General features: G+C 74.9%; 46 protein-coding genes, 1 tRNA gene and 1 pseudogene (2 of these 48 cut by a window edge). 22 read left to right on the top strand and 26 right to left on the bottom strand.

Annotated elements, in window-relative coordinates:
* On the bottom strand, nt 1-756 hold the 5' portion of the coding sequence (locus tag NRK68_RS32805; RefSeq protein WP_183064793.1) for a serine hydrolase domain-containing protein. The gene continues 474 nt to the left of window position 1, outside the view; the window shows 756 of its 1,230 coding nt (coding positions 1-756); the start codon lies at nt 754-756; the stop codon falls past the left edge of the window.
* A 43-nt stretch (nt 757-799) separates the two neighbouring features.
* On the bottom strand, nt 800-2,938 hold the full coding sequence (locus NRK68_RS32800; RefSeq protein WP_183064792.1) for a SpoIIE family protein phosphatase: 2,139 nt from the start codon (nt 2,936-2,938) through the stop codon (nt 800-802).
* A 218-nt stretch (nt 2,939-3,156) separates the two neighbouring features.
* On the opposite strand from NRK68_RS32800, the gene NRK68_RS32795 reads away from it, so the two are divergent.
* The gene (locus NRK68_RS32795; protein ID WP_046780064.1) at nt 3,157-3,777 is read left to right on the top strand and encodes an L-threonylcarbamoyladenylate synthase; all 621 of its coding nucleotides are present in this window, start codon (nt 3,157-3,159) and stop codon (nt 3,775-3,777) included.
* 41 nt (nt 3,778-3,818) lie between these two features.
* Here the strand turns inward: NRK68_RS32795 and NRK68_RS32790 are convergent, their stop codons facing one another.
* The 3 genes from NRK68_RS32790 to NRK68_RS32780 are packed head-to-tail and all read right to left on the bottom strand — an operon-like array spanning nt 3,819 to nt 9,034.
* Nucleotides 3,819-6,026 carry a bifunctional serine/threonine-protein kinase/ABC transporter substrate-binding protein gene (locus NRK68_RS32790; RefSeq protein WP_257857580.1) on the bottom strand — a complete coding sequence of 736 codons (2,208 nt, stop codon included), beginning with the start codon at nt 6,024-6,026 and terminating at the stop codon, nt 3,819-3,821.
* Nucleotides 6,027-6,032: 6 nt separating this feature from the next.
* Nucleotides 6,033-8,192 (bottom strand): bifunctional serine/threonine-protein kinase/ABC transporter substrate-binding protein, encoded by a 2,160-nt coding sequence (locus NRK68_RS32785; RefSeq protein ID WP_257857579.1) that lies wholly within the window; start codon nt 8,190-8,192, stop codon nt 6,033-6,035.
* Nucleotides 8,192-9,034, bottom strand: coding sequence for a hypothetical protein (locus tag NRK68_RS32780; protein ID WP_257857578.1), 843 nt, complete (start codon nt 9,032-9,034; stop codon nt 8,192-8,194). Before NRK68_RS32780 ends, NRK68_RS32785 begins: the two co-directional genes overlap by 1 nt.
* 220 nt (nt 9,035-9,254) lie before the next feature.
* Between NRK68_RS32780 and NRK68_RS32775 the strand changes: the two genes are divergently transcribed.
* Complete coding sequence (locus tag NRK68_RS32775) at nt 9,255-10,010, top strand: LamG domain-containing protein (RefSeq protein ID WP_257857577.1); 756 nt, start codon at nt 9,255-9,257, stop codon at nt 10,008-10,010.
* 11 nt (nt 10,011-10,021) lie between these two features.
* Here the strand turns inward: NRK68_RS32775 and NRK68_RS32770 are convergent, their stop codons facing one another.
* Together NRK68_RS32770 and NRK68_RS32765 are read right to left on the bottom strand one after the other, a co-directional pair.
* Entirely contained in the window at nt 10,022-10,723 is a 702-nt protein-coding gene (locus NRK68_RS32770; RefSeq protein ID WP_183064786.1) for a ribonuclease H family protein, read from the bottom strand.
* A 277-nt stretch (nt 10,724-11,000) separates the two neighbouring features.
* Complete coding sequence (locus NRK68_RS32765; protein ID WP_030036890.1) at nt 11,001-11,204, bottom strand: cold-shock protein; 204 nt, start codon at nt 11,202-11,204, stop codon at nt 11,001-11,003.
* Nucleotides 11,205-11,492: 288 nt separating this feature from the next.
* Here NRK68_RS32765 and NRK68_RS32760 point away from each other — a divergent pair.
* From NRK68_RS32760 to NRK68_RS32735, 6 genes are all read left to right on the top strand, one after another.
* Nucleotides 11,493-11,566 (top strand) — tRNA-Met (locus NRK68_RS32760).
* 266 nt (nt 11,567-11,832) lie between these two features.
* Nucleotides 11,833-12,330, top strand: coding sequence for a SigE family RNA polymerase sigma factor (locus tag NRK68_RS32755; protein WP_183064785.1), 498 nt, complete (start codon nt 11,833-11,835; stop codon nt 12,328-12,330).
* Nucleotides 12,323-12,778, top strand: a complete 456-nt coding sequence (locus NRK68_RS32750) for a hypothetical protein (RefSeq protein WP_257857576.1) — start codon at nt 12,323-12,325, stop codon at nt 12,776-12,778. The genes NRK68_RS32755 and NRK68_RS32750 overlap by 8 nt, the downstream gene beginning before the upstream one ends.
* Before the next feature lie 170 nt (nt 12,779-12,948).
* Nucleotides 12,949-14,184 carry a mannosyltransferase family protein gene (locus NRK68_RS32745; protein ID WP_257857575.1) on the top strand — a complete coding sequence of 412 codons (1,236 nt, stop codon included), beginning with the start codon at nt 12,949-12,951 and terminating at the stop codon, nt 14,182-14,184.
* A gap of 96 nt (nt 14,185-14,280) precedes the next feature.
* A complete protein-coding gene (locus NRK68_RS32740) occupies nt 14,281-14,511 on the top strand; it encodes an antitoxin MazE7 (protein WP_183064782.1) in 231 nt (76 codons plus the stop codon).
* Nucleotides 14,512-14,623: 112 nt separating this feature from the next.
* A complete protein-coding gene (locus NRK68_RS32735) occupies nt 14,624-15,454 on the top strand; it encodes a class I SAM-dependent methyltransferase (RefSeq protein WP_257857574.1) in 831 nt (276 codons plus the stop codon).
* Nucleotides 15,455-15,543: 89 nt separating this feature from the next.
* Here the strand turns inward: NRK68_RS32735 and NRK68_RS32730 are convergent, their stop codons facing one another.
* From NRK68_RS32730 to NRK68_RS32720, 3 genes are all read right to left on the bottom strand, one after another.
* The gene (locus tag NRK68_RS32730) at nt 15,544-15,840 is read right to left on the bottom strand and encodes a hypothetical protein (protein ID WP_183064780.1); all 297 of its coding nucleotides are present in this window, start codon (nt 15,838-15,840) and stop codon (nt 15,544-15,546) included.
* A gap of 277 nt (nt 15,841-16,117) precedes the next feature.
* Nucleotides 16,118-16,531: a rodlin gene (locus NRK68_RS32725; RefSeq protein ID WP_046780054.1), complete on the bottom strand. Its 414-nt coding sequence runs from the start codon at nt 16,529-16,531 to the stop codon at nt 16,118-16,120.
* A gap of 127 nt (nt 16,532-16,658) precedes the next feature.
* Nucleotides 16,659-17,396, bottom strand: coding sequence for a class I SAM-dependent methyltransferase (locus NRK68_RS32720; protein ID WP_257857573.1), 738 nt, complete (start codon nt 17,394-17,396; stop codon nt 16,659-16,661).
* A 117-nt stretch (nt 17,397-17,513) separates the two neighbouring features.
* On the opposite strand from NRK68_RS32720, the gene NRK68_RS32715 reads away from it, so the two are divergent.
* Both NRK68_RS32715 and NRK68_RS32710 read left to right on the top strand, forming a co-directional pair.
* Nucleotides 17,514-19,001 carry an AMP-binding protein gene (locus NRK68_RS32715; RefSeq protein ID WP_257857572.1) on the top strand — a complete coding sequence of 496 codons (1,488 nt, stop codon included), beginning with the start codon at nt 17,514-17,516 and terminating at the stop codon, nt 18,999-19,001.
* Between the two features lie 8 nt (nt 19,002-19,009).
* Nucleotides 19,010-20,047, top strand: coding sequence for an alpha/beta hydrolase (locus tag NRK68_RS32710; protein ID WP_257857571.1), 1,038 nt, complete (start codon nt 19,010-19,012; stop codon nt 20,045-20,047).
* Nucleotides 20,048-20,212: 165 nt separating this feature from the next.
* Here the strand turns inward: NRK68_RS32710 and NRK68_RS32705 are convergent, their stop codons facing one another.
* The 3 genes from NRK68_RS32705 to NRK68_RS32695 all read right to left on the bottom strand — a co-directional run bounded on the left by NRK68_RS32705 (nt 20,213) and on the right by NRK68_RS32695 (nt 22,197).
* Nucleotides 20,213-20,392 (bottom strand): hypothetical protein, encoded by a 180-nt coding sequence (locus tag NRK68_RS32705; RefSeq protein WP_183064776.1) that lies wholly within the window; start codon nt 20,390-20,392, stop codon nt 20,213-20,215.
* A gap of 78 nt (nt 20,393-20,470) precedes the next feature.
* Nucleotides 20,471-21,781 (bottom strand): RNA polymerase sigma factor, encoded by a 1,311-nt coding sequence (locus NRK68_RS32700; RefSeq protein ID WP_183064775.1) that lies wholly within the window; start codon nt 21,779-21,781, stop codon nt 20,471-20,473.
* Entirely contained in the window at nt 21,781-22,197 is a 417-nt protein-coding gene (locus tag NRK68_RS32695) for a YciI family protein (protein ID WP_183064774.1), read from the bottom strand. The genes NRK68_RS32700 and NRK68_RS32695 overlap by 1 nt, the downstream gene beginning before the upstream one ends.
* Nucleotides 22,198-22,395: 198 nt before the next feature.
* Here NRK68_RS32695 and NRK68_RS32690 point away from each other — a divergent pair, with 198 nt between their 5' ends.
* Nucleotides 22,396-22,827 (top strand): GNAT family N-acetyltransferase, encoded by a 432-nt coding sequence (locus NRK68_RS32690; protein WP_183064773.1) that lies wholly within the window; start codon nt 22,396-22,398, stop codon nt 22,825-22,827.
* Between the two features lie 28 nt (nt 22,828-22,855).
* Here NRK68_RS32690 and NRK68_RS32685 read toward each other — a convergent pair whose 3' ends face one another.
* A complete protein-coding gene (locus NRK68_RS32685; RefSeq protein ID WP_183064772.1) occupies nt 22,856-23,521 on the bottom strand; it encodes a lysophospholipid acyltransferase family protein in 666 nt (221 codons plus the stop codon).
* Between the two features lie 222 nt (nt 23,522-23,743).
* On the opposite strand from NRK68_RS32685, the gene NRK68_RS32680 reads away from it, so the two are divergent.
* Nucleotides 23,744-26,347, top strand: coding sequence for a D-alanyl-D-alanine carboxypeptidase (locus NRK68_RS32680; RefSeq protein ID WP_257857570.1), 2,604 nt, complete (start codon nt 23,744-23,746; stop codon nt 26,345-26,347).
* Nucleotides 26,348-26,454: 107 nt separating this feature from the next.
* Here the strand turns inward: NRK68_RS32680 and NRK68_RS32675 are convergent, their stop codons facing one another.
* From NRK68_RS32675 to NRK68_RS32665, 3 genes are all read right to left on the bottom strand, one after another.
* The gene (locus tag NRK68_RS32675; RefSeq protein WP_257857569.1) at nt 26,455-27,645 is read right to left on the bottom strand and encodes a S8 family peptidase; all 1,191 of its coding nucleotides are present in this window, start codon (nt 27,643-27,645) and stop codon (nt 26,455-26,457) included.
* Between the two features lie 295 nt (nt 27,646-27,940).
* Nucleotides 27,941-28,750, bottom strand: a complete 810-nt coding sequence (locus tag NRK68_RS32670) for a hypothetical protein (RefSeq protein ID WP_183064770.1) — start codon at nt 28,748-28,750, stop codon at nt 27,941-27,943.
* Nucleotides 28,750-30,033, bottom strand: a complete 1,284-nt coding sequence (locus NRK68_RS32665) for a VWA domain-containing protein (protein ID WP_183064769.1) — start codon at nt 30,031-30,033, stop codon at nt 28,750-28,752. The genes NRK68_RS32670 and NRK68_RS32665 overlap by 1 nt, the downstream gene beginning before the upstream one ends.
* Nucleotides 30,034-30,156: 123 nt before the next feature.
* On the opposite strand from NRK68_RS32665, the pseudogene NRK68_RS32660 reads away from it, so the two are divergent.
* Nucleotides 30,157-30,521 (top strand): annotated as a pseudogene (locus tag NRK68_RS32660) (DUF6204 family protein).
* 84 nt (nt 30,522-30,605) lie between these two features.
* On the opposite strand, the gene NRK68_RS32655 reads toward NRK68_RS32660, so the two are convergent.
* Nucleotides 30,606-32,246, bottom strand: coding sequence for an FAD-dependent monooxygenase (locus tag NRK68_RS32655; protein ID WP_183064767.1), 1,641 nt, complete (start codon nt 32,244-32,246; stop codon nt 30,606-30,608).
* 114 nt (nt 32,247-32,360) lie between these two features.
* On the bottom strand, nt 32,361-32,771 hold the full coding sequence (locus tag NRK68_RS32650) for an organic hydroperoxide resistance protein (protein ID WP_046780043.1): 411 nt from the start codon (nt 32,769-32,771) through the stop codon (nt 32,361-32,363).
* Between the two features lie 128 nt (nt 32,772-32,899).
* Between NRK68_RS32650 and NRK68_RS32645 the strand changes: the two genes are divergently transcribed.
* Nucleotides 32,900-33,388, top strand: a complete 489-nt coding sequence (locus tag NRK68_RS32645; protein ID WP_183064766.1) for a MarR family winged helix-turn-helix transcriptional regulator — start codon at nt 32,900-32,902, stop codon at nt 33,386-33,388.
* A gap of 52 nt (nt 33,389-33,440) precedes the next feature.
* Nucleotides 33,441-34,475, top strand: coding sequence for a PHP domain-containing protein (locus NRK68_RS32640; protein WP_183064765.1), 1,035 nt, complete (start codon nt 33,441-33,443; stop codon nt 34,473-34,475).
* Nucleotides 34,476-34,572: 97 nt separating this feature from the next.
* Here NRK68_RS32640 and NRK68_RS32635 read toward each other — a convergent pair whose 3' ends face one another.
* Nucleotides 34,573-35,505, bottom strand: coding sequence for a UbiA family prenyltransferase (locus NRK68_RS32635; protein ID WP_257857568.1), 933 nt, complete (start codon nt 35,503-35,505; stop codon nt 34,573-34,575).
* Nucleotides 35,506-35,581: 76 nt separating this feature from the next.
* Between NRK68_RS32635 and NRK68_RS32630 the strand changes: the two genes are divergently transcribed.
* The 3 genes from NRK68_RS32630 to NRK68_RS32620 are packed head-to-tail and all read left to right on the top strand — an operon-like array spanning nt 35,582 to nt 38,272.
* The gene (locus NRK68_RS32630; protein ID WP_257857567.1) at nt 35,582-36,640 is read left to right on the top strand and encodes a type III polyketide synthase; all 1,059 of its coding nucleotides are present in this window, start codon (nt 35,582-35,584) and stop codon (nt 36,638-36,640) included.
* 4 nt (nt 36,641-36,644) lie between these two features.
* Nucleotides 36,645-37,250 carry an isoprenylcysteine carboxyl methyltransferase family protein gene (locus NRK68_RS32625; protein ID WP_257857566.1) on the top strand — a complete coding sequence of 202 codons (606 nt, stop codon included), beginning with the start codon at nt 36,645-36,647 and terminating at the stop codon, nt 37,248-37,250.
* On the top strand, nt 37,247-38,272 hold the full coding sequence (locus NRK68_RS32620) for an NAD(P)/FAD-dependent oxidoreductase (RefSeq protein WP_257857565.1): 1,026 nt from the start codon (nt 37,247-37,249) through the stop codon (nt 38,270-38,272). The genes NRK68_RS32625 and NRK68_RS32620 overlap by 4 nt, the downstream gene beginning before the upstream one ends.
* A 91-nt stretch (nt 38,273-38,363) precedes the next feature.
* Here NRK68_RS32620 and NRK68_RS32615 read toward each other — a convergent pair whose 3' ends face one another.
* Nucleotides 38,364-39,377: a hypothetical protein gene (locus NRK68_RS32615; RefSeq protein WP_183064761.1), complete on the bottom strand. Its 1,014-nt coding sequence runs from the start codon at nt 39,375-39,377 to the stop codon at nt 38,364-38,366.
* A gap of 174 nt (nt 39,378-39,551) precedes the next feature.
* Here NRK68_RS32615 and NRK68_RS32610 point away from each other — a divergent pair, with 174 nt between their 5' ends.
* Both NRK68_RS32610 and NRK68_RS32605 read left to right on the top strand, forming a co-directional pair.
* Nucleotides 39,552-41,159, top strand: a complete 1,608-nt coding sequence (locus NRK68_RS32610) for a carboxylesterase/lipase family protein (protein ID WP_257857564.1) — start codon at nt 39,552-39,554, stop codon at nt 41,157-41,159.
* A gap of 209 nt (nt 41,160-41,368) precedes the next feature.
* A complete protein-coding gene (locus NRK68_RS32605) occupies nt 41,369-41,848 on the top strand; it encodes an HAD domain-containing protein (RefSeq protein ID WP_257857563.1) in 480 nt (159 codons plus the stop codon).
* Here NRK68_RS32605 and NRK68_RS32600 read toward each other — a convergent pair.
* The 5 genes from NRK68_RS32600 to NRK68_RS32580 all read right to left on the bottom strand — a co-directional run bounded on the left by NRK68_RS32600 (nt 41,814) and on the right by NRK68_RS32580 (nt 54,991).
* Nucleotides 41,814-43,736, bottom strand: a complete 1,923-nt coding sequence (locus tag NRK68_RS32600; RefSeq protein WP_183064758.1) for an SWIM zinc finger family protein — start codon at nt 43,734-43,736, stop codon at nt 41,814-41,816. The two genes, NRK68_RS32605 and NRK68_RS32600, sit on opposite strands and share 35 nt — an antisense overlap.
* A complete protein-coding gene (locus tag NRK68_RS32595) occupies nt 43,733-47,944 on the bottom strand; it encodes a DUF5682 family protein (protein ID WP_220818515.1) in 4,212 nt (1,403 codons plus the stop codon). The genes NRK68_RS32600 and NRK68_RS32595 overlap by 4 nt, the downstream gene beginning before the upstream one ends.
* A complete protein-coding gene (locus NRK68_RS32590) occupies nt 47,941-49,101 on the bottom strand; it encodes an ATP-binding protein (protein ID WP_183064757.1) in 1,161 nt (386 codons plus the stop codon). Before NRK68_RS32590 ends, NRK68_RS32595 begins: the two co-directional genes overlap by 4 nt.
* Before the next feature lie 104 nt (nt 49,102-49,205).
* On the bottom strand, nt 49,206-54,122 hold the full coding sequence (locus NRK68_RS32585; protein ID WP_257857562.1) for a DNA-binding protein: 4,917 nt from the start codon (nt 54,120-54,122) through the stop codon (nt 49,206-49,208).
* Entirely contained in the window at nt 54,119-54,991 is an 873-nt protein-coding gene (locus NRK68_RS32580) for a DUF4132 domain-containing protein (RefSeq protein WP_257857561.1), read from the bottom strand. The genes NRK68_RS32585 and NRK68_RS32580 overlap by 4 nt, the downstream gene beginning before the upstream one ends.
* Before the next feature lie 201 nt (nt 54,992-55,192).
* Between NRK68_RS32580 and NRK68_RS32575 the strand changes: the two genes are divergently transcribed.
* Together NRK68_RS32575 and NRK68_RS32570 are read left to right on the top strand one after the other, a co-directional pair.
* Entirely contained in the window at nt 55,193-55,930 is a 738-nt protein-coding gene (locus NRK68_RS32575) for an HNH endonuclease family protein (protein WP_257857560.1), read from the top strand.
* Nucleotides 55,927-56,093 carry the 5' portion of a hypothetical protein gene (locus NRK68_RS32570; protein ID WP_257857559.1) on the top strand. 133 nt of this gene lie beyond the right edge of the window, so only the first 167 of its 300 coding nucleotides appear in the window; its start codon is at nt 55,927-55,929; its stop codon lies off the right edge, out of view. Before NRK68_RS32575 ends, NRK68_RS32570 begins: the two co-directional genes overlap by 4 nt.

The raw sequence follows: 56,093 nt of genomic DNA, 5'->3' as shown, positions 1-56,093 counted from the left end.
CGTCGGGAAGAAGGTGCGGCGCAGTCCGGCCGCCGCCACGACGTCCTGGTCGATGACCTCGGCGAGCGGCCGGCCGGTGACCTTCTCGATCACCAGGCCGAGCAGGATCAGGTTGGTGTTCGAGTACTGGAACTTCGCGTCCGGCGCGAACTGCACCGGGTGCTTGAAGGAGTATTCGAGCAGCTGCTGCGGGGTGAAACGGCGGTCGGGGTCGGAGGTGAACGCCTTGTCGAAGTCCGGGTCCTCGCTGTAGTTGAACAGCCCGCTGCGCATACCGGCCAGTTGCCGCAGGGTGATGAGGTTGCCGCCCGGGACCCCGGAGATGTAGTCGCCGATGGGGTCGTCGAGGCCGACCTTGCCCTGGTCGACCAGCTGGAGGAGGGCGGTGACGGTGAACGTCTTGGTCTGGCTGCCGATGCGGGTGTTGAAGTCGGTCCGCATGGGCGCGCCGGTCGCCTTGTCGGCCACGCCGAAGGCCTTCACGTAGCTGCCCTTGCCGGGTGCCCACAGGCCGACGATGACGCCGGGCACGCCGGCCTCGCGCATGACCTGCCGGATGGCGGTGTCGAGTTGGACCGCGACCGCCGGGGTGATCGCCTTGAACTCCCCGCCGGTGTCGGGGGAGGGAGTGGCGGAGGCGGTCGGTCCGGGGGTGGGCGCCCCGTACGCGGGGACCGTCGCGGCCCCGGTGATGAGCAGGCCCGCCGCGGCGGTGGCCGCGCAGGCCCGGCGGAGCCGTACGTGCGTCGTTTTCACCTATGCCTCCTGCGGTACGAGGACCAGGGCACGGCATACACGGTCAGCCTAGGCCCGCACCGGCCGGGCCGCGCGGCGAGGCGGCGTCCGGCCCCTGTGCGAGGGCCCGCGCGCGGGCGATGACCAGGGCGACGTCGTCGTGGTCGTCGGGACGGCGCAGGGAGTCCAGGAGCCGGTCGCACGTCTGCTCCAGGGGGCCGCCGGTGTCGGCGAGCAGCTCCAGCAGGAGGCCGAGCCGTTCGTCGATGGGCTGGTCACGGGTCTCCACCAGACCGTCGGTGTAGAGGACCAGTTGGTCACCGGGCTCCATGGCGACGGTGGTGGCCTCGAAGGGGATGCCGCCCACGCCCAGCGGTGCTCCGGTGGGCAGGTCGAGCAGCCTGGGGGCGTGACCGGAGCGGATGAGCACGGGCGGGAGGTGGCCGGCGACGGCGATGCGGCACTGCGCGCGGTGCGGGTCGTGGACGACGTAGACGCAGGTGGCGATGGTCTCCTCGAGGGCGGCCGTGGTGCGGTCCAGCTGCTGGAGCACCTGCGGCGGGTCGAGGGCGAGTTCGGCGAGGGTGCGGGTCGCGGTGCGCAACTGCCCCATGCTGGCCGCGGCGTTGATGCCGCTGCCCATGACGTCGCCGATGACGAGGACGGTGGTGTCGTCCGGTCCCGCGATGGCGTCGAACCAGTCGCCGCCGATCTCGCTGCTGGCCGCGGCGGGCCGGTAGCGCGAGGCGACCTCCAGGCCGGGCGTGGGCGGCGGGTGGTGGGGCAGGAGGTGGTGCTGGAGCGCGAGGGCGGTGTGGTGCGCGTTGCGGTACCAGCGGGCGTTGTCGATGCACACGGCGGCGCGCGCGGCCAGTTCACCGGCGAGCACGATGTCGTCATCGTTGAAGGGCAGCGGGTTGCGGGTGCGTTTGAGGTCGAGGGCGCCGAGCACCTCGCCGCGCGCGATGAGCGGCACGGCCAGGTACGAGCGCAGTCCGGCGCGGGAGAGGAGAGAGGCGGCGTTGCTGTCGCGGGCGATCCGGGAGATGTCCCTCGCCTGGACGTGGGCGACGAGGACCGGGTGGCCGGTCGTCACGGACTGGGTGACCAGCCGGTCGGCGGCGTAGCGGGCGATGTCCCCCGGGGGGTCCGCGGCGCGGACGGCCTCGCTCGGGTAGGCGGCCGCGACGGCGAGGGCACGGAACACGGCGGGCTCGTGGGCCGACGACCTGAGGGTGGGCCGGCCTTCGAGGACGGAGTCGAGGATGTCGACGGCGGCGATGTCGGCGAGCTCCGGCACGACGACATCGGCGAGCTCGCGCGCGGTCTGGTCGAGGTCGAGGGTGGTGCCGATACGGACGGTGGCGTCGGCGATCAGTGCGAGGCGGCGGCGGCTGCGGGCGATCTCCAGGGCCGCCTGGTGGCTCTGGGTGACGTCCACCACGGAGGTGGCCAGGCCCAGGACCCGCCCGGTGGCGTCCTCCAGCCGGTAGTAGGACACCGACCAGGCGTGTTCGGCGCTGTGCCCGCCGTGGGTGCGTCCGGCGGTGAACTGCTCCAGCAGCGGTGTGCCGGTGGCCAGGACCTGGCGCATCGCCGATTCGGCGGCCTCGGTGTCGTCGAGGAAGGACAGGGCCTCCCGGACGCCCCGGCCGATGTGCTCGGAGGCGGGCAGCCCGTTGATCCGCTCCAGCGTGGGGTTGACCAGGACGTAGCGCAGCTCGGTGTCGAGGACCGCGAGTCCGATCGGGGACTGGGCCACGAGGCGGGCGGACAGGGCGAGGTCCCGCTCCAGCTGCCGCAGCGTGGTGCGGTCGGTGGCGATGCCCAGGGCGTACAGGTCGCCGCGGTCGTCGAGGAGCCGCATGTTGCGGAACTCCACGAGGCGGGTGCTGCCGTCCTTGTGCCGCACCGGGAAGGCACCCGCCCAGTCGCCGGCGCCGCCCATGACCCGCGCGAAGAGTTCCGTCACCAGGCCGATGTGCTGCGGTGCGGCGAGCAGCCGGGCGGCGGGCTGGCCCAGGGCCTCGGCGGCCGTCCAGCCGAACAGCTGCTCGGCCTGCGGGCTCCACAGGGCGACCCGGCCGTCGGCGTCGAGGACGACGGCCGCCACGTTCAGGACGTCGAGCAGCCCGCTCGGCGGGGCGAGCCCGGCCGCGGCAGGCCGCCGCCCACTGGCCCCCGGCTCGTCGATCGCACCCATCGGCGATGCTCCCTTCCGGCACCGTCGCCCGGCGGCACCCGCCCCGGCCCGTCCCGTCCGGCCGTGGTGCGGGGCGGTCCGGGGAGGTCCGGGGCGTACGGTCATCTCTCATGGTCCCTCCGAAACCGCCGGGAAGCGTCCGGAGCGGCCGCGGGTCGGGCGGCCGTAGGGTTTCCGGGGCTGTCGGGGGCGGCGCCGTGACGGCGTAGGCTCGGCGGATGGCGAAATACTTCGACGTGCACCCCGAGAATCCCCAGCGGCGCACCATCGACAACGTGGTCGACATGATCCGCTCGGGCAGGCTCGTCGCTTACCCCACGGACTCCTGCTTCGCGCTGGGATGCCAGCTGGGCAACCGGGAGGGCATCAACCGGATCCGGTCGATCCGCAACCTGGACGACCGTCACCACTTCACCCTGGTGTGCCAGAACTTCGCCCAGCTGGGGCAGTTCGTGCAGATCGACAACAACGTGTTCCGCGCCATCAAGGCGGCCACACCGGGCAGTTACACCTTCATCCTCCCGGCGACCTCGGAGGTTCCGCGTCAGCTGCTGCATCCGAAGAAGAAGACCGTCGGTGTCCGGATCCCCGACCACGTCGTCACCCAGGCCCTGCTCGCCGAGCTCGGCGAGCCGCTGCTGTCCAGCACCCTGCTGCTGCCGGACGAGGCAGAGCCGATGACGCAGGGCTGGGAGATCAAGGAGCGGCTCGACCACGAGGTGGACGCCGTACTGGATTCGGGTGACTGCGGCACCGAGCCGACCACAGTCATCGACTTCTCCTCCGGTGAGGCCGAGATCGTCCGCCGGGGAGCCGGCGACACCTCACGGTTCGAGTAGTCCGCACGGTTCGAGTGGCCCGCACGGTTCGAGTGGCCCGCTCACGGGTCGGTGCGTACGTCCGCGTACCGGCCCAGGTAGCGGAACCGGCCCGATTCGGCCCGGTAGAGGTGGGCGAGGTTGTCCCCGGTCAGGGCCCGCGTCCTGGTGTCGAAGGCGACCGCCTTGGCGAGCCCCTGGTGGGTCGTACGGAAGATCCGGCGGGACAGGCCCGCCCTGTCGCGGCCCTCGCCCTCCAGCCCGGTCAGGGCGGTGGCCAGCAGCCCCACCGCGTCGTACGCCTCGGTGGCCCAGCGTGCGGGCGGTTCGCCGTGGGCGCTGCGGTGGGCCGCGGCGAAATCGGCGGTGCCGGACGCTGCCGACGGATCGATGAACAGGGCGCTGAACACCCAGCCCTCGGCTGCCTGGCCGGCCGCGGTGTGGAAGGCCGGTTCCATGGCGTGCTGGAGTCCCACGCGGGGGCCCGGGAAGCCGGCGTCGGCCAGTGCGCGGGCCAGCTCGCCGGCCCGCTGCGGCGAGGTGCCGGCGTAGACGACGCCCTCGGCGCCGGCTTCGGTCAGGGCGCGTACGGTGCCCGCGAAGTCGGAGCCGCCCTCGGGGATGCGGTGGACGCTCACCGTGCCCTGCGCCGGGGGACTCTGCTGGAGCGCCCGGGTGACCTGCCACGCCGGTGCTCCGTTCGCCGCGTCCTCGACGACCGCCGTACGGCGCGAGATCCGCACCCGGGACAGGTAGTGCAGGACGGGGAGGCCGAGGCCCTCGCCGTTCGGGCGGGTGGCGCACGCCGTGCGCCACAGCGTCGTGGCGTTGGCAGGGGTGTCCACCGATACCAGCACCAGGGTGAGGTCCGCGGCGAGGCAGGCGTCGGCCAGTACCGGCACGGCCGCGTCCCAGGTGGGGCCGGTCACGGCGAGCACCGCCGGGTCGGCGATCAGTTCCTTGACGGCCTGTTCGGCGCGCTGCGGGTCCCCGCCGTCGTCGGCGACGCGCAGGGCCAGCCGGAAGGCGGCGTCGGAGCGGGCGTTGTGGTGGTCCAGGGCGAGCCGCATGCCGCGCTCGTGGGCCTGGCCGGTCGCCCGGCCGGGCCCGGTGAGGTCGGCCTGCAGGCCGAGGGTCAGGACCGGGAGGTTTCGTTCGCGACCGGGCGTCCCGCGGCCGCCGGGTCCCCGGGTGGTGTACCAGGCGACCGGCGCGGCGGCGGCGACCAGGGCTCCGCCGGCCGCGAGCAGCCGTCTGCGGGTGAACGGCCGGGCGGGCTCGGGTGCGTCGATCCGGGTGGGTTCCGGGGCGGGCAGGTCCAGGGCCCGGGTGGAGCGTTCGGCGATGATCCGGGGCAGCGGGGCCGGCAGCCAGCCCCCGGCCGCCGCCGGGTCCGTGCCGGCCGGGTCCGTGCCGCTCGGGTCCACGCCGCCCGCGTCGGCGCCTCGATGGTCCGTGCCGCCCGGGTCGGGGCCGAGGAGGGCGGTGAGCTCGGCGAGGGTCGGCCGGTCCGCCGGTTCCTTCCGCAGGCATCCGGCGACCGCCTCGCGCAACTCGACGGGCAGTGAGCCGAGTTCCGGCTCCTCGTGGACGGTGCGGAAGACCACCGCGGCCGCGTGCCCGCCGCCGAACGGGCCGGTCCCGGTCGCCGCGTACGCCAGGACGCAGCCGAGGGAGAACACGTCGCCGGCCGTACCCGCGACGGGGCCGCCCGCACGGGCCAGCTCCGGTGCGAGGTAGCCGGGGGTGCCGACGACCGCGTCCACAGCCGTGAGCGTGGTCGCGCCGGCCGCCCGCGCGATCCCGAAGTCGATCAGGCGGGGCCCGTCCGGGGCCAGCAGGACGTTGCCCGGTTTGACGTCGCGGTGGATCAGCCCGGCCGCGTGCACCTCAGCCAGGGCCTCGGCGAGCCGGACGCCGAGGATGCGTACGGTCCTGGCGGGCAGGGGCCCGTACCCGCCGACCGCCTCGGCCAGGGAGGGGCCGGGGACGAACGGGGTGGCCAGCCAGGGTTCGCGGGCTTCCGGGTCGGCGGCGACCACCGGGACGATCCAGCGTCCGGTCAGCCCGGCGGCGGCCTGCGCCTCGCGGCGGAACCGGGCCCGGAAGGCGGGGTCCGCGCCGTGGTCGGCGCGGATCACCTTGACGGCGACCAGCACGCCCTCGGGGGAACGGCCCAGGTAGACGGTGCCCATGCCGCCCGCACCCAGGCGGCCCAGCAGACGGTTCCCGCCGATCGCGGCCGGATCGGCGGGGAGGAGGGGCCGCATCCGCCGCTATCCGGCCGCGGCTGGGGCGACCGGGCCCACGTACCGGATCCGTCCGCCTTCCACCTGGTGGAGGAAGTAGGCGTTGTCCTTCACCGTCCGGTCCTTGCCGAAGGCGTACTCCTTGGTCAGGCCGCGATAGGAGCCTTCCGCGAGGGCGGTGAGCAGGTCGGCGCGGGCCGGGCGGCCCCCGCCGCGGGCCGCCGTGACGAGCCGGTCGATGACCAGGCCCGCTGCGTCGTATGCCTCCGCCGTCCAGATGCCGGGCGGGGTGCCGTACGCCGCCTGGTGCGCGCGGGCCAGTTCGGCGGTCTCGGGGGCCTCGGGGCCGGTGTAGGGGGCGACGAACTGCCAGCCCTCGGCGGCCGGGCCTGCGGCGGCGAGGAACTCCGGCCCCATGACGGCGTAGTCGGCCGCCCGGTGGCCCCGGTAGCCGGCGGCGGCCAGCAGGGTGGCGGTCCTGGCCGCTCCCTGGGGGGTGCCGGTGTAGAAGAAGGCGTCGACGCCGTGCGCGAGCATGTCGGTGACGACCGGGGACAGGTCCTGTGTGCCGCGCGGGACGACGCGTGGATGGACGGTGGCTCCCGGGACGTAGCCGGCGATGGTGCGGGTCGCGTGCAGGATCGCCTGCCAGCCCTCCACGTCGCCGTCCCGGTCGCACAGGACGCCCAGCCTGCTCACCCCGCGCTCCCGGGCGAGCTGGCGGCCCAGCGCCGAGCCCTGGATGAAGGAGATGGGGCTGACCTGGAAGAAGCTGCGGCGGTCGGCGACGCTGAAGGCGCTCGCCAGGGCCGAGACGGTGAGCAGGGGCAGCGCCGCCTCGCCGTACAGCTCCAGGCACGGGGTGACCGTGGCGTTGCCGGTGGGCCCGATCACGGCGAGTACGTCCGGGTCGGAGATGAGGCTGGTGGCGGCGGCCGCCGAGCGATCCGCCCCGCCGGCGTCGTCGGCGGTGGCTACGGTGAGCGTGAAGGGTTTGTCCTTGCGGGAGTTGAAGGCGTCGACGGCAAGCCGTACGCCGCGTTCCTGGGCGATGCCGGCCGCCTTCTGCGGGCCGGAGAGGTCGGCCTGTACGCCGATCACCCAGGCGCGGGCGGCGGTTGCGGCTGTGCCCTTCGGTTTCTCGTCCTCGCGCAGCGCCAGCCAGCCCGCCGTGCCGCCGCCGATCGCGAGCACGGCCCCGGCGGCGATCTGGAGGAACCGCCTGCGGGACGACGCCGGGCCGGTCCCGCCGGGTGCGGGGGCGGCCTCGGGGTCGGCGACGGTCTCCTCGATGCCGGGCAGGCCGAGCAGGGCGGCGGCCCGTTCGGCGATGGTCGCGACGACCGGGTCGGGCAGCCAGTCGGTCCCCTCGCCCGGGGTGTCCTCGACGAGGGCCTCGTCGAGTGCGGCGGCGGTGGGCCGGATGTCGGGGTGTTTGGCGAGGCAGGTCCGCAGCAGGGCGGTGAGTTCGGGGTCGGCGAGCAGCTCCGGGCCGAGGTCGGGCTCGTCGTGGACGGTGCGGTAGAGCACGGCTTCCACGGTGCCCGCGCCGAAGGGCAGCCGGCCGGTGGCGGCGTAGGCGAGGAGGCAGCCGAGGGAGAAGACGTCGCCGGACGGTTCGGCGGGGCGGCCCTCGGCCTGCTCGGGCGGGAGGAAGCCGGGGGTCCCGAGTACGGCGTCGGCCGAGGTCAGGGCGGTGTGCTCGCCGCCCCGGGCGATTCCGAAGTCGATGAGCCGGGGCCGGTCCATGCCGAGCAGCACGTTGCCGGGTTTGACGTCGCGGTGGACGAGGCCCTGCGCATGCATCACCTGAAGGGCCTTGGCGAGGGCCTTGCCGAGGATCCGTACGGCGCGCAGCGGGAGCGGGCCGTGGGCGGAGACGGCCTCGGCCAGGGACGGGCCGGCGACGAAGGAGGTGGCCAGCCAGGGTTCCGGGGCGTCGGGGTCGGCGCCGGTGATCCTGACGGCCCACGGGCTCTCGACCTCGGCGGCGATCTCGGCCTCGCGGCGGAACCGGGCCCGGAAGTCGGACTCCTCGGCGTACTCGGCCCGGATGACCTTGACGGCGGCGAGCGCGCCGTCGTCGGTGCGGCCGAGGTAGACGACGCCCATGCCGCCGGCGCCGAGCCGTCCGAGGAGGCGGTGGCCGCCGATCCGGGACGGGTCCGAGGGATGCAGCTGCTCCATCAGCCGGCCGCCTTTCCGAGGGCCTGCTTGGCCTGCGCAATCATGCGGCTGTTGCCCTGGACGACTAGCTGGGTGAGGGTCTCGTCCTTGAAGCCCTCGGCGCCCTTGCCCGCGATGGCCACGGTGACCGGGCCGAACTGCGCCTGGTACCAGAAGTACCGGTGCGGTCCGCCGTCCTGCTCACTGACGTAGGTACCGATCTCGTTGAAGGCGTCCTCGCTCCAGTTGTTCAGCTGCTCCCCCTGGTACATGGCGTTGCCCAGCAGGCCCTTCAGCTGCTCGCCCTCGCGGAGCTTCTGGTCGGGGCAGCGCAGGACCTCCTCCATGGCGCGTGCCGTCTCCCAGCCCGATTCCAGGCGGTCGCGGTGGACGGTCACCGTGGCGTTGAGCCGGACGCGGCCGTGGCCGTCCGCGGCCGGGATCTGGAAGTAGCGGGTGTTCGTGGCGAGTACGTCCTGCGGCAGGCCGGCGGTCTGCCAGACGCACCCCTCGTCGAGGACGGGCCAGCGCCCGGAACTGCTCTCGAACGGTGTGCTGCGGACCACGCCCGGGCCGAAGGCGTCCTCGGTGATGAGGATCCGGGCGAGGAGTTCCCTGGCCTCGGCCGCCGTCTTCGGCTGCTTGGACTCGTCCAGTTGCGGTACGAGGGAGACGGCCGAGGGCGCGGTGGTCGACGCCGCCGGGGCGGGGGACGCCGCGGGGGCGCGGCTGGTCGCCCCGTTCCCGTCCTTCCCGTCGGCCGTGCACCCGGCCATTGCGGCCATCGCGGCCATCACGGCCACGGAGAACAAACCTGCTGCCGCACCGTCGTAGGCGCGCAGCGCGACATGGCGTCGTGTCACAGTACCCCCCAACGGCACGGATGGTACCCCGCGGTGGGGTCGCGCAACTGTCTTATGCACAACCGTTGTTGGAGGCCGGGGTCACGCCGGGCCAGGCCGGTGCGGCTCCCGTCCCGGCTCTCCGGATCGGAACCCGGGCGAAACACAAACCGGTTGACCGGTATGCATTCCCCCGGAAGCGGGCATGCTGCAAGAGCTCGCGTTCTCGGGAAGGAGCGATGTGCTCACTCAGATTCTCGACCGGCTCCGACGCCTCCTCGGACGCCCCGCCTCCTCCGACTCCGCCTCCTCCGCACCCGGACGTGACGACGAAAGCGCGGCGGTCGCCCGGGCCCCGGTCTTCACGGCGGACTTCACCTCCACCCGCCAGTGGGTCGCCGGACGCTCCTGGGCCTATCCGAACGGCGGCCCCACCAACCCGGGCGACAACAAGCTCGACCACCTCGTCTCTGACCCTTCCTTCAGCCGGACCGGCACGTTCCGGGCCGCCCGCCGCCCGGACGGCAACTGGAACGCGGGCCTGCTGACCACCGAGGGCAGCGAGGAGGGGTTCATGGTGCGGACCGGTGACGTACTGGAGTCCCGCGTACGACTGCCCGTCGAACTCGGGGCCTGGCCGGCGATCTGGACCTGGCTGGACGGCGACAACGAGATCGACGTCTTCGAGTACCACCCGGACAACCCCGACCTGCTCGAACTGTCCAACCACGTCAGGGGCGGCTCCCGTTACCACCGGGACCAGGCGATCCGCCCCGGCGGCTGGGTGGACCTCAAGGTCGAGTTCGGCTCCCGCTCCGTCGTGTGGTGGGTCAACGGCAAACAGGTCTTCGCCGACCGCCGCGGGGTGGGCCGCCGCTGGCGCGCCTACCTGATCGTCAACCTCTCGGTCTGCGCGGGCCGCTACCACCCCAAGCCCGACCCGGGCGTGTCCTCGATGTCGTACGAGGTGGCCTACCTCCGCGTGATCCGCCCCTGACCCACCGGCCGCTATGCGGTCTCGGCCGCCGCCGTGGCGCAGGTTTCGTGGCCCCAGCGGGTGCCGTTCTTGGCGATCATGTCGCCGACGGCGTACGGCTTCCCACAGGGGCAGCTGCCGGGGAACTTCGCCTTGATCGCCCGGCTCCCCCGGCCCGTCGTGGAACCGGCGGACGACCGCTTCTTCGCCGTACCGGACTTCTGCCGCGCGGGCGCGGCGGGAGCCGGTACGGGCATGTCCGCGTTCCCCAGGGCCGTGCCCGCGGCCTCCTGCCGGAGCGCGGCGTCGCTGGCGGCCTGGTCGGCGATCGCGTTCAGGTGGTCGCCGTCCTCGCGGTGCGCGGGAACGTAGCGGAACGTCACGTCGCGCTCGGCCAGCAGCCGGTCGATCTCCTCGACGAGTTCACGGTTGGCGACGGGCTGGCCGGAGGAGGTCTTCCAGCCGTTGCGCTTCCAGTTGGGCAGCCACTGCGTGACAGCCTTCATCGCGTACTGCGAGTCCATCCGCACCTCGACGGACGTCCCCGGCGTCAGCGCCTCCAGCAGCCGCTGGAGCGCGGTGAGCTCCCCGATGTTGTTGGTGGCCCGCCCCAGCGGACCGGCCTCCCAGCGCTCGGGGCGGCCCTCGGCGTCGGCGATGACCCATCCCCAGCCGGCGGGCCCGGGGTTACCCTTCGCCGCTCCGTCACAGGCGGCAATGATGCGATCAGACATCCCCCGATCATGCCTCATCCCCGGGGGCGGTACGGCCCGCGGCCGGTCGCGCCATCCTGATCAGCGCGAGCCGCCGCACGGTGGCGACCGGGTGGACCCGGCGGCCCGCGGCCCGCGGCCCGCTCGGCGAACGGCCCAGCGGCCGGATCCGCTCCGGGCCGCGGACGGATCAGGGCCGTACGGCGATGCCGCACGGCCCTGATCGTGCACTCCCCGGTTCACCCGGGGGAGGAAACGGTTCTCCGGAGCCCGGGTCACAGCCCGGGCCGGCCGGGGATCAGGCGGGGGTGATGTTCTCCGCCTGCGGGCCCTTCTGGCCCTGCGTGATGTCGAAGGTCACGGCCTGACCCTCCTGGAGCTCACGGTAGCCCGTGGCGTTGATCGCCGAGTAGTGGGCGAAGACGTCCGGGCCGCCGCCGTCCTGGGCGATGAAGCCGAAGCCCTTTTCCGAGTTGAACCACTTCACGGTTCCCGTAGCCATGTTCATGCCTTCCCGTTGACGTACGTCCTCCACACGGCGTGGAGGACGGAGGTGATCGCCCTGGTCCTACGGCACAACACAGCAAAACTGCCCACACCGGAAGGCGCGGGCAAGGCACTTGGAACCACGACAGCTACCGGAGAAGGTACACGCACGCACGCACTGTCACCAGGGGGAATGATCTCGCCTGCGCGGCGGGAATTCGCCCTTGTACGGACTTGCCGGGCAGCGCGGCCCGAAAATGCGTCGAGGACGGTCCCCCGGATGCCGTAGGGTGAGGTCCACCGACGCGGGGTGGAGCAGCTCGGTAGCTCGCTGGGCTCATAACCCAGAGGTCGCAGGTTCAAATCCTGTCCCCGCTACTGCTCGGAAGGGCCCGGATCCTTGTGGATCCGGGCCCTTCTGCCGTTCCGGGCCCTGTTCGCGCCCTGTCCGGGCCCGGCCCGGGCCCCCTCCGGGCCCTGTCAGAGCTCGTGGCGCCGCCGTCCCCGCCGCGGCCGGCGCGACGATGAGCGGGCCGCCCGCCATGTGACCGCAGTCACAGAAGTTCCTGTCGCCCGATGTCGACCGGATGCGGTGCGCCGGGCGTATGCCCGGTGAGAGGGATACATGGATTCGGGAGCGATTTTTGACCGTCGAGGAGTTCGAAGCGTTCTACGCACAAGCGGCGGGAAGGCTCACAGGACAGCTGTACGTGATGCTCGGTGACCATCACGAGGCACAGGACGTGGTGCAGGAGGCCTTCGTCCGGGGGTGGGGGCGCCGGCGCCAGCTGGACCGGGACGGCCGCCCCGAGGCGTGGATCCGTACCGTCGCATGGCGGCTCGCGGTCAGCCGCTGGCGGGTGCGCAGGCGCTCCGCCGACGCCTGGCGGCGCAGCGCTCCCGCGCAGCACGTGGAGGGGCCGGGACCCGAGGTGGTGGCCCTCGTCGAGGCACTGCGCCGGCTGCCCCTGAAGCAGCGCCGCACGATGGCGCTGCACTACCTGTGCGACCTGACGGTCGAGCAGATCGCCGCCGAGACCTCGCTGTCCGCCAGCACGGTCAAGACCCACCTCTCCCGCGGCCGGGCCGCGCTCTCACATCACCTGCAGGATCCGCGCACCGAGGAGGCCCCCGATGCCTGAGTCCCACGACCCGCTGCGGTCGGCCTTCCGCGCCGCGGCCTCCGCCGGGCAGTCCGCGACCACGCTCCCGCCCGTCTCCGTCATCGAGCATCACGGCGAACGGGTCCGGCGGCGCCGGATCGCGGGCATCGCGGCCGCCTGCTGTCTGCTGCTCGGCGGATCCGGTGCGGCGCTGGCCGCGTTCCTGCCGCAGGACGCCGGCCGGCCGACGCTCCCGGTGACCACCCCCTCGCCCGTACCGCCCTCCGATCTGCCGACCTCCCTGCCGACGTCCGCGCTTCCCTCGGCGCAGGGCACCAGGACCTCGCTGACCCCGCCCAGCGCCACCGCGGGCACGGGCACCGCCACCGCCACCGCGACGACGAGCGCCGCCCCGCCCCGGAGATCCACTCACCCCGGCTCGCCGCCTCCCACCAGCGCCAGCACCAGCACCCAACTGCCGCGTTAGGGACCGCCCGCGCGGGCCGGGCCGATGCCACCCCCGGCGACCACCCAGCGCAAGCACGCTCCCAGCCCTCGCCCCGCCTCCACCACACCCCACATCGCCGCCTGCGGACACCGGCCCGGAAACCCCGGCCGGCGGTTCCGCACACCCTCAGACGGCCAGGAGATACCCTTATGTCCGTTTCAGCCCCGCATCGAACGGCCGAGGTCCCCCGCTCGCGGCCCGCCCTCGCGGACCGTCCCGCCGCCCCTCGCCCCCGCCGCTCGCTCCCGGCCCTGCGCGTGCTCGGGCCGGCCGACCGCGAGGTGCTGTGGCTCTACCTGCTGACCCGCGTCGGCATCTGGACGACCGCGGGCGCCGTCGGCTGGCTGTTCCCCGCCGACGGCGACAGCCACAGGCCCGCGTCGCTGCTCACGCCCTGGCAGCGCTGGGACTGGACGTTCTACTTCCGCATAGCCAAGGACGGGTACTTCCCCGACGCCACCGGCCCCTGGACGGCCGGCTGGGACAACCGGGAGGCCTTCCTGCCCGGCTTCCCGCTGGTCCTGCGCGCCGTGCACACGGTCGTCCCCTCCTGGGCCGCCTCCGGAGCACTGATCTCCTTCGTCGCGGGAGGCGTCGCCGTCCTGGCCCTCGCCCGCATCGCCCGCGACCGGCTGGGCGACGAGGAAGCCGGCCGGCGCGCGGTGACCTTTCTGCTGGTCTCACCGTGCGCCGTGTTCCTCGCCGCCGGCTACACCGAGGCGCTCTTCCTCGCGCTGGCCCTGCCCGCCTGGCTGGCGGCGCAGCGCCGGAACTGGGCCGCCGCCTCCGTCCTGACCTGCCTGGCCTGCTCGGTGCGGGTCACGGGACTCTTCCTCGCGGCCGCGCTCGCCCTCCACTTCCTGCTGACCGCCCGGACCCGTACCGCCTGGCGCGGCGCCCCCTGGCTGTTCCTGCCGGCCCTCCCGCCGCTGCTCCACAGCTGGTACCTGCACGCGTGGACCGGGGACTGGATGGCCTGGAAGCACTCCCAGGAGCGCGGCTGGTACCGGGAGTTCCACCTGCCGTGGGAGGCCTGGTCCCACACCTGGACGGCCGCCTTCGGGCACACCCAGCCCACGGGCTACGCCCTGATGTGGCAGGCGGAACTCCTGGCGATGGTGACCGGCGTGGTCCTGCTGGCCGTGCTGGTACGGGGCCGCCGCTGGCCCGAGGCGCTCTACATCGCCCTCACCCTGTGGGCGCTGGGCACCTCCTACTGGTACACCTCCGTACCCCGCTCCACCCTGCTGTGGTGGCCGCTGTGGATCGCCCTGGCCGGCTGGAGCCTGCGCCGCCCCCGGGTGCGCAGCGCCTACCTGTACGTGGCCGGGCCCCTGTGCACCACGGTGGCCATCACCTTCCTCACCGGACGCTGGGCGGGATAGCGGCATGGCGGGACAGCGGGACAGCGGGCCGGACGGCGGGGGTACCGGCCGGGCGAACGGGCCCCCGGCCGGGCGCCGGACGCGCATACTCGGAGGATGGCCGACACCACCATCGTCGAGGTCGACACCGATGTGCGCGACCGGCTCGCCGTGCTCGCCGCCGACCGCGGACTGAGCCTGCGCGCGTACCTCGCCGAACTCACCACCGCCCAGGAGAACGCGACCGCGCTCGCCCGCGCCGCACGGGCCTTCGAGGACGCGCTGGAACGCCCCGGCTTCCGGGAAGGCTTCGCGCGCGACTTCGGCGGCAGCACCGGCCGCGACTGACCCGGCCGGCCGGCGGGGCGCCGGCACCCGGGTGGCCCCGCCGACGGGCCGGTCCGCCGGAATGTCCCTAGTCTCGGGGAAGGACCGCTTCGAGCGCTGGAGGACGTCTGTCATGACCGATGCGAACGAGGCGCAGCAGGCCGACCGCGGTCTGAAGGCCAAGCACCGTGCGATGTGGGCCATGGGCGACTACCCGTCCGTGGCCTCCCACGTCGTCGCCCCGCTGGGGCCGCTGCTGGTGAAGGAGTGCGGGATCCAGATCGGTGACCGGGTCCTCGACATCGCGGCGGGCTCCGGCAATGCCGCCATCCCGGCCGCGCTGGCCGGGGCGGACGTCGTGGCGTCCGACCTGACCCCCGAGCTGCTGGAGGTCGGACGGCACCTGGCCGCCGTACAGGGCGCGAAGCTGGAGTGGCGGGAGGCGGACGCCGAGGCGCTCCCCTTCGCGGACGGCGAGTTCGATGTCGTCATGTCCTGCATCGGCATCATGTTCGCCCCGCACCACCGCACCGCCGCCGACGAGATGCTGCGGGTGTGCCGGGCCGGCGGGACGGTCGGGCTGATCAGCTGGACCCCCGAGGGCTTCGTCGGACGGCTGTTCGCGACGATGAAGCCGTACGCCCCGCCGCCCCCGCCCGGTGTGCAGCCGCCGCCGCTGTGGGGGAACGAGGAGTACGTCCACGACCTGCTCGGCGACGCGGTCACCGATGTCGTCGCCCGCCGCCGGACGGTCCCCGTGACCCTCTTCAAGAACCCGCCGGACTTCCGGGAGTTCTTCAAGGCCTGCTACGGGCCGACCATCGCCGTGTACCGCGCGGTGGGCGACGATCCGGAGAAGGTCGCGGCTCTGGACGCGGCGCTCGACGCGCTCGCCGCCGAACACACCACGGACGGCGTCATGGAGTGGGAGTACCTGCTGCTGACCGCCCACCGGCGGAGCTGACGCCAACCGCCACCCGCCGCCCCGGTGCGGCCTGTGCACGCTGGAGCTGCCGCGCCTAGCCGGCCCGTGTTCACCCGGCCGTGGCCTCCCTACGTCCCCTGCGTACGGCGGGAGCCGCGGCCCCGGTCCTCGGGGGCGATCATGGCGATCAGCCCGTAGTCCAGCTCCGCGCCGTCGATGAGCAGGGCCTCGATGGTGCGCGTGGCGGGGTCGATGTCGGCCTCCACGCCCTGACCCCGGTACCGGGGATATCCGGAGGCCCCCTGCTCGCCGGTCGCCTCGACCACGGCCGACCTCAGGGCGCGGTCCGCCGGGGAGGCCCCACGGAGGTTCTCGATGTGCTCGGGCACCACCAGGATCTCGAAGCTCTGCGGCTCAGTGGTCATGGAACCGAAGCTACCGGATGGCGCGTCGCCCGGCCGGTTCACACGTCGCGGCGTCGCACCACGATCACCGCGAGGGCCACGGCGGTCAGAATCGCGACAGAGCCTCCGGCCCGGTCGGGCGGAGGCTCTGGAGTGGGGAGATCGGTGCCCACGTCGGCGGCCGTGCGGCCGCCGCGCGCCGTTCGCAGGCCGGATCGGCGGATCCGGGTGGAACAAGCCGGGGCCCCGTGGGCACTCGCGCAGGCGTCGGAGGCCCCGGCTCGTACGAGGGAACTCGTCAGCTGCCGGCCGAGACGTTGCCCGACAGGACCGGGATGTTGTCCAGGATGTGCGAGAGCGGCTCGTCGCCCTTGGCCTGGGTGGAGTTCTCGGTGCACTGCTGGTTCTGCGGGTTGGACAGGACGTTGATGTCCTGGACGCCGACGTTGGCGATGAGCGCCAGCACGGACTGGGCGTTGACCTTCACCGGCAGACCGATGCAGGGCTTGTTCAGCGTGCCCTGGACCAGGCCGAGCTGCGGGCTCTGGTCGCCGTGGGTCTTCTGGTTGCCGTAGATCTGCTGGGCACCGTTGCCGTTGACGGTGTTGACACCGTTGTCGTTGCCGATGGCCATGGCCGGGGCCGCCACGGCGGCGCCCGCGCCGACGATGGATGCGGTGGCGGCGGCGGTGGCCATAATCTTCTTGAGCATCAGGGGGTCCTTATGTCGCACGAGTGCATGGGGGTAAGCGCCTTGATCAACGGACGGGGCGACGGCGGGTTCCGGTGCTTCACCCGAACGGCGGCATCCCGTCCCCACCCCCGTCTCCCCTGCCTCGTCACGCTCCCCGGACCGCCACGTTCAGCTCGACCACGTAGTGCTCCTCCACCCAGCCGTCGGGGAAGCGCCGTATCAGCAGGGCCCGTTCGTCGGCCAGGAAACCGTCCGTCCCGGGCTCGCCGACGAGGAAGAGGGAATGGGTGGACAGTTTGGCCAGGTGCGTGTCGACGGGAACGCGGCGCGACCACGACAGGTGACGGCCGGTGAACCGCAGCCCGTCCTGTGGGCGGGCCCGTTCGTTGATGTACCAGCCGGGCCCGAACCGGGCCTCGATGCGCGCCTGCTGCTCCGCGATCCATCCGACCGTGACATCGGGGTCGTTGTGCCAGATGGCGAGCGCGCCGCCCGGCCTCAATACCCGCAGCGCCTCGGGGACGGCGCGGTCCGGATCGGTCCAGTGCCAGGACTGCGCGTACGTCAGCAGGTCCAGGCATCCGGAGGACAGCGGCAGCCTGTTGCCGTCCGCGCGGACCAGCGGGGTGCGGGGGTTGCGGCGCCGGAACTCGGCGGCCATGCCCTCGCCCGGTTCCACCCCCACCACGCGGGCGCCGCGCGCCTCCAGCAGGGACGTGGCGATTCCCGTACCCGCGCCCACGTCGGCGACGCGGGCGCCGGCCAGGGGAAAGCCGGCCAGTTCCGCCAGCGCGTCGAAGAGCTGGGGCGGATACGAGGGGCGGTTGGCGGCGTAGCGCGCCGCCGCGGAGCTGAATGAACGAGCACGGGATTCGGTCGTCATGCCGCCCATGATGCCGCCGGGCCGGCCTTCCGCGCAGTGGGTCGCCGGTGTGGTGGGGGCCCGCGCCGCAGGAGTGACCGTACGATCACCGTCGGTACGGGGAGAGGCGGATCGCACATGGTGGCCGCGCGGTATGTCACGGAGCTGGTCGAGGCGTTCGAGAGGAACGCCGAACGGCCCGCGCTCGGATCCGGCCCGGTCGTGCTGTCGTTCCGGGACGTGCTCGACGCGGCCCGGCGGCTCGCCGCGGTGCTGGCCGAGTCGGGGATCGGGCGCGGCTCGGGGCTGGCTTGTGTGGCGGGCACGAACCGGCCGGAGGTGCTGCTGGTACGGATCGCCGCGCATCAGCTGGGTGCGCGGCTGACACAGGTCGTCGCCGGACCGGCGCTGTACGGGCTGGACTTCGTCCTGCGGGACTGCCGGCCGGACCTGGTGCTGCACGACGTGCCGGTGCCCGCTACGGGCGCGCCCCGGCTGGACCTGGACGAGGCGGTCCGGCGGGCCGGGCGGCACGCGGCGCTGCCGGTGCCGGTGGGGGCGCGGGACGAGGACGTGGCGCGGGTGACGTACACCGGCGGGACGACGGGGCGGCCCAAGGGGGTGGCCTCGACCTTCGGTGCGATGGCCGCGCGGAACTCCGTACGGCCCGCGGGCTGGGCGAAGACCGACTACCTGTCGGTGACCTCGCTGGCGCAGCGGTCCGGGGGCCGCTGCCTGGAGCAGTTCCGGGCCGGCGGCCGGGTGGAGATCCTCGACCCCTTCGGGACACGGGAGTTCGCGGCGGCCTGCCGGCGGCTGGGGGCGGTGTCCACGTACCTGACGACGTCGATGGTGTACCGGCTGCTGGACGATCCGGTGACCGCTCACGGGGTGCCGGGGCTGGAGGTGGTCTCGTACGGGGACTCCCCGGTCCACCCGGAGCGGCTGCGGGAAGCGGTGACGCGCTGGGGCGGGCGGTGGCGGCAGGGCTACGGCACGAACGAGGCGGGGGTGATCTGCCGGCTGACCCCGGCCGACCACGACGCGGCGGTGGGTGGGCGGCCGGAACTGCTGGGGTCGGTCGGACGGCCCGTCGAGGGCGTGGAGGCCGAGGTCCGCGACGAGCGGGGCGGGAGGGTACCGGCCGGACGCACAGGCGAGGTGTGGACCCGGTCGGCGGCGATGATGTCCGGCTACTGGGGCCGGCCCGGGACGACGGCCGAGGTGCTGCGGGACGGCTGGCTGCGCACCGGGGACCTCGGGCACTTCGACGCGGACGGCTACCTGTACCTCGATGACCGGGCCGTGGACGTGGTGATGGTCGACGGGGACAACGTGTACTGCGTGCCGGTCGAGGCGGCACTGGCCCGGCATCCCGCCGTGGCACAGGCGGCGGTCGTGGGCCGGCACAGCGACACCACCGGCGAGGAGGTGTGCGCCTTCCTGGTTCCGGCGGCGGGCTTCGCCCCGGGTCCCGCGGCGGCCGACGAGGCCTGCGCCCTGGTGGAACGCTCCCTGGCCCGCGCCCACCGGCCCACGACCGTGTTCTGGGTCCGGGACATCCCCCTCACCCCCCGCGGGAAACCGGACAAACGCCGGCTCCGAGCCCGCGCCGCGGGTGGTTGACTAGGGGAATGGATCTCGTGGAAAACCGGGCCGGTTCCGGGGGCGGGGGGCGGTGTGCGGCGCCGTCCGTCGACGGTGAACTCGCTGTGGCGCTGGCCGCTTCGGGGGACCGGGTGGTCGCGGAGCCGCTCACTCCGGAGAACCTCGCGGCCCGGCAGGAGCGGGACGCCGCCGTGCGGCCGCGGCCGAGCGTGGAGGAACTCCGGGACGGCGGCCGGTTCGAGGTCGACGAGTGGCGCGTGCCGGGGCCGCCCGGCGAGCCCGATGTGACCCTGCTGAGCGCGCGCCCCGCCGGCCTCGGCGGGGCGCTGCCCCTGCTGTACTACATGCACGGCGGCGGCATGATCATGGGCAATGCCCCCTCCGTGCTGCCGCAGCTGCTCCGCGAATGGGCCCTTCCGCTGGGGATGGCCGTGATCTCCGTCGAGTACCGGCTGGCGCCCCGGGTACGTTATCCGGGACCGGTGGAGGACTGCTACGCCGGCTTCACCTGGGCGGCAGCGCACGCGGCCGACCTGGGCATCGACCCGGACCGCCTCGTCATCGGCGGGAAGAGCGCCGGTGGCGGCCTCGCCGCCGCGCTCGCCCTGCTCACCCGCGACCGGGGCGGGCCCACGCCCATCGGGCAACTGCTGCTGTGCCCCATGCTCGACGACCGCGACGCGACCGTCTCCAGCCGGCAGATGGCCGGCGTGGACGTCTGGGACCGGATCTCCAACGCGACGGCGTGGCGGGCGCTGCTGGGCGACCTGTACGGCACCGCGGACGTGCCGCCGTACGCGGCACCCGCGCGGGCCACGGATCTGTCCGGGCTGCCCCCGGCCTATATCGACGTCGGGTCGGCGGAGACGTTCAGGGACGAGGACGTGGCCTACGCCGACGCGATCTGGCAGGCGGGGGGCCGGGCCGAACTGCACGTGTGGCCCGGGGCGTTCCACGGTTTCGACACCTTCGCACCGGACGCGGCCCTCAGCCGGGACGCCTGTGAGGCCCGCACCCGCTGGCTCCGGCGACTCCTCGCCCGGCCGGCGTCCGGTGCCGCCTGAGCGGGCGGCCGTACCCGCCGCGCCGCTCGGCGGGGAACGCGGACCTCAGGTCCTCGATGTGGCTTCGTGCGCGGATCAGGTGCTCTCGTCACGCCGCGATGATCGCAGGACACCCGAGCGGGCGACGCCCGGGGCCCTGCGCCACGGGGGCCTTCGCGGGGCCGCCTAGGCGGCCGGGACCACCGAGGCCCGTACGGCCGTGGCCCATTCCTGGAGCAGTGCGGCGTGGCGGACGCGCTCCGTGTCGGTGAGGCGGCCTTCGGCGCGCGCGAAGAGACAGCGGATGTCGGCGTTGATCTCGGCGAGGGAGCGTTCGGGGGCGAAGTCGTCAGGGGTCGGGCTCACGTGATCAAGAGTAGGGCCGGGGTCCGACAACCGTGGACGGTGTCCGGCATACGGACGCCGATGCCCGCCATGGCGGACTCATTCGGCGATCCGGGCGGCCCTGGACCGGAGGTAGCGGCGTTCGGGGGCGCTGAGGGTGAGCCCGGCGGCCTTCGTGTAGGCGGCGCGGGCCGCCGCCCGGTCGCCCGCCCGCTCCAGCAGGTGGGCCCGTACGGCTTCGAGGCGGTGGTGACCGGCGAGGTGGTCGTCGTCGTCCAGTGCGGCGAGCAGCTCCAGGGCCCGGCGCGGTCCGTGCACCATGGCCACGGCGACCGCGTGGCCGAGACGTTCCACCGGGCCGGGCACCAGCCGGATGAGCACCTCGTAGAGGGCGAGGATCTCCACCCAGTCGGTGTCCTCGTCGCTCGCCGCCTCGTCGTGGACGGCGGCGATCGCGGCGCGCAGCTGGTACGGGCCGAGCGGGGTGCGGGTGAGGGCGTCGCTGACCAGGGCGACCCCTTCGGTGACGGCGGCGCGGTCCCAGAGGGTACGGTCCTGCTCAGCGAGCGGGATCAGGCTGCCGTCCGGCCCGGTACGGGCGGCGCGCCGGGCGTCGGTGAGCAGCATCAGGGCGAGCAGGCCGGCCACCTCGCCGTCGTCCGGCAGCAGGGCGTGGACGGCGCGGGTGAGGCGGATCGCCTCGGTGGCGAGGTCGGCCCGTTGCAGTTCCCGGCCGGAGCTGGCCGTGTACCCCTCGTTGAAGATGAGGTAGAGCACGTGGAGCACGTCCGCCAGCCGCGCCGCACCTTCCCGTTCCCGTTCCCCTTCCTGTTCCTGTTTCGCGGTGCGGAAGGGCGACGGGGAGGTCTTGATACGCCGTTTGGCGCGACTGATGCGCTGCGCCATGGTGGCCTCGGGGACGAGGAGGGCGCGGGCGATCTCCGCCGTGGTGAGGCCGCCCACGGCCCGCAGGGTGAGGGCGATCCGGCCGGCGGCGGGCAGGTCGGCGCTGCAGCAGAGGAAGAGCAGGGCGAGGGTGTCGTCCTCGGCGGGGGCGCGGCCCTCCCCCGGCGGCGGCGCCACGAACTCGTCGCGCGGGGTCAGCGCGGCGGCCGTCTCCTCGCGGCGCCTGCGCGCGTCCTCGCTGCGCAGCTGGTCGGTGAGCCTGCGGGAGGCCACGCGGATCAGCCAGCCGCGCGGATTGCGGGGACGGCCCTCCTCCGGCCACTGCCGGGCCGCGGCGAGCAGGGCCTCCTGGACCGCGTCCTCCGCGGCGTCGAAGTGTCCGTAGCGCCGGACGAGCGCGCCGAGGACCTGCGGCACCAGTCGGCGCAGCAGGTCCTCATCAGCGGGCTCGGAGGTGGGAGGGCCGGGCGGGCCGGGCGGGGTGGGCGGGGTGGAACGCGTCATCACATTTCGGTGCCCGAGACGGAGTCGACGGGCCGGACGACGACCGGGTAGTTGGGCGCCCCTTCGGGCACCGGGCAGGCGTGGGCCCGGGCGGCGATCTCGGCGGCCCTGGCGAAATCGGGGACGTCTACGATCCAGTAGCCGGCCAGCACCTCCTTGGCCTCGCCGTACGGCCCGTCGGAAATTACGGGTGTGCCGTCGGCGCCCGCGGTGACCAGCCGGGCCTGGCGGGGTTCGGTGAGTCCCTGTCCGTCGACCCATTCGCCCGACTCGGCGAGGTCGTCGTTCAGGGCGCCCATGTAGTCGAACATCGCCTTCAGCTCCGCCTCCGACCACGCGGGGTTGCCGCTGCTCGCCCGGCCGCCCATGGCGTCGTAGTCCGCCTGGCTCCCGAGAACCATCAGCATGTACTTCATGGAGTGCCACTCCTTCTGGTCGCGGGCTCCTGGATCGGGAGCCTCTCGCACGGGACGTCGGAGCCGTCCCTCCCATTTCGACATGTCGGCCGGCACCGCGCGAGATCGCCGCTCCGCCGCGGTGCTGACGCGTCGGCGCCGCCGTGCTGCCGCGTCGCCCGCCCCGGTGCGCCCGGGGCGCCGGGTTACGCTGCCCGCATGAAGATCATCGACCTGGAGTGCGGCGACGCCCGGCTCACCGCCGACCTGCTTCCCGTGCTGCTCGAACTGCGTCCCCACCTCACCGAGGAGCTCTTCCTCGCGGTCCTCGCTGAGGGGCAGGGCCAGGGGCTGCGCTTCACGGCGGCCTACGACACGGACGGGGTGTGCGTGGGCGCGGCGGGCTGGCGCGTCGTCGCCACCACCTCCATGGTCCGCAAGCTCTACGTCGACGACCTGGTGACCTCGGCCGCGTCCCGTTCCACCGGTGTGGGCCACGCGCTGCTCGCGCACTTGGAGCAGCACGCCCGGGCCGCCCGGTGCACCGCCCTCACCCTGGACTCCGGCACCCAGCGGACCGACGCGCACCGCTTCTACTTCCGTGAGCGGATGGCCGTGACCGCCTTCAGCTTCGAAAAACCGCTCCTCTGAGGAGAATTCCCCGTCACCGGGCGAGCCGTCATGCCGCCGCCGCGCAGGCGCCCTCCCCGACGGCGGACGCGGCGGTGCGCCAGGCCGCGGTGACGGCCTCACGGGCGCGGTCGGTCGCCTCCGGCACCCGGTCGGGGAGGTGCAGCGGAGAACCGATGTGCACGTGGAGGCAGGGTCGCCGCAGCGGCGCCGTGAAGACCCCGGCGAGCTGCTTGGCGCCGCTGCCCGAGCACAGGCGGCGGGAGCCGGCCTGGCCCACCGGCACGACGGGGGCTCCGGTCGCGGCGGCGAGCCGGGCCAGGCCGCTGCGGAAGGGGCCCGGAGCGGCCTCCCCCGCGTCGCGGCGCGCCGGCAGCCCGCCCTCGCCGTACAGCAGCACGCTGCGGCCCGAGGCGAGGGCGACGGCGGCGGCGTCCAGGGAGTCCGCGGCGCGGGCGGTCCCGCGGTGCACGGCGATGTGCCCCTCGCGCCGCAGGGCCGGCCCGAGCAGCGGTACGCGCCACAGTCCGGCGGTGGCCAGGATGACCGGCTCGATCCCGTGCCGGCGCAGGGCCGCGACCACGACGGCGGGGTCGGCGAGGGAGGTGTGGTTGGCCACGAGGATGGAACCGGTGGCGGGCCGGGCACCGGGGTCGGCGGTGACGGTCAGCCGCCCGAAGGCGGGGACCAGGGCGGCGGCGATTCGGCTGAGCATGGACGGCCCCGTTCGATGGTGCGGGCGGTGGTGTTGCGGTCCATCGTCGGCGGGACGGCCGGGGCGGTCATGAGTAGCCGTACTCACCGAATATGACCGAACGGTCACAAGATCGGTCCGGGGGAACGTGTGGTGCGCGACACGCATCTAGCAGTGTGGCGGGGCCCTCTCAAGGCCTCGCCACACGGATCTGCACAGTGTGAGCGGCAAGGCGGGGCTTGGATGAAGGCGGTAACGGTGACGGGCGGTTCCTCGGACGACCCGAAGAGCGAGGGAACCACCGTCACGGGGGAGGAACCCGAGAAGGCGGCGTCGCCCGCGGCGGCAGACACGGAGACCGGCACGGAGGCGGAAGACTCGACGGGCTCTCCGGGCTCTCCGGTCTCTCCGGAGCCGGGGCCGGCCGAGACGGGGAAGCACGAGGACGCGGACGCGCGACCCGCCGCCGAGAACCAGGCAGAGGGAGAGCCGGCGGCGGAAAACCGGCCGGAGCCGGAGGGTGACGTCGAGGGGGCGGACGCCGAGCCCGAATCCGAAGCACGGGCAGCGGAGACCGAGTCGGAGGCTCCCGCCGCACCCGACACCGACACACCGGACAGCGACCCCAAGGCCGAGGACGAGACCGACGCGGAGGATCCGCGCATCAAGGTCCGGCGCGCACCGGGCACCGCGACTCCCGGGACCAAGGCGCCCGGGACCAAGGCGCCCGAGACCAAGGAATCCGCCAAGCCGGAGCCGAATCCGGAGCCGGAGCCGGAGGCCGACGCGAAGGACTCGCGCACGCAGGTGCTGCGCGTGCCCGAGCCCCAGGCGACCGCCAAGCCGAAGCCCGAGGCCGAAACCGAGCGCGAGGCCGAGAACTCGCGGACCCAGGTCCTGCGGGTGCCCGGCAGCGCAGCTCCGGAACCCAAGAAGACCGCCGAGCCGGAGCCCGAGGCCGACGCCGCCGAGCAGAAGCCCGAGACCGAGGCGGCGGCCGACGCGAAGGATTCGCGCACCCAGATCCTGCGTGTGCCCGGCGCCGCAACACCCGGGCCCAAGGCGCCCGCCGAGCCGGACCCCGAGGCCAGGGACAAGGCCAAGGCCGAGGCCGAGGCGACGGATTCGCGGACTCAGGTCCTGCGCGTGCCCGAGCCCAAGGCGACCGCCAAGCCGAAGCCCGAGGCGGACACCGAGGCCGGGCCCGAGGCCGAGAACTCGCGGACCCAGGTCCTGCGTGTGCCCAGGCCCGAGACGACCGCCAAGCCGAAGCCCAAGCCCGATGCTGAGGGCGGCTCGGGGCGTGTGCCCGGTACCGCGGCGCCCGAGTCCGAGAAGGCCGCCGAGCCGAAGCCCACGTCCCAGTCGCAGGACGGCGCTCGGAAGGTGCCGGCCTGGGCCGCGGCCCGGGACGAGAACTCGGATCCGGAGCCGGAGCCCGAGCGGACGAGCCGGTTCGTCGCGCTCAAGGACCCCGACGCCGCGCCGCCCGTCACGGCGCGCCCCCAGCCCCAGGCGCGGCCGCAGGGCCCCGTACCGCAGCCCCTGCCTCCGCTGGATCTGCTGGCCGAGCTCACCAACACCCCTGCCCCGGTGGAGACCCCGCGCCGGACCGTGCTGCGGCGTGTCAAGGTGTGGACGCCAATCCTGCTGCTGCTCGTCGGTGCCTGCATCGGCGGCCAGATGCTGCGGCCCCTGCCCGACCCCCGGCTGGTCGCCGCCGAGACCGACCACACCGTCGACGGACAGGTCGCCATACCGTGGCCCGCCAAGGGTCAGGGCGCCGTGCGCGTCGTCGGCTCCGGCGACGTCGCGACCTTCGGGGAGCAGAAGCCCGTGCCGACGGCCAGCGTCGCCAAGATCATGACGGCCTATGTGATCCTCAAGAACCACCCGCTGCGCAAGGCCGAGCCCGGTCCGAGCATCACGGTCGACGCGAAGACCGTGGCGGACGGCACTTCGGAGCACGAGTCCCGGATCACGGGCCTCACAGCCGGCTCGAAGTTCAGCCAGCAGGACATGCTGAAGATGCTCATGATCCCCTCGGGCAACAACGTCGCCCGTCTGCTGGCGCGCTGGGACACGGGCACCGACTCCGAGGCCGCGTTCGTCGAGAAGATGAACGCCGCCGCGCGGGAACTCGGGATGAAGGACACCACGTACACCGACCCGAGCGGTCTGGACGCGGGTACCGTCAGCACCGCTTCCGACCAGCTGAGGCTCGCCGAGGCGGTGATGAAGGACGAGGCGTTCCGCGCGATCGTCGCCCTGCCGGAGGCCCCCATCAAGGGGTTGGGCGAGAAGCTCGTCAACAACAATGACCTGCTCACGGCGCAGGGCATGAGCATTCGCGGTATCAAGACCGGCTCCAGCACACCCGCCGGCGGAACCTTCGTGTGGGCTGCCTACAAGACGATCGACAACAAGGACCAGTTGATCATCGGCTCGCTGATGGAGCAGCGCGCGCCCGCCCCGGACGAGAACGCCCTCAAGAGCCTGGAGCTGGTGAAGGCGAACAGCAAGAAGATCATCGAATCGGTGCGGACGGCCCTCGCGTCCACCCCGCTCGTCCGCAAGGGCGATGTCGTCGGGTACGTGGACGACGGGCTCGGCGGGCGCACCCCGCTCGTGGCCGTCAAGGACCTGAACGTGATCAGCGTGCCGGGCCAGCAGTTCAAGCTGTCCCTGAAGCCGGGTGCGTCGCCGCTGCCGCACACCGCGAAGGACGGCGCGGAGGTCGGTGTGCTGACGGCGGGTGAGGGCGAGGGCGCCAAGAGCGTACCGGTGGCCGTCAAGGGAGCCCTGGCCGAGCCCTCGTTCGGTACGAGGCTCACGCGCCTCGGCTGAGCCGTCCCGTGCCGTGCCCGTGCCGTGCCCGTGCTGTGCTGTGCCCGCCGCCCGGTTCCTGAACCGGCCGACGGGCGGGTACGGGCGGCGGCGGGTCCTCAGCGGACTCAGAGGCCGTCAGTGAACAGCAGCCGGTTGGGGGTGCCGGCACCGGTGCCGGTCAGGAGGTCCTCGGTGGACGTCTCCACGAGCCGGTCGGCGACCTGCTCGGGGGTGGCCGCCGGGTGGGCCGCCTTGTAGAGGGCGGCCGTTCCGGTGACGTGCGGAGCGGCCATGGACGTACCGTCCAGGGTGACGGTGTCACCGCCGAGCAGCGCCGAGTCGATCTGCTCGCCGGGGGCGGAGATCTCGACGCACTCGCCCCGGTTGGAGAACCTGGACTGCTCGTCGCGCACGTTGCTCGCGGCCACCGTCATCACCCGGTCCGCCGAGGCCGGGGAGACCGTGCAGGCGTCGGCCGAGGAGTTGCCCGCCGCGACGACCGGCAGGGTGCCGGCCTCGGCGACGGCGGTCGCGGCCCTGTTCACGGCCTCGGAGCGGCTCCCGCCCAGGGAGACGTTCAGGACGGCCGGCTGCCTGGCGTTCTGCGCCACCCAGTCCAGTCCGGCGACGACCGCCGAGTACTCGCCGCGGCCGTCGCAGTCCAGTACGCGGACGCTGACCAGGCGTACGGCGCGTGCGACCCCGTACGTCCGGCCGCCGACGGTGCCCGCGACGTGCGTGCCGTGGCCCTCGCAGTCCTGCCCCTCACCGCCGTCCTCGACGGCGTCGAAGCCGGGCTCGGCCCGGCCCTCGAACTCGGGGTGGGCGAAGTCGATCCCGGTATCGAGGATGTAGGCGGTCACCCCGGCGCCGTCACCCGCGGTGGTGAAGTCGCCGTCGAGCGGCAGGATCCGCTGGTCGATCCGGTCCAGGCCCCAGGTCGGGGCGGGCAGCCCGGCGGCGGAGAGGGCGGCGGGGCCGGCCGGTGTCGGCGGCGCGGAGACCTCCGCGTCCGCCTCCACCGAGCGGACGCCCGGGGTCGTACGGACCTCTTCGAGCTGCTGCGGGGTGAGGGGCACCGCGAAACCGTTCATGGCGGAGCCGTACACGAAGGTGGGCTCCAGCCCCAGCCGTTCCGCGAACCCGGTGGCGTCCACGCCCTCGTCGAGGCTGACGATGTACTGGCCGGGAATGGCCGCGGCGGGCATGAGGAGCGGTGCCCGTACGGGTTCGGGGACGTCCGCGGCCGCGGCGCCGGCCAGTGCGGGGGCCGTCGCGATCAGGGCCGCGGCGGTCAGACGTGCGAGCAGTCGCATGGAGGTACTCCCCGGGAGGTGGGCGGTCGTCAGGAGACGGCCGCGTCCGTGCCGGTGCTCGGTCGCGGCCTCCCTCTCCTTCGGACGGGGCCCGGGAGGTCTTGAGGGGCCCGTCCCCGCATGGCCCAGTGCCCGCCCGCCGGACCCGGCGCACGCGGCGCGGGCAGGGCGGAGCGGGGTGGGGCGGAGCCGGTCACGGCCCGGCCGGGACCGCCCCGGCGACCGCCCCGCCGCGACCACCCGCCGGCGGGCGGGCGGGCGACGAGCCGGTCAGGCGCCGGGCCGGGGAGCCGGGTCAGGCGCCGGGCGGCACCCGGGAGGGGCGGCCCGTGCCGCGCGTCAGGGAGTACCCGAAGACGCCCGCGAGGGCGCCGAGCACCCCGCCGGCCGCGGTCCAGAGCCAGCGGTCCGACCACCAGCCGCCGGACCAGCCGTCCTCCGGCTCGCGCAGGGAGCCGGTCACCGTCCCGGCGACCAGCGGCTTGGCCAGGGCCCCGTCCACGGCGAAGGCGCCTCCCTCCTCGTGTACGTCGGCCTCGACGGCCGCGCGCACCGGCAGGCCCAGGTCCTCCTCCGGCAGGTCCACGACCGTCAGACGGACGTAGTAGCTGCCCGGCAGCGGGTCGTTGGCCCACGGCTCCGCACCGGCGCGGACCGTGCGCAGGGTGCAGGACAGTTCGACGGAGGCGGCCTCCTTGGCCGCCGCCCGGCTCTGGGTGCCGTAGGTGCAGGCCTGTCGGCGGCGGAGGCCGTCGTACACGTCGAGCTGCCACGTCGAGGCGCCGTGCCGGGCGGCGGACTCGGGCAGGGTGACCGCGGCCTTGACCGTGACGCGCTGCTGCGCGTCGACCGGAAGCACCCAGTACAGGTAGTCGCCGCTGGAGGCGCCCGCCGTGGCCTTCTGGCCGGGCCGGAACGGGGCGGCGGTACGGAAGCTCGTACCCGCCTCGGTCGGGGCGGCGGCCTCGGCCGCGGCCCCGCCCTTGCCGGGGGTGGCGCTCGGCGACGGGGTGTCCGCGGAGGCCGGGCCGGCGGCCGTACCGGCCACCGCGAGGGCGGCGGCCGCCGCGAGCAGGCCCGCGGTCAGTGTGCGTACGGTACGCATCAGTTGGTCCTCCAGACGGAGATACGCCAGCGGGAGATCCAGCCCCACACCAGGCCGGCCAGCAGTCCGGCCAGCACCAGCACGGCCAGCGTCCACCAGCCGCGCCCGAGGCCGAAGGCCGCGGCGTCGGAGATGTCGCCCGGACCGTCCACCAGGTCGATGGTCAGCTCGACGGGCATGCCCGGGGTCGTCTTGACGGACGTGGGCGCCGAGAAGGAGTTGCTGACCTGGAGGCAGACGGTCTCCGCGGCGGGCTTCGCGTCCGAGTCGGAGTCGGAGTCGTCGACCTCGGCCTTGGGGTAGCGCAGGCCGGTGGAGAGGACGTCGGTACGCCCGTCGCCGGCCTCCGAGCCGCGTACGATCTCCCGGCCGTGGACGGTCGTGGCGCGCAACAGGACGCCGTAGTCATTGTTCACGGCCCGGTCGGCGCCGATGCTCACCGAGGCGCGCAGCTCCTGGCCCGGGAGGACGTCCACCCGGTACCAGCGGTGCTCGCCGAAGGTTTCGCGGTCGCTGTAGAGGCCGGCCTTCAGCTGCGGGGCGCCCGCGCACTGCTTCGCGCCCTCGGTCGCCACCGGGTTGACGACCGGGTCTGCGGCCCGGTCGACGAGTTGGCGGACCCTGCCGGAGAGTTCGGCCTTGTGCTGAACGGAGGTGTACGTACCGCCGGTGGCCTCGGCGATACAGGTCAGCTGGGCCCGGGTCTTGGCGTCCGGAACCAGGCCGAGGGTGTCGATGACCAGGTGGATGCCCTTGGCGGCGATGTCGCGGGCCACTTCGCACGGGTCGAGCGGGGCGCAGGTGTCCTCGCCGTCCGTGATGAGGACGATCCGCTTGGTGGCATTGCCTCCCTCGAGGTCCTGGGCGGCGCCGAGCAGGGCCGGCCCGATCGGCGTCCAGCCGGTCGGGGCGAGCGTGGCGACGGCGGTCTTGGCCTCGGTCCGGTCGAGGGGTCCGACCTTGTAGAGCTGCTTGGTGTCCTTGCAGCCGAGGGTGCGGTCGTCACCCGCGTAGTCGGCGCCGAGGGTCCGTATGCCGAGCTGGACTTCGGCGGGGACGGCGTCGATGACCTCGTTGAAAGCCTGCTTCGCGGCGGCCATGCGGGACCCGCCGTCGATGTCGTTGGCCCGCATGGAGCCGCTGACGTCCAGGACCAGGTCGACCTTGGGGGGTTCCTTCGCCGTCGGTTCGTCGGCGGCCGTGGCGCTCGCCGGGAAGAGGCCGACGGCCAGTGCGGCGAACAGGCCGCAGGCCCGGGCCGCAAGCCGTTTTCTTGTGATCATCGCCGGATCGTATTGAGGATCGTCCGGCAATCCAAAAACACGGCCCGTGTGGACCGGCGGGTGGACCGGTGGATGTCCGGATGCGCGGGACACCCCCCAAGGGCTGTCCCGTACGCTGCCGAGATGAGTACCCGCACCTTCCGCATCACCGTCCGCGGCGCGTTCGACGGCCTGACCGACGGCCAGCGGGCCGAGCTTCTCGCGGCGGCGCCCGAGCACGACATGCTGCGCGCGGAGTTCACCGCCGCGGGGCACCTCACGTACGACCTGGCGCCCGCCCCTTCTTCACCTTCCGTTTCCTGGACTCGGGCGAGGCGGAGGAGGACATCCTCGACGCCACGGCGCGCGCGGAGCTGGCCGCGGAGAGCTGGCTGACGGAACGCGGTTACGGCTTCAAGCAGTTGCGCTCGCAGGCACAGGACCTGTCGCTGGCTCCGCTGGGCAAGCGGCAGCGCCGCGAGGCCGCACGGGCCGGTTCGGAGGCCTGACCGGGAACCGGTAGCGGCCGGGGCACCGGGGCGCGGCGCCGTCCGAGGGGGCGGCGCCGTCCGAGGGGGCGCGGCGCCGTTCCGTCAGGGTCCGGTGTCCGGGGCGAAGACGGTCGCGAGGTGTGCGGCCAGTTGCTGCGGGGTCGGCGGGGAGAGGCGGGCGCCGAGGTGCCCGTCGGGGCGGACGAGGAACGCGGTCGGCGCTTCGGCTGCGTACATCCGGGCGAACTCGCCGGCGGTGTCGTGGTAGGTCGGCAGGGCGGCCGGGCCCGCCGGGGTGCCGGGCGGGGTACCGGCGGGCATCACGACGCACGTGCCGACCCGGCCGCCGGAGGACTCCCGTGCCGTCCGGGCGAGTTCGTCGAGGCCGGTCCCGTACAGCAGCAGGACGTGTTCGCGCTCGCGCAGGAGGTCGCCGAGGCGCAGCGGGACTGCGGCGATCGGCGAGGTGAGGCCCGTGCAGTCCGGGGCCCGGTCGCCGGGGCGGGGTCCGGGGCCCTGGCCGGGCGGGTCGACGACGGGGCTGCCGCGGTAGCCGACGAGCAGCTGGGCCTCGCGCAGGATCAGGGTGTCGGCGTCCTCGGGGTCGGACTGCACGCCTTGGGCGGAGGCGTGACGGACCGTGCGGCCGACGACCTCCTCGCCGACGGGCCGGCGTTCGGCGTCGTAGCTGGGGAGCAGGCCGGGGTGGGCGGCGCCCTCGACGGCCAGGGCGAGCTTCCACGCCAGGTTCCAGGCGTCCTGGATACCGGTGTTCATGCCCTGCGCACCGGTCGGCGGGTGGATGTGCGCGGCGTCGCCCGCGATGAAGACCCGGCCGTGGCCGTAGCTGTCCACGATCCGGTGGCTGATGCGGAACACCGATGACCAGCGGATGTTCGAGGCGGTCGTGGGTGCCGGCGACAGCCGGTCCAGAACGGTCTGGATGTCGGCCAGTTGCGGGGTCCGGCCGCCCTGGAGGCCGTGGGCCACACCGTCCGCGGCGGCCGCGGCCCGCGCCGCGGTGGACAGTTCGGGCGGCACCTTCATGGACATCCGGTAGCGGTTGCGGCCCGGGAGGGGGATGCACACCAGTACGTCGTCGACGGCGCCCGCGCCGTCCAGGTGCATGGCGCGCAGGGTGTAGCCGTACGGCAGGTCCCAGTCGGCCTCGACGTCGGCGAGCATGTACTCCTCGGGGAAGGCTCCGCCCTCGAAGGAGAGCCCGAGGCCCTTGCGGACGATGCTGTGGGCGCCGTCGCAGCCCACCAGGTACCGGGTGCGCAGTTCCTCCTCGGCACCGGAGGGGGTGTGCAGGCGGCTGGTGACGCCGTGGGCGTCCTGGCTGAACGACACCAGTTCGGTGCCGCGTTCGACGGTGGTGCCCCAGCGGCCCAGGTGCTCGTCGAGGATGCGTTCGGTCTCGTACTGGGGCAGCGCCGCGAAGCGGTAGGGCACTTCGGGCGGCAGGACGAGGTCGATGCGGGGCCGCTCGGCGCCGTTGACGTAGGTGAGCTGGCCCCGCAGGGGGACGGCCGCGTCCAGGGCGGCGCGGACCATTCCCATGCGGTCCCAGATCTCCAGGGTCCGCGGCTGGATGCCGACGGCCTTCGCGAAGGGCAGGCGGGCGGGGAGCCGGTCGACGATCCGGCAGGACACGCCGCGTCGGCGCAGTTCCGCGGCGGCGGTCAGCCCGATGGGGCCGGCGCCGACGACCAGTACGTCCGTCGTGTTGCTGTGCGCCACTGGCAGCTCCCGGCGTGCGGCCCCCGTCGGAGTCGGTCCCGGTCCCGGTCCCGGTCCCGGTCCGACTCCATGGTGGCCGCCCGCCGGGCGTCCGGCATCTCGGCCCGGTGCTCGTTACTCGACGACGAGGTCGACCTCGATGTTGCCGCGGGTGGCGCGGGAGTACGGGCAGACCTCGTGGGCCTGCTTCACCAGGAGGGCGCCCGTCTCGCCGGCCAGGGATTCCGGCAGCTCGACGCGGAGGGTGACGCCGAGGCCGAAGCCGGCGCCGTCCTTGCCGATGGAGACCTCCGCGGTGACCGAGACGTCGCTGGTGTCCGCCTTGGCCTGGCGGCCGACGAGGCCGAGCGCGCTGGCGAAGCAGGCGGCGTAGCCGGCGGCGAAGAGCTGCTCGGGGTTGGTGCCCTGCCCGTTGCCGCCCAGCGCCGGAGGCATGGCCAGGGCGAGGTCGAGCTGACCGTCGGAGCTGACGGTGCGGCCCTCGCGGCCGTTGGCGGTGGCGACAGCGGTGTAGAGCGCGTCCATGAGAGTTCCTCTCGCAGAAGTGAACCGTGGCGGCGGCCGGTGGTCGACCGCGCTCCACCAGTAGAGCACGCAATTCAGTTGTGCACAATTCAATGCCCTCCAAGTCCTGGCCGGGTACACTGGCCGACATGACCGAGCAGCCCACCGCGACCCACTCCGACCAGGACTTCCTGCGCCTCGACGGCCAGATCTGCTTCGCGCTGAACGCTGCGAGCCGGGCCTTCGGCGGCCTCTACCGGGTGGTCCTCAAGGACCTGGGGCTCACGTACCCGCAGTACCTGGTGATGCTCGTGCTGTGGGAGCACGGCGAGATGCCCGTCAAGGAGATCGGGCAGCACCTACGGCTGGACTCGGGCACCCTGTCCCCCCTGCTCAAGCGGCTGGAGGCGGCCGGCCTGGTCCGCCGCGAGCGCAGCACCGAGGACGAGCGCTCCGTGCGCGCCGGCCTGACCGAGGAGGGCGCGGCACTGCGCGCCCGCGCGGTGGAGGTGCCCCGGCGGATCGCCGCGGCCACCGGTTTCGAGCTGACCGAGGTCGTCGACCTGCAGGCCCGCCTGAGCCGCCTCACCGCCGCGCTGGACGCGGCCGTGCCCCTGGAGGAGGCACGGGAGGCGTAGCCGCCGTCCGCGACGGACACTGGGGCCACCCCATGGCGGCAGGAGGTGGCCGATGGACCCGGTTGCGGCGCTGGACCGGATCGCGTTCCTGCTGGAGCGCGCGCAGGCGCCCACCTACCGGGTGCGGGCCTTCCGGACCGCGTCCGCCGTCGTCGTGCGCATGGGCGGGGCGGAGCTGGCCGAGCGGGCCGCCGCCGGCTCCCTGGAAGCCGTCAAAGGCCTCGGCCCCAAGACGGCGGGGGTCGTACGGGAGGCTCTCGCCGGCGGGATACCGGCCTACCTGCAGGCCCTGGAGGACGAGGCGGCCGCACTCCCCGAAGGTCCTGCGGCCTCGCCCGCCGCGGCCGCCCTGCGGGCGGCCCTGCGCGGGGACTGCCACCTGCACTCGGACTGGTCGGACGGCGGCAGCCCGATCGAGGCGATGGGGCGGGCGGCGGCCGGCCTGGGCCATGAGTGGGCCGTGCTGACCGACCACTCGCCCCGGCTGACGATCGCCCGGGGCCTCTCCCCGGACCGGCTGCGCGAACAGCTGGACGTGGTGGCCGCGCTCAACGCCGGCTGGGCGCCGTTCCGGCTGCTCACCGGGATCGAGTGCGACATCCTGGACGACGGGGCGCTCGACCAGGAGCCGGAGCTGCTGGAACGGCTCGATCTCGTCGTCGGCTCGGTGCACTCGAAACTGCGGATGGACGCGCCCGCGATGACGCGGCGGATGCTGGCGGCCGTGCGCAATCCACTGATGGACGTCCTGGGCCACTGCACGGGGCGGCTGGTCACCGGCCGCGGCCGGCCGGAGTCGCGGTTCGACGCCGAGGCGGTGTTCGCGGCCTGCGCGGAGGCCGGTACCGCCGTGGAGATCAACAGCCGCCCCGAACGGCTGGACCCTCCGAGGCGGCTGCTGCGGCTGGCCGTGACCGCCGGGACCTTCTTCGCGATCGACACGGACGCCCACGCCCCGGGCCAGCTGGACTGGCAGATCCTCGGCTGCGAACGGGCCGCGGAATGCGGTGTCCCGACGGAGCGCGTCATCAACACCTGGCCGGCCGAAGACCTCCTGACCTGGACCCGCACCCGTCACGCGCCCTGAGGCGACCGGACCGGGTGCGGCCCGGGCCCGGGCCGGGGGCGATTCGTGGAGGGAACGGTCCGTTCGGGATCCGTGCGTCGCGCGTCGGTGGCGCGGCTCAGGGGCGGAGTTCGGCGACGAGGAGGATCACATCGGCTCCGGCCACCGCCATCACCGTCCGGAACGGGAGCCTTCCCGCAGGTCTGCGGGACGCGAGGAGCAGCGCCGTGGCCGTCGCGCCGAGCAAACCCCATCCGTACGCGGTCACCCGGCCCGGCGGGCCCGCGACGAGGGCCGCGGCCGAGCCCAGGACGAGCAGCCCGGCCAGCGCCGCCGACCGCCGGGCGCCGAGTCGCTGCGGCAGCCCGGCCACCCCGGTGGCCAGGTCGTCGTCGATGTCGGGCAGGACATTGGCGAAGTGGGCGCCCGCCCCGAGCAGGGCCGCGGCCGCCATCAGCCAGGGCGGCGGCCAGGGCCCGCCGGGCAGCCCGAGGGTGACGAAGGCCGGCAGCAGGCCGAAGGCCAGGGCGTACGGGGCCCAGGAGACGACCGTGGCCTTCAGCCGGAGGTTGTACCCCCAAGCGGCCGCCACACCCACCAGGTGCACGGCGCCGGCGAGCGCGCCCACCGCCAGCGACAGTGGCACGCACAGCAGGAGCGCGAGGGCGGCCGCCCACGCCACGGCGGCGGGCGAGGCCGTACCGGCGACCAGGGGCTTGTCCCGTCGGCCGGTGGCCAGGTCGCGCCGCAGGTCGGTGCGGTCGTTGCACCAGCCCACCGACAGCTGTCCGGCGGCCACCGCGCCCGCGACGAGTGCCACCCCGGGCGGACCGTGCCCGGCCGCGACCGCGAGAACCGCGCTGAAGAGCGTCACGGCCACGGCGGGCAGCGGATGACACGCCGCCGACAGACCGGCGAGGGCACCTCCGGCGCGGGCGAGAGCGCCGCTCCCGACGCCTGCGGCACCATCGGCGCCCCGGGCGCTCCCGGTGCTCCCTACGCTGTCGGCGCTGTCGGCGCTGTCGGCAATCTGCGTGGTTCGCTCGGGCACGGCGACACGCTATGCGGCGCCGCGCCCGAATCAGGTGATTCATAACGAAGTGTCAGTTGTTTCCTATGGTGACTCAATGACACGTGTACTGGCAGTGCGCAGCGTGTTCCCGCCCCATCGCCATCCGCAGGCCGAGATCACGGAGGCGCTCGCCCGTTTCCTCCCGCCCGGCGCCGACACCGCCCTGCTGCGCCGGGTCCACGCCTCGGTGCGTGTGGAGAGCCGCCATCTCGCGCTCCCGCTGGAGCGCTACGGGCCCGCGAACGACTTCGGCACGACCAACGCCCTCTTCGTGGAAACGGCTCTCGACCTCGGAGCCCGGGTCCTCGACCTCGCGCTCGCCGACGCCGGCCTGGCCGCCCCCGAGGTCGATCTGATCATGTCGACCACCGTGACCGGGCTCGCGACGCCCTCGCTGGAGGCCCGCCTCGCCGCCCGCGCCGGACTGCGTCCCGACGTACGGCGGGTGCCGCTCTTCGGTCTCGGGTGCGCCGCCGGGGCCGCCGGCGTCGGCCATCTCCACCAGATGCTCATGGGCCGGCCCGGCCAGGCGGGCGTCCTGCTGTCCACCGAACTCTGCTCGCTCACCCTCCAGTCCACCGACTCCTCGATGGCGAACCTGGTGGCCGGCGCCCTCTTCGGCGACGGCGCCGGCGCCCTGGTGGCGGTGGGCCGCGGCCATCCCCTCTACGCGACGGCCCCCGGGCCCGAGGTCGTCGCCGCGCGCAGCCGTCTCTACCCGGGCACCGAGCACCTCCTGGGCTGGGACATCGGCCACTGGGGCATGCGCATGGTGCTCGGCCGTGAACTCCCCGACCTGGCCCGGCTGCACGTGGCCGAGGAGGTGGAGAGCTTCCTGGCCGCCCACGACCTCAAGCCCGCGGACGTCGACGCCTGGATCTGCCATCCCGGCGGCCCGAAGATCCTCGACGCGCTCTCGGACGCGCTGGCGCTGCCGGAGTCGGCGTTCGCCGCGAGCCGGCGCTCGCTGGCCGCCGTGGGCAACCTCTCCTCCGCCTCGGTCCTCCACATCCTGGAGGGCGTCCGCGGCGCCGGACCGCCCCCCGGGTCCGTCGGGCTGATGCTCGGCTTCGGCCCCGGATTCGCCTCCGAACTCGTCCTCCTGCGTTGGTGAACCCATGACCCTGCCCTCTCTGCCCTCCCTGACCGCCCTGACGTCCGTCCCCTCCCTCACCCCGTACCTGCTGCTCATCTGCCTCGTCGTCGCCGAACGGTTCGCCGAGCTGGTCACCGCGCGGCGCCACACCGCCTGGAGCCTGGCGCGCGGCGGCCGTGAGTACGGACGCGGTCACTACCCGGCCATGGTCGCCCTGCACACCGCGCTGCTGGTGGGCTGCGTGGCCGAACCCTGGGTGGCCGGACGGCCGTTCATCCCCCTGCTCGGCTGGCCGGCCCTCGCCGTCGTCGTCGCCGCCCAGGGCCTGCGCTGGTGGTGCATCGCCACCCTCGGGCCGCGCTGGAACACCCGGGTGCTGGTCGTTCCCGGACTCCCGCTGGTCGAGCGGGGCCCGTACCGGGTGCTGCGCCACCCCAACTATGTGGCGGTGGTCGCGGAAGGGGCCGCACTGCCCCTGGTGCACTCCGCCTGGATGACCGCCCTCGGCTTCACCGTGCTCAACCTGGTGCTGCTGCGCGTGCGGATCGGCTGCGAGGACGCCGCACTGACGGACGTCGGACGGCTGCGGGCGCCCGCCTCCGTCCCGTCGGCGGGCACGCCGTCATGATCGACCTGCTGATCGCCGGCGGCGGTCCGGCCGGCCTGGCGACCGCCATCCACGGAGCCCTCGCCGGTCTGGAGACCGTGGTGCTGGAACCCCGGCCCACCCCCATCGACAAGGCCTGCGGAGAGGGCCTGATGCCCGGGGCGGTACGCCGCCTCGGCGAGCTGGGCGTGTCCGTCGCCGGGCAGCCGTTCCGCGGGATCCGCTACGTCGACGGCGGGAGCGGTCTGCGGGCCGAGGGGCTCTTCCGGTCCGGGCCGGGCCTCGGCGCCCGCCGCACGGACCTCCAGGCCGCACTCGCCGAACGGGCCGCGCAGCTCGGCGTACGGGTCCTGCCGCAGCGCGCCGACCAGGTGCGCCAGGGCGTCGACCACGTCACCGCGGCCGGTCTCACCGCCCGCTATCTCGTCGCAGCGGACGGCCTGCACTCCCCCGTCCGGCGCGGACTCGGCCTGTCGGCGCCCGCCGCCCCGCGCCGGCCGGCCCGCTACGGGCTGCGCCGCCACTACGCCGTCGCACCGTGGAGCGACCTGGTCGAGGTGCACTGGTCGGCACGGTGCGAGGCCTACGTCACCCCGCTGGCACCCGACCGGATCGGCGTGGCGGTCCTCACCACCGACCAGGCGCCTTTCGACGAACAGCTCGCCCACTTCCCGCACCTGGCGGACCGGCTGGCCGGGCGCGCCGACACCCCCGTGCGCGGAGCCGGACCGCTGCGCCAGGGGGCCCGCGTACGGGTCGCGGGGCGGGTGCTGTTCGTCGGGGACGCCGCGGGATACGTGGACGCCCTGACCGGTGAGGGGCTCACCCTGGCCGTGACCGCCGCGGGCGAACTGGTGCGCTGCGTACGGGCGGGCCGGCCGCAGGCCTACGAGCAGGCCTGGCGGGACCTGTCGCGCAGCTACCGCGCCCTCACCGAGTCGCTGCTGTGGGCGCGGCGGCGGCCGCGCCTCGCGCCCCGGATCGTCCCGCTGGCCGCCCGGCTTCCCCGCGTGTTCACCGGGGCGGTCAACCTGCTCGCCTGAGGGTTGCGCGCGAACGAAAGCGGCACCCCGCGCGCGGTGCGCGGGGTGCCGCTCCGGCGGCCGCGGTCACCGCCGCGGCCGTGGCCGTGGGTCAGGCCGAACTGTCCTGGCGGTTCCGCAGTGCCAGTCCGGCGAGGACCGCGCCGGCCGCCGCGCACAGCATCACGGCGGCACCCGCCCAGGACGGGGCGTCACCCACGGTGCCGGCCAGCGGGTCGAAGGCCAGTGAGCCGGCGACGACGTGCAGGGCGACCACGCCCAGGGCCGCGGCCGCGCCGGCCCGCCACACCGCCGAGGTGTCGCGCAGCGCCACCAGCGCCCCGACGCCCAGACACACCACGGTGACCAGGAGGGGCAGCAGGCCGAGGGCGTTCCCGGACGGCGGCGCCGTCAGGTCCTGCGGCAGGTGCAGGCCACCACTGACCAGCAGGGATATCGCCACGGGCCAGCGCAGCACATGCCGCAGCGCCGCGGTGCGGTCCGGCTCCGCGACGGGAGCGGACCGCCGGGGCTTCGGCCGGCGGGGCGTGTCGTACGGCTCCCGGCGCGGGGGCTCGTACCGCTCCGGGGGCGGCTGCGGGTGCGGCCGCGCGGCCGGTGCGGCCGCCGCGGCGGGCCGGGGGCGGCGCTGCTGCTCCGGCTCACCGGACGCGTCCTTGCCCAGGATGTTCACCAGCAGGGCGACATCCTCGATGGACCGTCCGACGGCGGCGGCGCGCAGCGTGATGTCCGCCTCGCCGACCTCGTGGGGGGCCTCGCCCAGCAGGGTGACCATCCGCTGTACGTCCTGCACGGGCCGGGTCACGGCGGCCGCGCGCAGCGCCTCCTGACCGGCGTCGGGCAGCCGTCCGTCCTCCTTGAGGAGGCTCACCAGCGCGGTGACCTCCTCCACCGGACGGCAGGTGGCGGCCGTCTCCAGGAGGGTCCGCATGCGCAGGGTGTTCGGCGCCTCACCGTCGTCCGGAACGGCGGGATCGTCCGATATGGCGGGGGCGTCCGGGGCGTGGGGGGCCGCGGGCGCCGCGAGGGCGTCGGGGGCGGTGTCGTCGGGGGTCCCGTGGCGGTCTTCGTGTTGCGTCGCCGCGAGCGTGATGGGGTCATTCATGGAAAGCTCCGTTCGCCGACGCGCGGGTCTACGCAATCGCGCGCCGGTCATCGTGCGTCATGGGAAGCGCACGCTTTGTTACATTGAGTGCCACTTCCGCCCACTGCGCCATTCGGGGCGCGCAAACGGGGGTCCCCGCCCGGACCCGTGGGGAGGGTCGAGGACGTGCCCGACATGCGAGGAGTGCGAGGCCGGTGCGCCCTGCTGCTGCCGGTCGTACTGCTGCTCGTGGGGGCGGCGGCCGGTCCGCCGGCACCGGTCGTGGCCACCGACCGCGGGCCGGTGCGCGGCCGGACGCACGGGGCATACGACACCTTCGAGGGCATTCCCTTCGCGGCTCCCCCGACCGGTCCGCGGCGCTGGCGGCTGCCGGAGCCGGCGCGCCGGTGGGAGGGCTTACGGGACGCCGGTGCGCCCGGTCCCCGCTGTGTGCAGCTGCCCGTGCTCGGGTCCGGCGGGCCGGTCGGGTCCGAGGACTGCCTGTACCTCAACGTGACCGCTCCGTCGGGCCGCCCCACCGGGACTCGGCTCCGGCTCCGGCCGGTCATGGTCTGGTTCCACGGCGGCGGCTTCTTCAGCGGCTCCGGCGACGTCTACCGGCCGGACCGGCAGGCCGTCCGGGGTGACGTGGTCGTGGTGACGGTCAACTACCGGCTGGGCGTCTTCGGCCTGTTCGGCCATCCGGAGCTCGGCGGGGCGCCGGGCTTCGCCCTGGCGGACCAGCGGGCGGCACTGCGGTGGGTGCGGGCCAACGCGGAGCGGTTCGGCGGGGACCCGGGCAACGTCACCGTCTACGGCGAGTCCGCGGGGGCGCTGAGCGTCTGCGCGCACCTGGCCTCGCCCGCCTCCGCGGGCCTGTTCCACCGGGCGATCGTGCAGAGCGGCTCGTGCTCGACCACGACGCCGCCGTCGGCGCTGCTGCCGGGCCTCGGGACGTACGAGCCCTTCGTGCCCGCGCGGCGCACGGCCGAGGAGGGCGCCCGGGCGGCGGCCCGACTCGGCTGCGACCGGCCCTCGGGCGTGCTGGACTGCCTGCGCGCGCTGGACGCCCGTACCCTCGCGACCGCCGACCTGATGCGGCGGTTCTCGCTGGTGCCCTACGGCGACGGCGCCCTGCCGATGGAACCGCGGCGGGCGTTGGAGGCCGGGCGGTTCCACCGGGTGCCGGTGGTGCAGGGAACCACCCGGGACGAGATCCGGCTCTTCCTCGCGCAGACGCTGGCGGCGTACCCGATCGGCGACGAGAACGCCTACCGGGCCCGGATGGAGCGGTCCTTCGGCGTGGAGACGGCCCGTGCCGTGGCGGCGGCCTATCCGGTGTCGGCGTACCCGACGCCGGCGATCGCCTGGGCGACCCTGCTGACCGACGCGTCGTTCATCTGCCCGACGCTGCGGGACGGCGCGGCGCTTGCGCGGCACGTGCCGACGTACGGCTACCGGTTCAGCGACCGCGACGCGCCGGACTTCACCGGGCTGCCCCAGGTGCCGGGGCTGCCGCTGGGGGCGGCCCACGGCTTCGAACTGCCGTACCTGTTCACGATCACCCCGCTGAGCGGGGCGCAGCAGCGGCTCGCGGACCGGATGACCGGCTACTGGACGGCGTTCGCGCGGACCGGCGTTCCCGGGGCGCCCGGTGCCCCGCGCTGGCCGCTGCTCGGGGCGTCGGCGCGGGTGCTGTCGCTGGCTCCGGGCGCGGGCGGGATCCGTACGGTGGACGGCCGGGCCGAACACCACTGCGCGCTGTGGGACGCGCGGTGGCCGGGCGTCACCACGGCCGGGTGACGACCTCGTGCTCGGCCGTGGGGAGGGCGAGGGTGCCGTGGTCGCCGTGGCCCTCGCGGCGCCATGCGGCGAACACGGCGGCGATCCGCCGGGCGTCGTCACGGTCGAGGTAGGCACGCAGGTGGGCACATCACGCCCACGTCGTCCGCCACCGCTGTGACGTTGGTACACCGCCCCCGCCTCCCTCCGGGCAGGGCTACCGTGAGGGCATGACCAGCTCCACGGCCCTTCCCCTCCTCTACCTCGATGTCGACGGACCGCTCATCCCCTTCGGGGCGGGCCCGTACCCGCCCGGTGACGGTCCCCACCCTCTGCTCGCCCGCGTGGACCGCACGCTCGGGCCGCTGCTGGCAGGGCTGCCGTGCGAGCTGTGGTGGGCGACGACCTGGATGGCGGAGGCCAACGAGTGCGTCGCGCCTCGGCTGGGGCTGCCGCAACTGCCCGTGGTGGACTGGCCGGAGCCGTCCGACGAGGACGGGCGGGGCGGCGTCCACTGGAAGACCCCGGCCCTCCTCGGTCACGCGGCCGGACGGCCCTTCGTGTGGATCGACGACGAGATCACCGGCGCCGACCGGGCCTGGGTGGCCGAACGCCACCCAGGCCCGGCCCTGTTGTACCGGGTCGACCCGGGCCGGGGCCTGGCCGTCGGGGACTTCACCGCGCTGCGGGAGTGGCTCCGCTCGGTGTAGCCGCCGTCCACGAGGCGGCGACCAGCGACCGCTCCGCCGCCGCCAGGTGGGTGGCCGCGGCCAGCCAGGCCCAGGCGTAGCCGTCGGGCGACGGGTCGGCGAGCCGGCCGAAGGCGTCCCGCGGGCGGCGGTCGGCCTCGGCCGCCAGGGCGGCGGCCAGGTCGGCCGCCGCGGTGAGCCCGGCCCGGCGCAGTGGGCCGTACGCGGTCTGCGGCGCGGTACCGCGGGCCGCTTCGGCGACCGCGCGGCGGCCGCCTGCGACACCGGTCTCCAGGAGGCGGCGCACCCGCCACAGCGGGGAGTCGGCGAGTGGGTCGGGTGCCTCGGCCATCGGTCCGGGCCCGGCCCCGGCGGCGGGCTCGGGAGCGGCGTCCGGCGGCGGGAAGTGCGAGCCCTGGAGCCGGTCGTAGCCGAGGTCGGCCCGGCCCAGCCACTCCTCGGGCAGCCGCAGCGTGTACGGCTCGCCCGCCACCGGGCCGACGGCCACCGGGCGCAGCGTGGCGGCACGGTCGAGATCGGGACGGCCCAGAACGCGCAGGTGCAGTCCGGGGTACGAGGCGATGCGCCGCAGGTTCTCGGTGTGCGGCAGCTCCGGGTGCGGGTGCGCGGGCAGCAGCCGCAGCAGGGGTGCGTCCGGGCGTGCCTCGTGGACGAGGAGGTGATCGCCGGCTGCGCCGACGACCACGACGTCACAGCCGATCAGGGCGGTTTCGGCGGCGGCCGCATCGGCGGTGCCTGCCAGCAGCGCGGCGACGGCCTCGGCCGCGGGCCGCGCGAACAGCGGGGCCGCGGGCCCGTCGGCCCACGCGGCTCCGGGCAGCGGGGTCGCCTTGACCCCGCGTCCGGCACCGAGCCGGCCCTCCGCGGAGACCGTCGCGCCGACGACGCGCAGGCCGCCCCGGGCGAGCCCGGCGTGGTCGAGGGTGGCGCCGCCGAGGGCGACGGAGGCCCGTCCGGCCCCGCGGGCGCGGGCCAGGCCTCCCGGCCGGACGTCCGAGATCGAGTAGCGCGAGCCGTCGGGGGCCAGCAGGTGGGTGACGACCCCGCCGTAGCCGGTGGCGGAGAGCACGGGCTCACGGCACAGGCCGTGCACCTGGAGGCTGCCGCCGGCCGTGTAGGCGCGCCGGGAGGTGCCGGTCAGGGCCGGGTCGGCGGCGCCGGAGGCCAGTACTCCGGCGGTGTGCAGGAGTTCGCGGAAGGATCCGGTGAGGTCGCCCAGGCGGTGTGCGGTGCGGCGTTCACGGGCGGAGCGCAGCCCGCGTACGACCCGTAGGGCGGCCGCTTCCGCGCGGGGCAGTCCGGCCAGGCGGGCGGTGTGCGCGGCGCGCAGCAGTTCGGCCTGCACGACGGCTCCCCCGGCGGTGACACCGGCGGCGAGGGCCTCGGCGGCGGCGTGCCAGAGCGCGGCCGCGGCGCCGAGCTGGGCAGGGTTGAGCGCCGGAACGGGCTCTGCGGGGCCGGAGGGGTCGGCGGGGTCGCCGGATACGGCGGGGGCGGCTCCGACCCCGGCCTCGGCCGTGGCTCCGGCCGCGGCTCCGGCTCCGGCTCCCGTCGGCACGGCCGCGGTCGGCTCCGGTGCCGGCTCCGGCGGGGCCGCGTCCGCGAGCGGGGCCGCGCCCAGGGCCGCGGCCCGGTGCAGGCAGCGGGGTGCCAGCAGGCAGGTGCAGGTGGCCTGTCCGGCCTCGGTGACCGTCCCCGCAGGACCGGGCCGCAGGGTGACGAGGGCGTCCTCGCCGAACCGGAAGGTGACGCTTCCGTCGGCCTCGTGGACGGCGCCGTCCGCGCAGCCGGCGGTGGCGTCGTCCAGCTTCTTGCGCAGCCGCGCGGTGAGGTTCTCGACCGCCTCGGCGAGCACCTCGGGTGCGACGGGCGGCAGTTCGGTGCTCAACAGGACTCCCCACGGAGGCGGTCGCCCACCCAGCGGGCGAGGGCGAGTGGACTGAGGGCGGCCACGGGCATGCCGGCCGCGACGAGTTGCCGCGCGACCGGGACCGAGTACCGGGGGTTCCCCGTGTCGTCGAGCGCGGCGCAGCCCAGCAGATGGGCGCCGGAGGCGGCCAGTGCGCGGACCTCGCCGAGCAGTCCGGCGATCGGGCCGCCCTCCTCGAAGTCGCTGACCACGACGACGAGGGTGCGGCTCGGGACGGTGATCAGGGAGCGGGCGTGGGCGAGACCGGCGGCGATGTGCGTACCGCCGCCCACGCGCACCTCCAGCAGCAGCGAGAGCGGGTCGTCGACGCGGTCGGTGAGGTCCACGACCTGGGTGGAGAACGCGAGGAAGTGGGTGGACAGGGTGGGAACACCGCCCAGGACGGCCGCGGTCAGGGCCGACCAGATGACGGAGGCCTCCATGGACCCGGACACGTCGACGACCAGGACGAGCCGCCAGTCGGCCTCGCGGCTCGCCCGGGTGCTGAAGACGGGCCGCTCCGGTACGACGACCACCGTGCCGTCGGACCGCCGGCGGGTGTGCGCCAGGTTGGCCCGCAGGGTCCGGGCGAGGTCGAGCCGGCCGCCCGGGCGCCGGGTGGGACGCGGGGTGCTGAGTCCGGACAGCGCCGGGCGCAGCCGGGTGGCGAGCTCCTTGGCGAGCTCGTCGACCAGCCGCCGCACCAGGGGGCGCAGCCGGGCGAGTTGTGCCTCGGGCAGTCCGCCGGCGAGGGACAGTACGGAGCTGAGCAGTTCCACGGAGGGCCGCACGGCATCCGGGTCGAGCTGGGCGAGCACGTCGGTACGGCCGGCTTCGGCCGCACCGGCCAGCACCTCTTCCCGTACGTCGGCGCCGAACAGCGCCTCGAGCTCCTGCGACCACTCGCGGGCGGTCGGGAAGGAGGCCTCCCGGCCGCCGCCGCGGCCCGGTCCCTGACCGGTGCCGAGGTCGCCGGCCCCTTCGCCCTGCCCCGTGCCGTACAGCTCGTCGAGGGCATGGGCGTAGCGGCGGGCGCCGGCCGGGAGCCGGTCGCGTTCGCGGCCGAGCAGCAGCCGCCAGCGGTCGGCCGGGGCGAGCCGGCGCTCCTCGGACTCGTCCGTCCGCGCGGGTGGTACGTCGGGGGCCGCAGGGTCCGGGTCCGCGGCCCGGTCCGCGTCCGGTTCCGGCTGCCGGGGCAGCGGGAGGGCCTTGAGCGCGACGAGCCCGGCGGCGTCGGCCGCGGCCCAGAGGGCGAGCAGGGCGGGCGGGGCGTCGAGGGCGAGGTCGATGCGGTCGCCGAGGCGTTCGGTGACGGTGTCCAGCAGCCGGTCGCGGGCGGCCGGCGCGAGGGCGTCGAAACCGCCGCGCAGGGCGGGGAGACGGTCGAGGAAGTCCTGGTCGGCGAGGTGCTCGACGCGGTCGAGGAGCGGGGTGAGGGCAGCCGGGGAGGACTGCAGCAACGGGCCCGCGGCGGTGAGGAGTCCGGCGAGCCGGCGGGTCAGGCCTCGTCGGCTGTCGGGGGTACCGGCGCCGTCGATCCATCCGGCGGCGCGATCGCCGAGCGCCTCGGCCGGGTCGAGGTCGAGGAGGACCCGTACGGCCAGGGCCGCGCCCTGCATCAGCGGGGACGCCGAGGCGGCCAGGGCACCGAGCGCGTCGTCCGTGCGCAGGCCCAGGTGGTGTGCGGCGGCGCGGTCGGCGAGGGCCACGAGGGCGGCGGCGTCGGCCGGGTCGTCGCTGCCGGCGAGGCCGGGCAGGGAGCGTACGGCGGCCTCGAGGAGGTCGCCGGTGAGCGCGGCGCACGCGGCGCGGGACTCGGCGGAGGTGCCGGGGAGGTGGCCTCGGTGCAGGGCCTCCAGGAGGTCGAGGGCGTCGAGGAGTTCGGGCAGGGTCGCGGTCCGCGGCAGGGCGGTGGCGGCCTCGTGGAGGCGTACGTCGACCAGTTCGGGCAGGTCGCAGCGCGCGGCGGCGGCCAGCCCGGCGAGGATCTGCGCCGGGGTCGGGCCGCCCTCGGCGGCGGCCCGTCGGGCGGTCTCGCCGAGCGTCCCGGCCGCCGCCTGGGCGGCGGTGACGCCGCGTACCCCTGTGAGGTCGAGCCGGGCCGGGACGGAAGGCGTCCAGGACAGCCGCCACTTGGTGCCGAGGGCGGTGCCGTCGCCGGTGGCGGCTACGGTGAGCGGCTCGCCGTAGGAGGCCCCGCAGACCAGGAGGCGCTGGAGGAGGACCTCGCGGCGGCCGTCGAGGGCGGAGCGGAGCGGGTCGAGGCGGACCTCGCGCGGCGCGGGGTCCTCCGGGCACGGCAGGCGGAGCTCGGCGAGCTCGGCCTCGACGGAGGGGCCGAGGCCGGAGCGGGGGGCGTGCGGGGTGATCCGGCCGCGGGCGGTACCGACGAGCACCGCTTCGAGGGCCTGGGCCAGGGCCCGGCCCCGGCCGAGGGGTTCGCCCTGGCCGAGAACGGTGGCGACGGCCTCCAGGAGTTCGCCGCGGCCGGGCGCGGGGAGCCCGCGCAGGACGGCGAGGTCGCAGGCGAGCCGGAGGGTCTCGGCGGCCTCGCCGGTGCCGGCGGTGTGTCCGGCCCGGCGCAGTTCCCGGCAGAGCCCGGTGACGGCCACGGAGGCGGCCTCCCGGAGCCGCTCGGGGTCGCCGCCGGCTTCGAGGACGGCCTGCTGCCAGAGCGGGTCGCGGATGCCGGCGGGGTAGCCGGAGCGGGAGTCCAGCAGGTCGAAGGAGTACGGCACCAAGGAGGTGACGGCCCTGTCCCCGGGCGGGACCGTCCCGGAGCCGGCGCCCTTGCCGGTGCGCCGGACCGGCGCCGGGGCCGGGGCCGGCCCGGCAGCGGCGGTCTCGCCCGGGCCCGGCACGGCGGCCACCGCGTCGGCCTTCGGCCCTGCCGGGACCCCGGGACCGGGTACGGCGCAGCCTGCGGCGTCTGCGGCCGGGTCCTGTCCGGCCGCGGTGTCGGTGGTGCGGGGAAGCCGCCCCTGCTCCGCGGCCGGGGCCGGCCCGGAGTCGGCGGCCTTGCCCCGGAGGCGACCCGCGGCGGAGCCGTCGGCGGTTTCCGCCCCGGCCTCGCTCGCCTTGCCGGCACCGGGTGCGCCCGCACCGGCCGGGCCCCGGGCCGGTGCCGAGCGCCCGTCCGCGCTCTGCGCGGGGACGCGGTCGTCGCCCGGCCCCTCGCCGCGGGCCCCGTCACCGGCCGGCGTCAGGGTGGGAACGGCATCCGCGGCGGCGCCCCGATCGGGGAGGGCCGTCCCGGCGGGCCCCGGCAGGACCGAACCGTCGGCGTCGTGCGGCGGCGTGAGGAGGGCGGGGGCGTGGAAGGAGCCGATGACGGCGGCAACGCGGTGGCCGCCGGTGGCGGCGCCGGTGATGACGGCACGCATGTGCGACTCGCGGGCGAGGTCCCGGTCCGGGACGGGCCCGTCCTCGCGCAGTGCCCAGCCGACGCCGAGCGCGGCCCGGCGTACGGCCTCCGGGGAGCAGCCGGGTGCGAGGACCTCGACGGCGCGGTCCCACAGGTCGTCGCCGTCACGGCCCGTACCGGCGGCGGTGAGCCCCTCGGCGAAGCTGCCGGCGCGCCGCGGGGCGTCGCCTGCGGCGCCGCCCTCGGCGGCGTCCGCGACCGGCACGGTGCCGCCGGACGCCCCTGCGGGCGTGTCCGTGTCAAGGCCCGCCACGGCGGCCGCAGGCGCGGCCCCGGCCGTGGCGGTGGCGCTGGCGGTGGCCTCACCCGTCGTCGTGCCGGGGACCGGGCCCGGCGTGGTGTCCGCGGCGGAGGCCGTCGGCTTGTCCGTGGGCGGGGACGGGTGGGGAACGCGGGGGCCGGGGGTCCAGCCGGGGTCGGCCAGCGGGAGGTCGCAGCACAGGACGGCCGCACCCGACCGGCGGGCCCAGCGGATGGCCGCCAGCTCCGGGGAGAAGTCCGCGAACGGGTAGAACGCCAGGCGGCCGTCCTCGCCGGTGCCCGCGAGGGCGACCGGGGCGACGGTCTCCGGGTCGGCCAGGTGCTCCAGCCACGGCTGGAAGTCCGCCGGGAGCTCGACGCAGACCACGTCCGCGCCGGAGGCGTCCAGCAGGGCCGGCACCACCGCGGCCAGTGCGGGGCTGTGGTGCCGGACCCCGATCAGATAGGGCTCGCGGGCCGCAGCGAGCGCGTCGACCGCCGCCCGCGGGTCGGTGTGCGTCAACGCAGGCTCCCGCGCAGGTCCCAGAGGCGGCGCCACATCGCCGAGCCGTCCTCGGCGCGGCGTCGGACGGGGCCGTCCCAGTACCCCAGCAGCCTCCCGTGATCGGCCGGGTCGTCCTTGCGTACGACGCCCAGCAGGTGCCCCGGCAACAGGTCCAGCACGTCCCCGTCCGGGAGGTACGCGGCGGCGACGCCCAGCGAGGCCGCCACCTGCACCGCTTCGGCGGTGGACATGACCGTGCCGGGGCGTTCGACGTCCCAGCCCTCGGCGGAGCGGCCCGAGCGCAGGTCGCGGAAGACGGTGACGAGCGCGTCGAGCACGGCGTCGTCCACGCCGAAGGCGGCGCCGGCCCGCTGGACGGCGGCGACGGCCTGGCGGCGGATCAGCGTGGCCTCCGCGTCCGCGTCGGCGATCGGGGCGACGGTCTCGAAGTTGAAGCGCCGCTTGAGGGCGGCGGACATCTCGGAGACACCGCGGTCGCGCAGGTTCGCGGTGGCGATGACGGTGAAGCCGGGGGCCGCGGAGACCACCGCGTCCTCGGTGGCGGTCAGTTCGGGCACGCTGACCCGCCGGTCCGAGAGGATCGACACCAGCGCGTCCTGCACCTCGGGCAGGCAGCGGGTGATCTCCTCCACGCGGACCACCCGGCCGGTGCGCATGGCGGAGAGCACCGGGGAGTCGACCAGGGCCTGCGGGGTGGGGCCCTGCGCGAGCAGGAGCGCGTAGTTCCAGCCGTAGCGGAAGGCGTCCTCGGTGGTGCCGGCGGTGCCCTGCACGGTGAGGGAGCTGGTGCCGCAGACGGCGGCGGCGAGGAGTTCGGACAGCATCGACTTGGCGGTGCCGGGCTCGCCCGTCAGGAGCAGGCCGCGCTCCCCGGCGAGGGTGACGACGCAGCGCTCGACCAGGGCGCGTTCGCCGACGAACTTGGGGGCGATGGCCAGCTTCGCCGGAAGGCCGGCCCGGCGCTTGGGCAGGGCCAGTTCGGTTCCGTCGCTGCCGCAGACGAAGGTGACGACGGCCCGCGGGGTCAGCGCCCAGCCGGGCGGCCGGGGGCCGGTGTCGTGGGCGGCGAGGAAGGCGAGTTCGTCGGCGTGGCGTTCCTCGGCGGGCAGCACCTGCCGGGCGGCGGCGGGGGCGGATGGTGCGGTGGCGGTCATCTGGTTCCTCTGTGCGTGGACGAAGCGGTGGTGGGCGGGGGCGGCGCGGCCCACCGTGTCAGGTGGGCCGCGCCGCCCCCGCGTCGGGGTGCCGGTCGGCCGGGTCAGCGGCGGCGGGAGCGGGTGCGCTTCACCTTGAGCTCCTGGAAGCGCGGGACGTCGCCCTCGCGGACCCGCTGCCAGGCCCGGCGGTAGAGGTCGGCGGCCGGTTCGGCGGGGGCCAGGACGCCGAGCAGCGGCCGGCTGCCGGGGGTGAGGCCGTACATCGGCAGCTTCCACTGCTCGACCGGCAGCGCCGGGGAGGGCATGTCGGACCACCCGCCGGGCAGGAAGAGCGAGCGCCCCGCCCTGCTGCGGTCGGCCGACACCACCAGGTCGGTGGCGGCCAGTTCGGCGCGGGCGGCCTTGAGCCGGGCCGGCTTCCAGCCCGTCCACCGGGCGGTGTTGCGGTCGGTGGGGTCGGGCATGGCCAGCAGGGCCAGGTACAGAGCAGCCGCGTCGGCGCCCAGCCCGTGCTCGGCGCGGACCTCCTCCACCAGGTCGGGGACCGAACGGCTCGGGTCCTGCGGCCACCACGTGCCGGCCGCGTCGGTCTCGCCGGCCGCGGGGGCGCCCGGGTCGGCGAGCAGCGCGGCGAACCGCGGATCGTGGGCGGTCCGCAGGGCCTTCTCGGCCGCGAGGGGCTGCTGGTCGTCGCCGCGCAGCGCCGGCAGGTAGGGGTCGGAGCCGGTGGAGTCCAGGAGCGCCGTGCGCACCGCGGGCCTGGGCTGCTCGTCGTGCGTGGCCATGACGACCGCGCCGTAGCGCTCGTAGCCCTCGCCGGTCTCGGTGGGGGTTCCGGCCACCTTCCGGAAGTTCGGGAGGCTGGTGTAGTGGGCGATCTCCAGGAGCAGTTCGGGCGCGGCGAGCCGCTGCCGTACGGCGGTGAGGGCGGGCGGCAGGGCCGCTCGTACGGGGTCGCCGGCCGGCAGCCGGTGGGCGAGCCAGGCGCTCATGGCCAGGGTCGAGGTCAGGACCTGTGCGGTGAAGGGGCCGGTGGCGGGTGCGGCGGGCTCCACGTGGTCGCCCTTGACCGTCCACGGCACGTCGACCGAGAGCTCGCTGGAGGCGGCCGGGTCGAGCAGTGCGGACAGCACCCGGTGCGCGGGCCATCCGCCGCGGACGGCGCGCGCGGCCTCCGTGGCCAGCCAGTCGGGTACGGGCGTACGCCGGCCGACGCGCCGGTTCCACACCTCCGCGGCGGCCGCCACGTCCGGTCCCTCGCTCCACAGGCGTGCCGGGTCGGCGGGCAGCAGGGCCGCGACCACGGCGCGCCGGACCTCCGAGGTGAGGCTCTTGAGTTCGTCGCGGGCATAGGCGGCGTCGGTGGCCTTGACGCCGAGGGCGGTCCGCACCTCCGCGGGCAGGAAGTTGCGCTCGTAGCTGTCGAGGTTCGGGAGTCCCGCGACCAGCAGGCGGGCGAGGGCGCCGGAGACCCCGGTGAGCCGGGAGAACTCCTGCGCGGCCTCCGGGCGGAAGGGCACCGGGCCGTGCTCGGCGGCAGCGGCCAGGAAGGCGGTCAGCCAGCCCGGGTCGCGGTCGGGGTCGCCGAGGGGTGCCGCGCGGCGCACCGTGTAGGGGCCGGGGACCGTGAACCGGCCGGTGGGGTCGTGCAGGAGGGCGCTGAACTCCTGGCCGTCGGGCAGGGAGTCGCCCTGGTCGGTGACGGCGAGGACGGCTCCGCCGCCCAGCGGCAGCAGGCTGCGGTGGTAGCGGTTGCGGTCGAGGCCTTCGGGGCCGGTCAGGTGGGCGTGTCCGAGGTGGACCACGACCTGGCGCCAGCTGTCGGCCGAGCCCTGCGCCGAGGCCATCCCCAGGGTGTCCACCTCGCGGAGCACGGTGAGGAGGGCCGCCCGCTGGACGTCGCCGGTGGTCGCGGCGACGGCCCGGTAGGCGGCGGCCGCGGGCTGGTCGAGCAGCGGTGTCCAGATGAAGGTGAAGTACGGCAGGGCGGGGGTGTCGAAGTGGAGCAGCCCGGGGACTGCGGCGGCGTCGGTCGCGGTGCGGGCGGCGCCGAGGAGGCTGAGGGTGCGGTGCGTCCCGTCGCTGTCGTCGCTGTGACGGTAGTGGTTGTAGTCGACGAGGCCGCTCAGGGCGGCGCCCAGCAGCCGGTCGGCGGGGCCGAGCTCGCGCTGCTCGACGGGTGCGGAGTCGGCGTCGAGGCGGGCCGAAATCCTGTCCAGTGCCTTCTGCTGGAGGAGGGCGAACCGCAGGACCTCGACGATGCCGCCGATCAGCTGCGGGTCGGTGACCTGGGGCAGGGCCGCGCTCACGACGTCCGGCAGGTCTGCGGCCCTGGCCACGGCCGCGGCGGCCTTCAGGAGCGCCCCGACGGTCTCGCGGTCGGCCGTGCGCAGCGCGGCCGAGCCCTGCGGGTCGCGGGGGCGCAGGGCGTACCAGTGGGAGAGCGGCGGGAGGTCGACGCTGCCGGTGCTGAAGGGGGTGTCGTGGCGGTCGTTGCGGGTCTGCGCGGTGACGACGCCGTCGGGGTCGGTGAGGGTCAGTTCGCGCCAGCTGTGCGAGAGGGCGCGCGGGCGGTCGTCGCCCGGGAAGGCGAGGGCCGCGACCGGCTTGTCCCCGCCCTCGGGGACGGTGACGGTGCGTCCGCCGGTGTCGGTGGCGACCCAGCCGTTGTCCGGGAGGCGTACGGCGTGCCAGCCGAGGAGGCCGTCGACGGGGGCGCCGAGGACGGAGCCTGCCACGGTGGGCGTGGGCAGCAGCCGGCTGGCGTACCCGGAGGAGGGCTTCCCGCCGTACTCCTTGAGGGCGTCGGTGAAGAACGCGGGCATCGAGGAGCGTCCGTGGGCCCCGCTCGCCGGGTCGTACTCCAGCCAGCCGCTGTCGTTGTCCTGGTCGCGCTGGCGCCACACCCAGTAGGAGGTGCCGTCGGACAGCAGCGGCCGCTCGTCGGGCAGCCGGGTGTCGCCGCTGTGCAGGACGCCGCCGCCGGTGGTGCGGCCGCCGCCGGGGAGCTGCAGGGAGATGTTGTCGCTGCGCAGGGACCAGTAGTTGCGGTCGGTGTCCAGGGTGAGGACGGTGCCGGGCGAGGAGTGCCAGTAGCCCTCGACGCGGTTAGCGCTCCAGTCGGACCAGAAGACGAGCAGTTCTCCGTCGACGTAGTGGAATCCCATGCGGCGGTGGGAGCCGGCCGGCACGCGCAGGTCGTGCGTGAGGACGGTCGAGTCGGCGTCGATGACGCGGACCTCGGCGGTGTTGGCGACGATCAGGTACGGCCAGGCCTCGACGACGGTGAGGCCGTTGCGGTCCTTGCCGGGGGTCAGTTCGGCGACCGCCTTCTCCCAGGCGGGCCAGGCCAGTTCCTCGAAGAGGCCGCCGCGCAGGGTGCGGGCGAGGGTCTCCCCGAGGTCGGCGGCGGCTGCGGCGGCGACGTCCTCGGGGGCGAGCGCGAGGGCTTCGACGGGCAGCCAGGTCAGCCGCTCGATGGCGTCGGGGACGCCGGGCAGGCCGGCGGCGACGGAGGCGCGGGCGACCTCGGCCATCCACTCGGTCAGCAGCGGGCGGGCGCCGGGCGAGGCGGCGACGTTGCGGACGATGTCGGCCCCGCCGCTGCCGATGCCGTTCAGGGCCCGGCGGAAGGCGGGCTTGAACCGGGGGTCCGCGGCGACCGCGGTCAGGTCACGGCGCTCGTCGCGGCCGGACCAGTCGGACAGGTTGAGTGTGTCGTGGCGGTAGCGCGTCTTGTGTTCCTCGGGCGTGACGACCGGGACGTCGAGGGTGAGCAGCAGGTCGAGGAGGTCGGCGTCCTGGACGCCCACCTTCAGGCCGGTCTCCCGCTCGGGCCGGGCGAGTTCGGTGCGCAGCTGCGGTGCGCAGCGCTCGACGACGTCGAGGAGGACGGGCAGGGTGGGGCGCCGGCCCCAGCCGGAGTGGCGGGCGCTGTGGAAGCGTTCGAGCCAGCCGGCGGTGCCGTCGGCGCAGCGCTCTTCTTCGGGCAGGCTGCCGTCGGCCAGTCCGGCGGTGGCGCCGGACTCCTCCAGGACCTCCAGCCACAGGTCGGTGAGGTCGCCGTCGCCGCCGGGCGGGGTCAGTCCGAGGAGCGTGCCGCGTACGGCGGGCACGCGGCGGGCGAGCGCGACGAGGGCGCCGCGGTGGGTCTTCCACCAGCCGAGCGCGGCGCGCAGGGTGGCGGGCAGGGGCAGCAGTTCGGCCAGGTAGTCCTGCTCGGGTTCGGTGCCGGTCAGGCCCGCGCTGCGGGCGAGGCGGCGCAGCTCCACGGCGGCCTGCGCGGAGGGCGGCAGGCCGCCCGCGGTGCGGCGTACGCACAGCCGGCGGAAGCGCTCGTAGGCCTCGGCGGGGCTGACGCGGACGGCCAGTGCCTTGCCGTAGCCGGCGAGGACCTTGACCGGCAGGGCGCCGGCCAGTGCGAATTCGAGGAAGACGGAGTCGAGGCGGTCCTCGTCGACGGGCAGTCCGTGCTGGGCCTCGGCGGTGCGGGCGCGGCCGAACAGCTGGGCGGCGTAGGTGGTGTTCTCGACGGCGAGGAAGATGCGTGCGGCCTGCTCGTGGAAGAGGGGCAGGAAGTGCGGCACGGAGGCGGCGAGGCGGTCGGCCAGTTCGAGGCAGGCGTCGAGCGCGGCCTTGGGCTTGGTCTTGGCCTGGCGGGCGATCCGGTCGAGTTCGGGGACGACGGCGAGGGCGTGGTGGCCGTCCTCGGGGTGGTGCACGAGGACCCATTCGGGGAAGCCGAGTGCCTGGCGCCGGCTCAGGCCGACGACGGGCGGCTCGCCCTCGTCGCGCACGAGGCCCAGGAAGCCGGCGGCGAGGTCCTCGGCCGCGCCGAGTTCGGCGGCGGCGAGCCGGACGACGACGCGGTCCTCGTCCAGGCCCGGGTGCCGGTAGCTGCGGGCGGTCAGGTCGACGGCGTCGGCTCCGGCACCGGTGGTGCCGTTCGGGAGGACGGCGCCGGCCTGCAGCAGCAGTTCGGTCTCGGTCGTCCCGGTGTCTCTCAGGTTCTTGCTCATGCGTCCCCGCCCTCCTCGATCTTGCGCCCGGCGAAGAGTGCCGCGGCCATTCGCATTCCTTCGGACCAGGCCACCGGGCCGACGTTCGCCAGCCGTACCGCCCGGCCGTCCTCGTCGTGCCAGCTCAGGGCGCCGGTGGTGGTCTCGGCGTCGTAGTAGGGCTCGCCGATCCACACCGCGGCCTCGGTGCCGGAGCCGGTTCCCGCGTCGCGGACCTTGCAGGTGGCGTAGCCGCCGGAGACCCGGTAGCCGAGGGCGGTCGCGCGGGCGGCGAGGCTGAAGCGGGTGGGGAAGACCCCGCCCGCGTAGTCGCGGACCTCGGTGGCGGTGGCGGAGACCTCGTCGGGCTTGATCCAGGTGGCGCGGTGGATCTGCTCGACCTGCTGCACGAGGCCCAGCTCGGCCGCGAACTCCCGTACGTCGTCCAGGTCGGGCAGCAGGACGGGGTGGGGCAGGGTCACCGTGCGGGGGGAGAGCCGTACGGTCTCGCCGTCGAGGTTGACCACCTTCAGCTCGCCGTCGGCGGTGGCGTCCCGCAGGAAGCCGACCTCGTCGGGGTCGTCGCCGACGACGGCCAGGTCGCGCAGGGCGTTCTGCCAGGCCTCGTCGGGCCAGACCCGGGCGAGCAGTTCGGTCGGCACCGGCAGCGAGGACACCATCCAGCCGTCGACCTGGGCGACGCAGGCCGCCGCGTGCCGGTCGAGCCATTCGGCGAGCCGGCGCAGCCGGTCCACCTCGGGATGGTCCTTCAGTGCCTTGGGCAGCGTCTTCAACTGCCGTCCCGCTGCCCGGCCGGTGACGGACCTCGCCGCCACCCGCCCCTCCACCAGGGCGATCTCGTACCCCTCGCCCGCCGCCAGCCATGCCATCAGACTGTGCCCCTCCGCCTGTCCGTACGTGGTTCCGCGCAGCCCTGACAGGGGGGAGCGAACCCCCCTGAGCTGCGGTATGCCGGGAGACTAGCGAGGGCCACTGACAACGCCCGCCGGAGGGGCCTCCGTAGGCTGAATGTCCACTTCTGGGTAGTCTTTCCCGGACAGTGGCGGAGCGGTACCGGCTCGGGTGGGGTCATGGGACGTCAGATACGCGTACGGGGTGTGCTGCTGGCGGCGGCGCTGCTGCTGGCGGCCGGAGCCGGGTGCTCCGGTCCGGAGGGTCCGGGCGGGCCGCGCCCGCCGGGCGGCGGGGACGCGAAGCCGCAGCCGTCGCCCTCGCAGGCGGCGCCGCCGGCCGGGGCGCCCGCCGCGGGGGACGTGCTGCCCGGCATGGTCACCACGGCGGTGGCGCGCACGCAGTTGGCCGCGCTGAAGGTGGCTCCGGTGGGCACGATGGCCGGCTACAGCCGGGCGAGGTTCACGCACTGGGCGGAGCAGGGCGACAAGTGCGACACCCGTGAGACGGTCCTGCGGCGGGACGGCACCGACGTGACGCAGGACGGCGAGTGCCGGGCCGTGTCCGGTACCTGGAAGAGCATGTACGACGGGGTGGTCGTCACCGACGCGGCGAAGATGGACATCGACCACATCGTGCCGCTCGCCGAGGGCTGGCGCTCCGGCGCGTCCGGCTGGGACGCCGCCCGGCGCAAGGCCTTCGCCAACGACCTGACCCACCCCCAGCTGCTGGCGGTCACCGCGTCCTCCAACCGGTCGAAGGGCGACCAGAGCCCCGACCTGTGGCAGCCGCCGGACCGTTCGAGCTGGTGCCGGTACGGACGGGCCTGGACCACCGTCAAATCCGCGTACGAACTGACCGTCACCGAACCGGAGAAGAAGATGCTCACGACGATGCTGGACACCTGCACCTCATGACCGGGGCGGAGGCGGACCAGTGGCAGGACGAGGTGCTCGCCGGCCCGGGCGGCGCCATGACCGACGAGGTCGGCGTCATCACCGGCCCGCTCACCCTGCGCACCACCGCGACCGCCGGCGGGCTGGTCCGCTTCGACGTCCAGTACAAGGACGCCGACGAGTG

Source organism: Streptomyces yangpuensis (assembly GCF_024666385.1).
Taxonomy (GTDB): domain Bacteria; phylum Actinomycetota; class Actinomycetes; order Streptomycetales; family Streptomycetaceae; genus Streptomyces; species Streptomyces yangpuensis.
This window is presented reverse-complemented; position numbering and strand designations above follow the sequence as displayed.

Excerpts from the sequence above, each read along its gene's own strand:
- NRK68_RS32725 (WP_046780054.1), bottom strand. The coding sequence starts at position 16,531 with ATGCTCAAGAAGATTATGGCCACCGCCGCCGCCACCGCATCCATCGTC.
- NRK68_RS32610 (WP_257857564.1), top strand. The coding sequence starts at position 39,552 with ATGCGAGGAGTGCGAGGCCGGTGCGCCCTGCTGCTGCCGGTCGTACTG.
- NRK68_RS32615 (WP_183064761.1), bottom strand. The coding sequence starts at position 39,377 with ATGAATGACCCCATCACGCTCGCGGCGACGCAACACGAAGACCGCCAC.
- NRK68_RS32800 (WP_183064792.1), bottom strand. The coding sequence starts at position 2,938 with ATGGGTGCGATCGACGAGCCGGGGGCCAGTGGGCGGCGGCCTGCCGCG.
- NRK68_RS32675 (WP_257857569.1), bottom strand. The coding sequence starts at position 27,645 with ATGCGACTGCTCGCACGTCTGACCGCCGCGGCCCTGATCGCGACGGCC.
- NRK68_RS32785 (WP_257857579.1), bottom strand. The coding sequence starts at position 8,192 with ATGGAGCAGCTGCATCCCTCGGACCCGTCCCGGATCGGCGGCCACCGC.
- NRK68_RS32765 (WP_030036890.1), bottom strand. The coding sequence starts at position 11,204 with ATGGCTACGGGAACCGTGAAGTGGTTCAACTCGGAAAAGGGCTTCGGC.
- NRK68_RS32795 (WP_046780064.1), top strand. The coding sequence starts at position 3,157 with ATGGCGAAATACTTCGACGTGCACCCCGAGAATCCCCAGCGGCGCACC.
- NRK68_RS32690 (WP_183064773.1), top strand. The coding sequence starts at position 22,396 with ATGAAGATCATCGACCTGGAGTGCGGCGACGCCCGGCTCACCGCCGAC.
- NRK68_RS32605 (WP_257857563.1), top strand. The coding sequence starts at position 41,369 with ATGACCAGCTCCACGGCCCTTCCCCTCCTCTACCTCGATGTCGACGGA.
- NRK68_RS32630 (WP_257857567.1), top strand. The coding sequence starts at position 35,582 with ATGACACGTGTACTGGCAGTGCGCAGCGTGTTCCCGCCCCATCGCCAT.
- NRK68_RS32670 (WP_183064770.1), bottom strand. The coding sequence starts at position 28,750 with ATGCGTACCGTACGCACACTGACCGCGGGCCTGCTCGCGGCGGCCGCC.
- NRK68_RS32620 (WP_257857565.1), top strand. The coding sequence starts at position 37,247 with ATGATCGACCTGCTGATCGCCGGCGGCGGTCCGGCCGGCCTGGCGACC.
- NRK68_RS32580 (WP_257857561.1), bottom strand. The coding sequence starts at position 54,991 with ATGGCATGGCTGGCGGCGGGCGAGGGGTACGAGATCGCCCTGGTGGAG.
- NRK68_RS32625 (WP_257857566.1), top strand. The coding sequence starts at position 36,645 with ATGACCCTGCCCTCTCTGCCCTCCCTGACCGCCCTGACGTCCGTCCCC.
- NRK68_RS32575 (WP_257857560.1), top strand. The coding sequence starts at position 55,193 with ATGGGACGTCAGATACGCGTACGGGGTGTGCTGCTGGCGGCGGCGCTG.
- NRK68_RS32735 (WP_257857574.1), top strand. The coding sequence starts at position 14,624 with ATGACCGATGCGAACGAGGCGCAGCAGGCCGACCGCGGTCTGAAGGCC.
- NRK68_RS32590 (WP_183064757.1), bottom strand. The coding sequence starts at position 49,101 with ATGACCGCCACCGCACCATCCGCCCCCGCCGCCGCCCGGCAGGTGCTG.
- NRK68_RS32700 (WP_183064775.1), bottom strand. The coding sequence starts at position 21,781 with ATGACGCGTTCCACCCCGCCCACCCCGCCCGGCCCGCCCGGCCCTCCC.
- NRK68_RS32745 (WP_257857575.1), top strand. The coding sequence starts at position 12,949 with ATGTCCGTTTCAGCCCCGCATCGAACGGCCGAGGTCCCCCGCTCGCGG.
- NRK68_RS32730 (WP_183064780.1), bottom strand. The coding sequence starts at position 15,840 with ATGACCACTGAGCCGCAGAGCTTCGAGATCCTGGTGGTGCCCGAGCAC.
- NRK68_RS32710 (WP_257857571.1), top strand. The coding sequence starts at position 19,010 with ATGGATCTCGTGGAAAACCGGGCCGGTTCCGGGGGCGGGGGGCGGTGT.
- NRK68_RS32715 (WP_257857572.1), top strand. The coding sequence starts at position 17,514 with ATGGTGGCCGCGCGGTATGTCACGGAGCTGGTCGAGGCGTTCGAGAGG.
- NRK68_RS32685 (WP_183064772.1), bottom strand. The coding sequence starts at position 23,521 with ATGCTCAGCCGAATCGCCGCCGCCCTGGTCCCCGCCTTCGGGCGGCTG.
- NRK68_RS32740 (WP_183064782.1), top strand. The coding sequence starts at position 14,281 with ATGGCCGACACCACCATCGTCGAGGTCGACACCGATGTGCGCGACCGG.
- NRK68_RS32585 (WP_257857562.1), bottom strand. The coding sequence starts at position 54,122 with ATGAGCAAGAACCTGAGAGACACCGGGACGACCGAGACCGAACTGCTG.
- NRK68_RS32695 (WP_183064774.1), bottom strand. The coding sequence starts at position 22,197 with ATGAAGTACATGCTGATGGTTCTCGGGAGCCAGGCGGACTACGACGCC.
- NRK68_RS32790 (WP_257857580.1), bottom strand. The coding sequence starts at position 6,026 with ATGCGGCCCCTCCTCCCCGCCGATCCGGCCGCGATCGGCGGGAACCGT.
- NRK68_RS32645 (WP_183064766.1), top strand. The coding sequence starts at position 32,900 with ATGACCGAGCAGCCCACCGCGACCCACTCCGACCAGGACTTCCTGCGC.
- NRK68_RS32640 (WP_183064765.1), top strand. The coding sequence starts at position 33,441 with ATGGACCCGGTTGCGGCGCTGGACCGGATCGCGTTCCTGCTGGAGCGC.
- NRK68_RS32665 (WP_183064769.1), bottom strand. The coding sequence starts at position 30,033 with ATGATCACAAGAAAACGGCTTGCGGCCCGGGCCTGCGGCCTGTTCGCC.
- NRK68_RS32720 (WP_257857573.1), bottom strand. The coding sequence starts at position 17,396 with ATGACGACCGAATCCCGTGCTCGTTCATTCAGCTCCGCGGCGGCGCGC.
- NRK68_RS32750 (WP_257857576.1), top strand. The coding sequence starts at position 12,323 with ATGCCTGAGTCCCACGACCCGCTGCGGTCGGCCTTCCGCGCCGCGGCC.
- NRK68_RS32680 (WP_257857570.1), top strand. The coding sequence starts at position 23,744 with ATGAAGGCGGTAACGGTGACGGGCGGTTCCTCGGACGACCCGAAGAGC.
- NRK68_RS32650 (WP_046780043.1), bottom strand. The coding sequence starts at position 32,771 with ATGGACGCGCTCTACACCGCTGTCGCCACCGCCAACGGCCGCGAGGGC.
- NRK68_RS32770 (WP_183064786.1), bottom strand. The coding sequence starts at position 10,723 with ATGTCTGATCGCATCATTGCCGCCTGTGACGGAGCGGCGAAGGGTAAC.